62 protein-coding genes, 1 pseudogene and 1 riboswitch (2 of these 64 only partly in view) are annotated in these 57,671 nt (G+C 34.7%); of the genes and pseudogenes, 11 read left to right on the top strand and 52 right to left on the bottom strand.

Features of this window, described 5'->3' with window-relative positions; all coding sequences use genetic code 11:
- Window positions 1-42: pseudogene (locus AC4BB2_RS06955) on the bottom strand (IS30 family transposase); it reaches 921 nt to the left of the window's first position.
- Window positions 43-240: 198 nt separating this feature from the next.
- Between AC4BB2_RS06955 and lexA the strand changes: the two are divergent.
- Entirely contained in the window at window positions 241-861 is a 621-nt protein-coding gene (lexA, locus tag AC4BB2_RS06960; RefSeq protein WP_490472243.1) for a transcriptional repressor LexA, read from the top strand.
- Between the two features lie 78 nt (window positions 862-939).
- Here the strand turns inward: lexA and AC4BB2_RS06965 are convergent, their stop codons facing one another.
- The 23 genes from AC4BB2_RS06965 to AC4BB2_RS07075 all read right to left on the bottom strand — a co-directional run bounded on the left by AC4BB2_RS06965 (window position 940) and on the right by AC4BB2_RS07075 (window position 22,866).
- The gene (locus AC4BB2_RS06965) at window positions 940-1,440 is read right to left on the bottom strand and encodes a dihydrofolate reductase (RefSeq protein ID WP_490472244.1); all 501 of its coding nucleotides are present in this window, start codon (window positions 1,438-1,440) and stop codon (window positions 940-942) included.
- A gap of 18 nt (window positions 1,441-1,458) precedes the next feature.
- Window positions 1,459-2,406, bottom strand: a complete 948-nt coding sequence (locus AC4BB2_RS06970; protein WP_490472245.1) for a thymidylate synthase — start codon at window positions 2,404-2,406, stop codon at window positions 1,459-1,461.
- 12 nt (window positions 2,407-2,418) lie between these two features.
- Window positions 2,419-4,305 carry an ABC-F family ATP-binding cassette domain-containing protein gene (locus tag AC4BB2_RS06975; protein WP_490472246.1) on the bottom strand — a complete coding sequence of 629 codons (1,887 nt, stop codon included), beginning with the start codon at window positions 4,303-4,305 and terminating at the stop codon, window positions 2,419-2,421.
- 65 nt (window positions 4,306-4,370) lie between these two features.
- The gene (locus AC4BB2_RS06980; protein ID WP_490472247.1) at window positions 4,371-6,425 is read right to left on the bottom strand and encodes a cation:proton antiporter; all 2,055 of its coding nucleotides are present in this window, start codon (window positions 6,423-6,425) and stop codon (window positions 4,371-4,373) included.
- Window positions 6,426-6,445: 20 nt separating this feature from the next.
- The gene (locus AC4BB2_RS06985; RefSeq protein ID WP_490472248.1) at window positions 6,446-6,724 is read right to left on the bottom strand and encodes a hypothetical protein; all 279 of its coding nucleotides are present in this window, start codon (window positions 6,722-6,724) and stop codon (window positions 6,446-6,448) included.
- Window positions 6,725-6,893: 169 nt separating this feature from the next.
- A complete protein-coding gene (locus AC4BB2_RS06990) occupies window positions 6,894-7,385 on the bottom strand; it encodes a hypothetical protein (RefSeq protein ID WP_490472249.1) in 492 nt (163 codons plus the stop codon).
- 48 nt (window positions 7,386-7,433) lie between these two features.
- Window positions 7,434-7,625 carry a hypothetical protein gene (locus AC4BB2_RS06995; protein WP_490472250.1) on the bottom strand — a complete coding sequence of 64 codons (192 nt, stop codon included), beginning with the start codon at window positions 7,623-7,625 and terminating at the stop codon, window positions 7,434-7,436.
- Between the two features lie 227 nt (window positions 7,626-7,852).
- Entirely contained in the window at window positions 7,853-8,701 is an 849-nt protein-coding gene (locus AC4BB2_RS07000) for a DegV family protein (protein ID WP_490472251.1), read from the bottom strand.
- Between the two features lie 75 nt (window positions 8,702-8,776).
- The gene (locus AC4BB2_RS07005) at window positions 8,777-9,925 is read right to left on the bottom strand and encodes an LCP family protein (protein ID WP_490472252.1); all 1,149 of its coding nucleotides are present in this window, start codon (window positions 9,923-9,925) and stop codon (window positions 8,777-8,779) included.
- Between the two features lie 111 nt (window positions 9,926-10,036).
- Entirely contained in the window at window positions 10,037-10,885 is an 849-nt protein-coding gene (gene pheA, locus AC4BB2_RS07010; RefSeq protein WP_490472253.1) for a prephenate dehydratase, read from the bottom strand.
- A gap of 12 nt (window positions 10,886-10,897) precedes the next feature.
- Complete coding sequence (locus AC4BB2_RS07015) at window positions 10,898-11,398, bottom strand: shikimate kinase (RefSeq protein WP_490472254.1); 501 nt, start codon at window positions 11,396-11,398, stop codon at window positions 10,898-10,900.
- 14 nt (window positions 11,399-11,412) lie between these two features.
- Window positions 11,413-12,696, bottom strand: a complete 1,284-nt coding sequence (aroA, locus tag AC4BB2_RS07020) for a 3-phosphoshikimate 1-carboxyvinyltransferase (protein WP_490472255.1) — start codon at window positions 12,694-12,696, stop codon at window positions 11,413-11,415.
- Window positions 12,697-12,792: 96 nt separating this feature from the next.
- A complete protein-coding gene (locus tag AC4BB2_RS07025) occupies window positions 12,793-13,890 on the bottom strand; it encodes a prephenate dehydrogenase (RefSeq protein ID WP_490472256.1) in 1,098 nt (365 codons plus the stop codon).
- A 28-nt stretch (window positions 13,891-13,918) separates the two neighbouring features.
- Window positions 13,919-15,085, bottom strand: coding sequence for a chorismate synthase (aroC, locus tag AC4BB2_RS07030; protein ID WP_490472257.1), 1,167 nt, complete (start codon window positions 15,083-15,085; stop codon window positions 13,919-13,921).
- 11 nt (window positions 15,086-15,096) lie between these two features.
- Complete coding sequence (aroB, locus tag AC4BB2_RS07035) at window positions 15,097-16,158, bottom strand: 3-dehydroquinate synthase (protein ID WP_490472258.1); 1,062 nt, start codon at window positions 16,156-16,158, stop codon at window positions 15,097-15,099.
- A 39-nt stretch (window positions 16,159-16,197) separates the two neighbouring features.
- Window positions 16,198-17,220, bottom strand: coding sequence for a 3-deoxy-7-phosphoheptulonate synthase (gene aroF, locus AC4BB2_RS07040; RefSeq protein ID WP_490472259.1), 1,023 nt, complete (start codon window positions 17,218-17,220; stop codon window positions 16,198-16,200).
- Window positions 17,221-17,244: 24 nt separating this feature from the next.
- Window positions 17,245-18,114 carry a shikimate dehydrogenase gene (gene aroE / locus AC4BB2_RS07045; RefSeq protein ID WP_490472260.1) on the bottom strand — a complete coding sequence of 290 codons (870 nt, stop codon included), beginning with the start codon at window positions 18,112-18,114 and terminating at the stop codon, window positions 17,245-17,247.
- A 431-nt stretch (window positions 18,115-18,545) separates the two neighbouring features.
- A complete protein-coding gene (locus tag AC4BB2_RS07050) occupies window positions 18,546-19,535 on the bottom strand; it encodes an NAD(P)H-quinone oxidoreductase (RefSeq protein WP_490472261.1) in 990 nt (329 codons plus the stop codon).
- An 82-nt stretch (window positions 19,536-19,617) separates the two neighbouring features.
- Window positions 19,618-20,070, bottom strand: a complete 453-nt coding sequence (locus AC4BB2_RS07055; RefSeq protein WP_490472262.1) for a hypothetical protein — start codon at window positions 20,068-20,070, stop codon at window positions 19,618-19,620.
- An 82-nt stretch (window positions 20,071-20,152) separates the two neighbouring features.
- Window positions 20,153-20,524 carry a thioesterase family protein gene (locus AC4BB2_RS07060; protein WP_490472263.1) on the bottom strand — a complete coding sequence of 124 codons (372 nt, stop codon included), beginning with the start codon at window positions 20,522-20,524 and terminating at the stop codon, window positions 20,153-20,155.
- Window positions 20,525-20,529: 5 nt separating this feature from the next.
- Window positions 20,530-21,741, bottom strand: a complete 1,212-nt coding sequence (locus AC4BB2_RS07065) for a CCA tRNA nucleotidyltransferase (RefSeq protein ID WP_490472264.1) — start codon at window positions 21,739-21,741, stop codon at window positions 20,530-20,532.
- Entirely contained in the window at window positions 21,738-22,526 is a 789-nt protein-coding gene (gene dapB / locus AC4BB2_RS07070) for a 4-hydroxy-tetrahydrodipicolinate reductase (protein ID WP_490472265.1), read from the bottom strand. The genes AC4BB2_RS07065 and dapB overlap by 4 nt, the downstream gene beginning before the upstream one ends.
- Window positions 22,519-22,866: a nucleotide pyrophosphohydrolase gene (locus tag AC4BB2_RS07075; protein WP_490472266.1), complete on the bottom strand. Its 348-nt coding sequence runs from the start codon at window positions 22,864-22,866 to the stop codon at window positions 22,519-22,521. Before AC4BB2_RS07075 ends, dapB begins: the two co-directional genes overlap by 8 nt.
- 116 nt (window positions 22,867-22,982) lie before the next feature.
- On the opposite strand from AC4BB2_RS07075, the gene AC4BB2_RS07080 reads away from it, so the two are divergent.
- A complete protein-coding gene (locus AC4BB2_RS07080; RefSeq protein WP_490472267.1) occupies window positions 22,983-23,873 on the top strand; it encodes a YitT family protein in 891 nt (296 codons plus the stop codon).
- Between the two features lie 87 nt (window positions 23,874-23,960).
- Here AC4BB2_RS07080 and AC4BB2_RS07085 read toward each other — a convergent pair whose 3' ends face one another.
- The 6 genes from AC4BB2_RS07085 to AC4BB2_RS07110 all read right to left on the bottom strand — a co-directional run bounded on the left by AC4BB2_RS07085 (window position 23,961) and on the right by AC4BB2_RS07110 (window position 30,986).
- On the bottom strand, window positions 23,961-24,500 hold the full coding sequence (locus AC4BB2_RS07085; protein ID WP_490472268.1) for a ReoY family proteolytic degradation factor: 540 nt from the start codon (window positions 24,498-24,500) through the stop codon (window positions 23,961-23,963).
- An 8-nt stretch (window positions 24,501-24,508) separates the two neighbouring features.
- Window positions 24,509-25,768: a tetratricopeptide repeat protein gene (locus AC4BB2_RS07090; protein WP_490472269.1), complete on the bottom strand. Its 1,260-nt coding sequence runs from the start codon at window positions 25,766-25,768 to the stop codon at window positions 24,509-24,511.
- Window positions 25,769-25,771: 3 nt separating this feature from the next.
- The gene (locus AC4BB2_RS07095; RefSeq protein WP_490472270.1) at window positions 25,772-26,818 is read right to left on the bottom strand and encodes a hypothetical protein; all 1,047 of its coding nucleotides are present in this window, start codon (window positions 26,816-26,818) and stop codon (window positions 25,772-25,774) included.
- 720 nt (window positions 26,819-27,538) lie between these two features.
- Window positions 27,539-27,814 (bottom strand): HU family DNA-binding protein, encoded by a 276-nt coding sequence (locus AC4BB2_RS07100; protein ID WP_010761417.1) that lies wholly within the window; start codon window positions 27,812-27,814, stop codon window positions 27,539-27,541.
- A 247-nt stretch (window positions 27,815-28,061) separates the two neighbouring features.
- A complete protein-coding gene (der, locus tag AC4BB2_RS07105; RefSeq protein ID WP_490472271.1) occupies window positions 28,062-29,372 on the bottom strand; it encodes a ribosome biogenesis GTPase Der in 1,311 nt (436 codons plus the stop codon).
- A gap of 276 nt (window positions 29,373-29,648) precedes the next feature.
- Window positions 29,649-30,986 (bottom strand): acetaldehyde dehydrogenase (acetylating), encoded by a 1,338-nt coding sequence (locus tag AC4BB2_RS07110; RefSeq protein WP_490472272.1) that lies wholly within the window; start codon window positions 30,984-30,986, stop codon window positions 29,649-29,651.
- A 280-nt stretch (window positions 30,987-31,266) separates the two neighbouring features.
- On the opposite strand from AC4BB2_RS07110, the gene AC4BB2_RS07115 reads away from it, so the two are divergent.
- A complete protein-coding gene (locus AC4BB2_RS07115; RefSeq protein WP_490472273.1) occupies window positions 31,267-32,043 on the top strand; it encodes a helix-turn-helix domain-containing protein in 777 nt (258 codons plus the stop codon).
- Window positions 32,044-32,150: 107 nt separating this feature from the next.
- Here the strand turns inward: AC4BB2_RS07115 and rpsA are convergent, their stop codons facing one another.
- The 5 genes from rpsA to AC4BB2_RS07140 all read right to left on the bottom strand — a co-directional run bounded on the left by rpsA (window position 32,151) and on the right by AC4BB2_RS07140 (window position 37,420).
- Window positions 32,151-33,362 (bottom strand): 30S ribosomal protein S1, encoded by a 1,212-nt coding sequence (gene rpsA, locus AC4BB2_RS07120; protein WP_490472274.1) that lies wholly within the window; start codon window positions 33,360-33,362, stop codon window positions 32,151-32,153.
- A 187-nt stretch (window positions 33,363-33,549) separates the two neighbouring features.
- Window positions 33,550-34,218, bottom strand: coding sequence for a (d)CMP kinase (cmk, locus tag AC4BB2_RS07125; RefSeq protein ID WP_490472275.1), 669 nt, complete (start codon window positions 34,216-34,218; stop codon window positions 33,550-33,552).
- Window positions 34,219-34,345: 127 nt separating this feature from the next.
- On the bottom strand, window positions 34,346-34,870 hold the full coding sequence (locus AC4BB2_RS07130) for an SAG1386/EF1546 family surface-associated protein (protein ID WP_490472276.1): 525 nt from the start codon (window positions 34,868-34,870) through the stop codon (window positions 34,346-34,348).
- Between the two features lie 79 nt (window positions 34,871-34,949).
- Window positions 34,950-36,392 carry a RecQ family ATP-dependent DNA helicase gene (locus tag AC4BB2_RS07135; RefSeq protein WP_490472277.1) on the bottom strand — a complete coding sequence of 481 codons (1,443 nt, stop codon included), beginning with the start codon at window positions 36,390-36,392 and terminating at the stop codon, window positions 34,950-34,952.
- Window positions 36,389-37,420: a YpbB family protein gene (locus AC4BB2_RS07140; protein WP_490472278.1), complete on the bottom strand. Its 1,032-nt coding sequence runs from the start codon at window positions 37,418-37,420 to the stop codon at window positions 36,389-36,391. Before AC4BB2_RS07140 ends, AC4BB2_RS07135 begins: the two co-directional genes overlap by 4 nt.
- 42 nt (window positions 37,421-37,462) lie before the next feature.
- On the opposite strand from AC4BB2_RS07140, the gene AC4BB2_RS07145 reads away from it, so the two are divergent.
- On the top strand, window positions 37,463-37,675 hold the full coding sequence (locus AC4BB2_RS07145) for a ferredoxin (RefSeq protein ID WP_490472279.1): 213 nt from the start codon (window positions 37,463-37,465) through the stop codon (window positions 37,673-37,675).
- A 61-nt stretch (window positions 37,676-37,736) separates the two neighbouring features.
- Here AC4BB2_RS07145 and AC4BB2_RS07150 read toward each other — a convergent pair whose 3' ends face one another.
- The 9 genes from AC4BB2_RS07150 to AC4BB2_RS07190 all read right to left on the bottom strand — a co-directional run bounded on the left by AC4BB2_RS07150 (window position 37,737) and on the right by AC4BB2_RS07190 (window position 45,752).
- On the bottom strand, window positions 37,737-38,462 hold the full coding sequence (locus tag AC4BB2_RS07150) for an alpha/beta hydrolase (protein WP_490472280.1): 726 nt from the start codon (window positions 38,460-38,462) through the stop codon (window positions 37,737-37,739).
- 143 nt (window positions 38,463-38,605) lie between these two features.
- Window positions 38,606-39,220 carry an ECF transporter S component gene (locus AC4BB2_RS07155; protein WP_490472281.1) on the bottom strand — a complete coding sequence of 205 codons (615 nt, stop codon included), beginning with the start codon at window positions 39,218-39,220 and terminating at the stop codon, window positions 38,606-38,608.
- A 393-nt stretch (window positions 39,221-39,613) separates the two neighbouring features.
- A riboswitch (FMN riboswitch) is annotated at window positions 39,614-39,738 on the bottom strand.
- Between the two features lie 124 nt (window positions 39,739-39,862).
- Window positions 39,863-40,579 carry a pseudouridine synthase gene (locus AC4BB2_RS07160; protein ID WP_490472282.1) on the bottom strand — a complete coding sequence of 239 codons (717 nt, stop codon included), beginning with the start codon at window positions 40,577-40,579 and terminating at the stop codon, window positions 39,863-39,865.
- Complete coding sequence (gene scpB / locus AC4BB2_RS07165) at window positions 40,580-41,197, bottom strand: SMC-Scp complex subunit ScpB (protein ID WP_490472283.1); 618 nt, start codon at window positions 41,195-41,197, stop codon at window positions 40,580-40,582.
- Window positions 41,194-41,973, bottom strand: a complete 780-nt coding sequence (locus tag AC4BB2_RS07170) for a segregation/condensation protein A (protein ID WP_490474677.1) — start codon at window positions 41,971-41,973, stop codon at window positions 41,194-41,196. The genes scpB and AC4BB2_RS07170 overlap by 4 nt, the downstream gene beginning before the upstream one ends.
- A 44-nt stretch (window positions 41,974-42,017) precedes the next feature.
- Complete coding sequence (locus AC4BB2_RS07175) at window positions 42,018-42,380, bottom strand: GNAT family N-acetyltransferase (protein WP_490472284.1); 363 nt, start codon at window positions 42,378-42,380, stop codon at window positions 42,018-42,020.
- 31 nt (window positions 42,381-42,411) lie between these two features.
- Entirely contained in the window at window positions 42,412-43,302 is an 891-nt protein-coding gene (gene xerD, locus AC4BB2_RS07180; RefSeq protein ID WP_490472285.1) for a site-specific tyrosine recombinase XerD, read from the bottom strand.
- Window positions 43,303-43,494: 192 nt separating this feature from the next.
- Window positions 43,495-44,427 carry an alpha/beta hydrolase gene (locus tag AC4BB2_RS07185; RefSeq protein ID WP_490472286.1) on the bottom strand — a complete coding sequence of 311 codons (933 nt, stop codon included), beginning with the start codon at window positions 44,425-44,427 and terminating at the stop codon, window positions 43,495-43,497.
- A gap of 230 nt (window positions 44,428-44,657) precedes the next feature.
- A complete protein-coding gene (locus tag AC4BB2_RS07190) occupies window positions 44,658-45,752 on the bottom strand; it encodes a DUF871 domain-containing protein (protein WP_490472287.1) in 1,095 nt (364 codons plus the stop codon).
- Between the two features lie 176 nt (window positions 45,753-45,928).
- Between AC4BB2_RS07190 and AC4BB2_RS07195 the strand changes: the two genes are divergently transcribed.
- Window positions 45,929-46,684 carry a peptidylprolyl isomerase gene (locus AC4BB2_RS07195; protein WP_490472288.1) on the top strand — a complete coding sequence of 252 codons (756 nt, stop codon included), beginning with the start codon at window positions 45,929-45,931 and terminating at the stop codon, window positions 46,682-46,684.
- A gap of 215 nt (window positions 46,685-46,899) precedes the next feature.
- The gene (locus tag AC4BB2_RS07200; RefSeq protein WP_490472289.1) at window positions 46,900-47,115 is read left to right on the top strand and encodes a hypothetical protein; all 216 of its coding nucleotides are present in this window, start codon (window positions 46,900-46,902) and stop codon (window positions 47,113-47,115) included.
- A 127-nt stretch (window positions 47,116-47,242) separates the two neighbouring features.
- On the opposite strand, the gene AC4BB2_RS07205 is transcribed toward AC4BB2_RS07200, so the two are convergent.
- Together AC4BB2_RS07205 and AC4BB2_RS07210 are read right to left on the bottom strand one after the other, a co-directional pair.
- Window positions 47,243-47,617 carry a YxeA family protein gene (locus tag AC4BB2_RS07205; RefSeq protein WP_490472290.1) on the bottom strand — a complete coding sequence of 125 codons (375 nt, stop codon included), beginning with the start codon at window positions 47,615-47,617 and terminating at the stop codon, window positions 47,243-47,245.
- Window positions 47,618-47,812: 195 nt separating this feature from the next.
- Window positions 47,813-48,361, bottom strand: a complete 549-nt coding sequence (locus AC4BB2_RS07210; protein WP_490472291.1) for a TetR/AcrR family transcriptional regulator — start codon at window positions 48,359-48,361, stop codon at window positions 47,813-47,815.
- 233 nt (window positions 48,362-48,594) lie between these two features.
- Between AC4BB2_RS07210 and AC4BB2_RS07215 the strand changes: the two genes are divergently transcribed.
- A complete protein-coding gene (locus tag AC4BB2_RS07215) occupies window positions 48,595-49,923 on the top strand; it encodes a DUF1576 domain-containing protein (RefSeq protein WP_490472292.1) in 1,329 nt (442 codons plus the stop codon).
- Window positions 49,901-50,239 (top strand): hypothetical protein, encoded by a 339-nt coding sequence (locus AC4BB2_RS07220; protein WP_490472293.1) that lies wholly within the window; start codon window positions 49,901-49,903, stop codon window positions 50,237-50,239. The genes AC4BB2_RS07215 and AC4BB2_RS07220 overlap by 23 nt, the downstream gene beginning before the upstream one ends.
- A 119-nt stretch (window positions 50,240-50,358) precedes the next feature.
- Here AC4BB2_RS07220 and AC4BB2_RS07225 read toward each other — a convergent pair whose 3' ends face one another.
- The 3 genes from AC4BB2_RS07225 to AC4BB2_RS07235 form a co-directional block, all read right to left on the bottom strand.
- Window positions 50,359-50,604: a KH domain-containing protein gene (locus AC4BB2_RS07225; RefSeq protein WP_490472294.1), complete on the bottom strand. Its 246-nt coding sequence runs from the start codon at window positions 50,602-50,604 to the stop codon at window positions 50,359-50,361.
- An 11-nt stretch (window positions 50,605-50,615) separates the two neighbouring features.
- Window positions 50,616-50,891 carry a 30S ribosomal protein S16 gene (rpsP, locus tag AC4BB2_RS07230; protein ID WP_490472295.1) on the bottom strand — a complete coding sequence of 92 codons (276 nt, stop codon included), beginning with the start codon at window positions 50,889-50,891 and terminating at the stop codon, window positions 50,616-50,618.
- 238 nt (window positions 50,892-51,129) lie between these two features.
- On the bottom strand, window positions 51,130-51,966 hold the full coding sequence (locus AC4BB2_RS07235) for a GNAT family N-acetyltransferase (protein ID WP_490472296.1): 837 nt from the start codon (window positions 51,964-51,966) through the stop codon (window positions 51,130-51,132).
- Between the two features lie 184 nt (window positions 51,967-52,150).
- Between AC4BB2_RS07235 and AC4BB2_RS07240 the strand changes: the two genes are divergently transcribed.
- Window positions 52,151-52,702, top strand: coding sequence for an NADPH-dependent FMN reductase (locus AC4BB2_RS07240; RefSeq protein WP_490472297.1), 552 nt, complete (start codon window positions 52,151-52,153; stop codon window positions 52,700-52,702).
- A gap of 86 nt (window positions 52,703-52,788) precedes the next feature.
- Here AC4BB2_RS07240 and ffh read toward each other — a convergent pair whose 3' ends face one another.
- The 3 genes from ffh to AC4BB2_RS07255 form a co-directional block, all read right to left on the bottom strand.
- Window positions 52,789-54,207 carry a signal recognition particle protein gene (ffh, locus tag AC4BB2_RS07245; RefSeq protein ID WP_490472298.1) on the bottom strand — a complete coding sequence of 473 codons (1,419 nt, stop codon included), beginning with the start codon at window positions 54,205-54,207 and terminating at the stop codon, window positions 52,789-52,791.
- 4 nt (window positions 54,208-54,211) lie between these two features.
- A complete protein-coding gene (locus AC4BB2_RS07250) occupies window positions 54,212-54,550 on the bottom strand; it encodes a putative DNA-binding protein (protein ID WP_490472299.1) in 339 nt (112 codons plus the stop codon).
- A 160-nt stretch (window positions 54,551-54,710) separates the two neighbouring features.
- Complete coding sequence (locus tag AC4BB2_RS07255; RefSeq protein ID WP_490472300.1) at window positions 54,711-55,193, bottom strand: 2-thiouracil desulfurase family protein; 483 nt, start codon at window positions 55,191-55,193, stop codon at window positions 54,711-54,713.
- Window positions 55,194-55,339: 146 nt separating this feature from the next.
- Between AC4BB2_RS07255 and AC4BB2_RS07260 the strand changes: the two genes are divergently transcribed.
- A complete protein-coding gene (locus AC4BB2_RS07260) occupies window positions 55,340-56,053 on the top strand; it encodes a response regulator transcription factor (protein ID WP_490472301.1) in 714 nt (237 codons plus the stop codon).
- A protein-coding gene (locus AC4BB2_RS07265; RefSeq protein ID WP_490472302.1) for a sensor histidine kinase crosses the window boundary here: on the top strand, window positions 56,050-57,671 show its 5' portion. 139 nt of this gene lie beyond the right edge of the window; only the first 1,622 of its 1,761 coding nucleotides appear in the window; it begins with the start codon at window positions 56,050-56,052; its stop codon lies off the right edge, out of view. Before AC4BB2_RS07260 ends, AC4BB2_RS07265 begins: the two co-directional genes overlap by 4 nt.

The following is a 57,671-nucleotide window of genomic DNA, read 5'->3' on the forward strand; positions in this document are numbered from 1 at the left end:
ACCAAAACCATGATAAGGAAAGATCATTTCCCACTCACGTATAGTAAGTTGTGTATCAAGTCATAGCTGAATACCTCCTAGTTGATATAATTCGTCAACACCATTATAACAGGCTTTTTCACCTTTGATTTTTAGTGTTGCACTTAAATTATATGTTCTAGCAAAAAATACGAACGCTTGTTTGATTCCTTTGGAAAACTATGGTACACTAAAATTATAAATCGAAAGAAGGTGCGGGTTTTGGTGAAACGTACAGATACAAGGCAAATAGAAGTACTAAAATATATATACGAACAAGTTGAACTAAAGGGCTATCCTCCGACCGTTCGGGAAATTGGAAAAGCCGTTGATCTTTCGTCAACATCCACTGTTCATGGTCATTTGGCACGTTTGGAGAAAAAAGGATTGATTTTACGCGACCCGACAAAACCAAGAGCTATCGAACTAACTGCAGAAGGTTTAGAAAAAATCGGTGTTCGACCGACGATTATTCCAATGTTAGGTGTAGTTACAGCCGGTGAACCTATCTTAGCTGTTGAAGAAGCATCTGACTTTTTCCCTCTTCCTCCTGATTTAAAATCAGAAGAAAATGCCTTGTTTATGTTAACAATTCGAGGTGAGAGTATGATTAATGCGGGAATATTAGATGGTGATCAAGTTATTGTTCGAAAACAAAGTAATGCATCTAATGGAGATATCGTTATCGCGATGACTGATGAGGACGAAGCTACATGTAAACGATTCTTCAAAGAAATCGATCATATTCGTTTACAACCTGAAAACGACGCTTTAGACCCTATTATTTTAAGTAATGTGAGCATTTTAGGCAAAGTTGTTGGATTATATCGCAATCATATTTAAAACAGCAAAAAACATACTATTAACTAGTATGTTTTTTTAGTAGTTCAATTATTATAATTAAGTATCTTGTCAAATTATTTACTCTGCTGAAACTTTTCGTTGGTATGTTTCAAACTGATAAGCATAAGGATTTTGTTCATCCTGCTCTCCTTCACTTAAGTTGATCATTGTCCAATCATCCCAAGAAACAGTTGGAAACTTCGTATCCCCTTCAAAAACATGATGGATAACCGTTCGATATAACACATCACAATGAGGTAAAAAATCCTCATACACTGCTGAACCTCCAGCAATAAATGTAATACCAGAAAATGATTTTGCATAGTCAAGCACTTCATTTATAGTGTGAAGCACACTAACTCCTTCTGCCTGATAGTCTTTATCTCTCGTCATCACAATTGTTTGACGATTCGGCAATGGACGGCTTCCCATTCCTTCAAAAGTCTTTCTCCCCATAACGATTGTATTGTCTTCAGTCATTTGTTTAAAAAATTTCAAATCATTTGGCAAATGCCAAGGTAACCGATTTTCTTTACCGATTGTTCCTTGTTCATCTTGTGCCCATATGGCTGCTAACATTAGGAAACTCCTTTCAAATTATACGGCAATCGGTGCCTTAATTGCTGGATGCGGGTCATAACCTTCAATGACAATATCTTCCATGTCAAAATCAAAAACAGACTGTTTTTCTTGATTCAATTTTAAAGTAGGAAATGGTCGACTCTCTCTAGAAAGCTGTTCATTCATTTGATCGATATGGTTGGTATATAAATGAGCATCTCCTATGGTATGGACAAAATCTCCTACTTCCAACCCAGTTTCATGTGCGATTAAATGTGTTAATAATGCATAACTAGCAATATTAAATGGCACACCTAGAAAAACATCTCCACTACGTTGATACAACTGGCAACTTAGTTTACCATCATTTACGTAAAATTGAAACATCGTATGACAAGGCGGCAACGCCATAGAAGGAACATCTTCAGGATTCCAAGCTGAAACAATCAAACGACGTGAATCAGGTGTTTTTTTAATCATATCGATTACATTTTTTAATTGATCTATAAAATGCCCCTCTTTTGTTTCCCAGTGGCGCCACTGAGCACCATAGATATTTCCTAACTCACCATACTTACTGGCAAAATCTTCATCTGTCAAAATTTTATCACAAAACTCTTTATGCTCTTTTTCATAACTCTCTTTGAACACTTCGTCTGCCAGAACCCGACGACCAAAATCTGTCATATCCGGTCCCTGATAATCAGGACTTTTTATATAGCGCTCAAAAGCCCATTCATCCCAAATATGATTATTATGTTGTAATAGATAACGAATATTAGTATCCCCTTTTAAAAACCATAGCAGTTCACTTTTAATTAAACCAAAAGGAACTCTTTTCGTCGTTAAAAGCGGGAATCCTTCTGATAAATCAAAACGCATTTGATGACCAAAAATACTGCGTGTTCCTGTACCTGTTCGGTCTTCTTTCAAGTGACCTTCCCCTAAAATTTTGCGGCCTAATGCTAAGTATGCTTCTTCCATAGTTATTGCCTCCTAATTTTCTGCATATTCGCTCAAATATTCCCAACGTTCCATTTTTTCTTCTAATTCTTGCTCCACAGTTGATAATTCAGTTTGAAGTTGCTGTAGCTTAGTAAAATCATCACCTTGATGATTCATTTCTTCTGTCAGCTTTGCTGCTTGTTCTTCAAGTTGTCCAATATCTGTCTCAATGGTTGCCCATTCTTTTTGCTCCATGTAAGTCAATTTGGTTTTTTCTTTTTTCTCAACTGGTTGTACCGACTTTGTATCGGTTTTGACCGTTCTTTTTGACTGCTCTTTATTGAGTGTCAAGTATTCACTCATCGAACCGAAATAAGTAGTTATTTGGCCTTCACCTTGAAAAACAAGTAATTTATCCATAGTTTTATCCAGAAAATAACGATCATGAGAGACAGCAATCACTGCGCCTCTAAAGGTTTGGATATAATCTTCCAGAATCGTTAAGGTGTCGATATCTAAGTCGTTTGTGGGTTCGTCCAATAATAACACATTTGGTTGACTGATTAACAATTTTAATAAATACAAGCGACGCTTCTCTCCACCAGAAAGTTTACCAATAATTGTTCCATGCATAAAACGAGGGAAAAGAAATTGTTCTAATAATTCAGCAACACTGATACTGGTGCCGTCTGTACGTTGTACTTGTTCAGCAGCTTCCTGTAAATAAGAAATCATTCTTTGGTTTGGATCCATCGCTTCATTTTGTTGTGTATAGTAAGCTAAACGCACTGTTTCTCCAATCGAATAAATACCACTTTCAAGTGTCAAACGACCAGCCAAAATATTTAACAAGGTGGATTTCCCAGCACCGTTTTTTCCAGTAATCCCTATTCGATCTTTTGCTTGAATTAGAATATCAAAGTTCTTTAGAATCGTTTTATGTTCAATCGTATAGTTTCCATCTTTGATCTCTAATACTTTTTTTCCTAATCTTTGAGTAGCTACATCTATTTCCAATTGATTTTTTTGATTCACTTGATGGAGATTTTCTTTCAGATCGTGAAAGCGGTCTTGCCTTGCTTGCTGTTTTGTCCCTCTAGCTTGGACTCCAGCACGCATCCACTCTAATTCTTGTTTGTATAACTGTTTTCGTTTATCTTCTTGTTCAAGCTCCACACGTTCACGCTCAGCTTTCGCTAAGATATAAGCTTCATAGTTTCCTTTGTATTCATGTAGTTTACCAAAAGATAGCTCAAAAATCCGATTTGCTACCCGATCTAAAAAGTAGCGATCATGCGTAACCATCAAAATCGCCCCTCGATAGCTGTTTAAATAGCCTTCTAACCAACTGATTGCTTCGTAGTCTAAATGGTTGGTAGGTTCATCCAAAAGTAATAGATCAGGGGATTCAATCAGCACCTGGGCCAAACTAACACGTTTTTTTTGACCGCCTGATAATTCACCGATTTTTTTATGCAAGGTATCAATTCCAAGTTTTTGCAAAATGATTTTAGCATCTGTATCTGCTGTCCAGGCATCTTCTTTATTCATTCGCTCTTCTGCTTGAGCGTATTGTTTTTGAGCTAATTCGCTTAGGCCATCTTCAGTTAACGCTAGTAACGCCAATTCGTAATTTTTTACAGCTTGAATAATCGGTGTCTCACCTTGGAACAATGCTTCAACAACTGTTAATCTAGGATCAAATTCTTGGTCTTGCGAAAGATAACCTATTTGGTAATCGTTGGGTTGCAAGATAGCGTTAATATCGCCATCACCACTATCTTTACCAGCTAGAATATTCAATAAGCTGGTTTTCCCTGTTCCGTTTGTACCAATCAAACCAATTCGTTCTTTATCATGGATGTGAAAAGAAATATGGTCAAATAAGGTTTTCTCCCCATATGTCTTCGTTAACTCACTCACTTTTAATTCTTTCATATGTTCACGCCCTTTTCATCCTGCTTATTGTATCAAAAAATTACAAAAAAAAGAAGCGAGTTTCCTTACTCAGCTTCTTTTTTTAGCTCTCTTGTCAGTTTCCGTAATGGAATAGTGTTAGAAGTATCATTGATTGAATAAGATTCTAACAAATTAACATTTTTTCTATATTCATTTGCTTCGAAAGAAGATATTTTTTCTGAACGTTCATATTCATCAATCATTTTTCGTTCTTCTTGATACCCAATCAACAATTCTTTTACATAATTAGATTGAGAACGAACAATAAATGAATCAATAAACGTTCCATCTTCCAGTCTTTGAGCAAATTGTAAACGCCCTTCGATAAAGAATTGAATAATTTCATCATCATAAACACCTTTTAGATTATCCAAACTTTTCAAAATCACTTCTGTGTTTTGCAAAAATACTTGCCGAACATTTTCTAGCTCTTCTTTTTGAAATTCGCGTCTATTTTCTTCATCTTTTTTTGCCAATAACATTTTAGGATGTACAAAAAATGCAATAATTTGTCGAACAAAAAGGAGCCAAAAACCAATAATAGACAATAATTGTCGAACAATAGAACGTTCCATTCTAGAAATCAATCGCTCATATAAACGATACCCTTCTATGCCAATTTCTTTTTGACGAAAACTTTCTTCCAACCCATCTCGTTCAATAGAAACAATCAGTGCACGAAGTTCTTGAACTTCTTGCCGCTGATCTGATGGCAATTGATCTGTATATAACTCTTTCACGCGATCTTGATAGTTTTCAATCACAACATTCATTTCTACATGTGGATCGTTTTTATTGATTTTTTTTAGATGCTCGATAACCTCTTGGAGTAAAGTAATCCCTTGAACATTGATGCTTTCTGCTTCATCAGATTCAGTTAAAAAAGGCAACACAAGAATCCCACCTACTAAAGTAACTAAAATCACACAAGCTGTGATAAACAAAAGTAAAGATCGTTCAGGAAAGTTCTGTCCATTGATAGTTAGAGGTAAAATAAAAATAGTAGCCAAACTCACTGTCCCTTTGACTCCTGCAAAAGTCAAAATCAACATTTCATTCATTGATTGCCAAATATTCTTTAATCCATTTTTTACACTATAAATTAAGACAATAGATAAAAAGCGCGCAACAAATAATGTAACACTTAATATCATAACAACCACCATTAAGAAACTGTTAGAGTAGGTTTGGCTGTTCCAAATGGGAGAGAAAACTAGCGATAATTCAATTCCTAAAAACAGAAATACCAACGCATTTAGCGTAAACGTAATTGTTCCCCAAGTAATTTCAGAAACACTTGATAATTCGGCTTCAAATAGTGAAACTTTCTTAAAACTAGCCGCTTGCATAACACCTGCTACAACAGCTGCAATAATCCCTGAAACATGGAACACTTCAGCAACCATGTATGCCAAAAATGGCAATAATAATTCTAATAATAAATAACCGGTTACATCTCTTGCTGAAGCTTTTTCTAGGACCATAACTATTTGCCGTTTGATCATTACTAAAACAGCTCCAACAATGGCCCCGCCAATACTTGAAAAAATTAATGTAACTCCAGCATCTGTCGCTGAAAATGTACCAGTTAGTAGCGCCGCCAATGCAAATTGAAACGCTGTAACGCCGGAAGCATCATTAATGAGAGCTTCTCCTTCTAAAATGTGCATCGCTTTAGGTGGAATCTGGATTTTCCCAGATAAAGAACCTACTGCTACTGCATCTGTAGGCCCCAATGCTGCTCCTAATGCAAAACAAGCAGCGATCGGTAATGCCGGAATAATCATATGTAACGCCCAACCAACACTTACAAGCGTAATTAAAACACCGATAAAAGCTAAAAATAAAATCACACTAAAATTTTTCATAGTAGCAGAAATATCATTTCGTTGTCCTTCACGGAAAAGTAATGGTGCAATAATCATTACTAGAAATATTTCTGGTTCAAAAGTTATTTCTCGACCGATGTCCGTCAATCCAATTAAGATACCAACAATGATTTGAACAATCGGTAATGGTATAATCGGAACAATCCGATTGAATACATTAGAAAACGTTATAGCAAATACAAAAACAATAATTAAATACACAAACCCCATCTTGTATCCCCCTTTATTAATTATTGATCTATCTGTTTACCTAAATATCGTAATAATTTTTCTTTCTTACAGCTTATTTTTTTTTCGAGTAGTCCGAGTTCTTTTTCCTTGTCGCATAGCTCTAACTGAGCACGACGAGCTTCTAATCTTAGTAATTCTGATTTGACTAATTCAATCTTTTTGTAATTCAAAAAGTTTCTCTTTTTTATATGACGTTCCCATTCTGCCTTCTTTTCTGGTGGCAACTCTTTATACTTCTCACGCAATTCTGCAACTCGTTGCTCTATTTCTTTATTCACAACATTACTTCCTTTCAGAAATTCTCTGACACATTATAGCAAACAGTTGAAGAAATACCTACTAAATTTTACTATTCTTTAAAAAAATCTTTTTGAATTTAACTTTTAACTCCCAATCATCAATAAAAAACGAAAGTAAAGAGTGCTTTTACTCCTTCATTCTCGTTTTTTACTTACTTTCATCATCTTCGTCAAACAAAATATTGATTTCAGTTTCTTCGTTCAAGCGCTCAGAAAGGAACGCCAACAGATCTTCTAATGGTATAGAAAATTTCATCATGGGACCTCTGCGTCCATTTTTAAAATAATTCAGCCTAATTTCTTTATGTTTAAGTAATAAAGCCATCTTTTCAACATCCTGATACATAACACCATTCTTATCAAATGGCCCTAAAATGATTCGATCATCTGATAAACCTTTTGTATCCAATAAAAAACTTAGCATAAGTAAAACTGAAAGAATTCCCCGAACTCTTTGATCACTTGTTTGTTCAGAAAATAAAGTAGTTATTAAGGCAATTACACTAAGCCCGATAACTAAAACATAAAAAAGAGGTCTCCTTACACTTCTAATCAAAATACTTTTTCTTACTAAGCTTAAGTAAACATAAATAAGCACGACAAAAATAGTGAGTAGTACCGTAAAAAATTCTATACCCAAAATGTTCTCCTTTTACGAAATAAGTCTGTCTAAACTGACGATTGATAGCTATTCTTTTTTATTTAATTCTGTTAATTGCTGATTAATTTTTTTTATTTTATCTTTGCAAGCCAATATGTCGCGAATCATCTTATCTCTTTTGTCTCCAAGTGGCAAACGGTTAACTACTTGGTAATATGCAGCGAGCAGTTGAACTTGCTTCATTTTTTCTTTTTGTAAACGTTCTTCAATTAAATTCATCCACTCGCCCTCCTTTTTCTTTAAGTATACCTTACTTTTAAAGGGAAATGACTATTGAATCGTTATTTTTTTCGATTTTCAACAAAAAAAGTATGATTTATTTGTTATTGTAACATACTATTTATTTTCTGGTGAACGTTACGAGCCTTTTATAAAGTCGACTTATAAAAAACAAAATTGAGGATGAAACAAAACTATTTTTAGTTTTGTTTCATCCTCTTCTTAGTTTACTGGGCACAAATGCAAAGGGCAATTGCTTTCTCACCTAAATGAGTTCCAATAACAGGATTAAAATGACCAATTTCAATAATTGCATTAGGATATTTTTCTTCAAGTTTTGCTTTCTCTTGTTCTGCAACAGCTAAATTATTGGCGTGAATAACATATAGTTTGACGGGTCGACCAATTTCTTTGTCTCTTTTACCAATAATCTCTTCTGCACGAGCGAAAGCTTTTTTAGTTGAACGAATTTTTTCAAATAAAACAATTTTTCCATCTTCGAAAGTTAGAATAGGTTTAATCTTCAATAATCCGGCAATTAAAGCTGCACCATTTGTCAGTCTTCCACCACGAACTAGGTTATTTAAATCTTCAACAATTAAATACGCATATGTATTATCTCTAATAACATCTAATTTAGTGAAGATTTCTTCCAAACTAGCTTCTTCTTTAACTAAATCTAATGCTGACTCTACCATATGACCCATTGGTACACTTGTAATTTTAGAATCGTATGGGTACAATGTAACACCTTTTATTGAATCAGTTAATGAAAATAACGTGTTAACAAAACCCGAAATACCTGACGAAAGATGAATACTGATAATCGTATCATAACCTTTAGCAGAAATTCCTTCGTACAATTCAATAACCTCTCCTAGAGCAGGTTGAGAAGTTGTTGGAAACTCATTACTATGATTCAACAAGCTGTAATATTCATCAGCTTCGATATCGATTCCTTCATTATATATCTTACCATCTAAAATAACCGGGATGGGAATAACAAATAGATTGGGCGAATTTTTGATTCGCTCAGGTAAATAAGCTGTACTATCTGTCACAATAGCAATTTTCATTTTGTAACCTCGTTTCACTAATTTTACACGGTAATATAAATATAGCATAAATCAATATAGATTTAAATAAAATACTTATTGCCCTAGGAAGTTTTGAACTGATGAACGATTCGTATCTAGATCAATTTGAAGTACACTACCCGCATAATAAACGTCTTCATTGCTCCAAGATCCTTCAACTGGAACAGTTAGTCGCTCAACCCCGCTACCACCTTTTAGCATCATTGATGGACCATTTTTCAGCATAAATGATGTAGGAATATCCGTTGATATGTAACCAACTAGACGTCCTAAAGATTCTGGTGTACGAATCAAAGCTAAAGGATTTTTTAATTGTCCTATAACGGCATTCATGACTTGCTGTTGACGGCGCACACGTCCGAAGTCTCCCTCTTCATCTTTTCTGAAACGTGCATATTGCAAAAGTGTATGTCCATCCATTTTCTGAACGCCTTTGGCAATGTCCACACCATCTAAATTCAAGTCTTTTTCAGCATCAATTTTGACACCACCAGGAAACATCGAATCCACAATTTTTTCAAATGATTGAAAATCAACTTTTGCATAATATTTCGTTTGAATATTGAAATTTTCAGCTAATGTTTGGCGAACTAATTCCGCTCCACCTAATGCATATGCGGCATTGATCTTATTCGCATCATATCCAGGAATATCAACGAATGTATCCCGCATAAACGAAATTAGCTTAGGTTTTTTCGAAGGTCCGTCCAATTGTAATACCATAATAGTATCCGCTCGACCAGCATCTTCTCCTCTTGTATCGCTACCTAAAATTAAAATATTATTCGCACCATTCGCGCTTTTCACACCATTAAAAGTCTGGATTGCTTCTTTAGGTAATGAATTATCATTTTCAGCATAAGACTTCCCTTTAAAAAAGAACCCGACCGCTAAAACAATCAATAAAATTAAAAATAAAAGAATTCTTTTAGGCCAACTGAACCGTCTTTTTCTTTTTGGTTTTTTTGGTTTTTTTTCCTTTTTTGAAAAATGTTTATTTTTCTCCTCGGGATTAGCTTGTTCAAATCTCTGTCTTGGATCGCCGCCCATTGGTTCTTGATATTGATTAGGTTCTTGTTCTTGATAATAGCTATTTCTAGGTTCTTCAGAATAATTTTTTTCTTTTCTAGGATTAAATCCATTTTTTTCTTCTACTGGTTTGGCACTATCATGTATATGTTTATAACGATCCACACGGCTCATTATGTCCACCTCTCTTCAATTAACAACATTTATAAGCATACCTTATTTTGCTGAAAATTCCTATTTATATCGCTAAAATTTAATAAAAAATAAAAAGACCTTTTCAGATCTTTATACTCCGTTTATTGGATGAATAGCGTAGTTTCCAAATATTTTTACTGCCCCTCCCATTAAACGTATCTCTTCCAATGCATTATCAATCAATTGTTGTGGTTTTTGAACATTGATATCAATTAAAAAGAAATATTCACCTAATGTTGTTTTAAGTGGTCTTGATTCAATTTTACTTAAATCGATATCCCGCCAACTAAATACAGATAGCGCTTTGTGTAAAGCTCCTGGTATATTATTAGGCATTGTCAAAGCAATCGTCAACTTCTTATCTTCTGATTTAATTGGGAGATCAACCTTTTCAGCGCCCAACACCCAAAAACGAGTCTGATTGATTGCTACATCTTGGATGTTTTCTCCAACAATTGATAGATCATAAGTCTGTGCAGAAAGTTTCGGTGCAATTGCTGCAATCTTTTGATCTGGATTGCTAGCAACAAAATTTGCTGCATAAGCAGTTGATGGTGTCGCTTCTAGTTCAGCCATTGGAAAATACGTACGAATGAAATCTTGTGATTGTGCTAATGCTTGAGGATGAGATAAAATTTTTGTTGTTTTCTGCCATGTATCTTGATTGTTTTTAGCTACCATCAATTGTTGGTAAATAGGCAATACAATTTCTGCTCCAACTGGAATACTTGTTTGATGAAACAAATAATCAACTGTAGTATTCACAGACCCTTCAATTGTATTTTCGATTGGTACAACACCTAAATCAACTTCGCCGAATTCAACCCCTTTAATACAGGCAGGAATTGAATGATAGGAAACAAGCTCATCATTTGGAAACGCAGTTTTGGTTGCATTATGAGTAAAAGATGCTTCTGGACCTAAAAAACCGACTCTCATTGGCTCACCTACTTATATATTCTCTAAAATTTCGTCCACAATTTCTTCTGGCGTACGATTGTCTGTATCAACGACCAAACTGGCACTTTCTTTATAAAAAGGAATTCTCGGTTCAAAAACTTGTCTGATCTCTTCAGGAGACTTTGAGACAACTAAAGGTCTGACTGTTGTATGATCATGTTTCAATCTTGGAATGAACACTTCTGGTTTTGTTTGTAAATAAACGACTGGCGCCATTTGTTTTAAAAGGTTTCGATTCTCTGGTCTCATAACAATGCCGCCACCTGTTGATACAACCTGATCGTGATCTAGATAGCGTTTCAAGACATTTGTTTCTCTTTCACGGAATGCTTCTTCTCCATGCAAATCAAAATATTCTTGAATAGTCATGCCAATTTCTTCAACGATTTTATCATCAAAATCGATATGCTCCATACCTGTTTTTTCTGAAAGGAGTTTCCCAATAGTTGTTTTCCCTGCTCCCATAAAGCCAATTAAAATAATCCCCTTCATTCTTCTTCCTCCGTTTATCGATATAATTTGTTTAGATCATCAAAAAAGGGTGGATAAGAAACAGAAATCGCCTCTGCTTTATCTAATTTGACTGATCCATCTTTGACTAAAAGAGCAGCAATTTGGAGCATCATGCCAATACGGTGATCACCATAGCTCGTAACGTTTGCACCATGCAATGGTGTTTTTCCATGAATAATCAACCCATCTTCAGTTGGTTCGATAGCAGCACCCATTTTATTTAATTCATTAGCCACAGCATCAATTCGATTAGTTTCTTTGACTTTCAACTCTTCAGCATCACGAATAATTGTAGTTCCTTGCGCTTGAGTTGCTAATAAAGCAATGATTGGTAACTCATCAATCAACCTAGGAATAATCTCACCACTAATTTCAATACCTGTTAATTCACTGGTTTCGATAGTTAATGTTCCTGCTTTATTTTCTTTGCTGCCAGTTTCTTGAATGCTTAGTTTCCCACCCATTTGTTGGATAACATCAATTATACCTGTACGGGTTGGATTTAAGCCAACATTATTCAAAATAATTTGACTATCCGGAATGATGGAACCTGCTGCAAGAAAGAACGCTGCCGAAGAAATATCTCCTGGTACAATGACTTCTTGGCCTATTAATTTCTGTGGACCTTTAATCCGGATTTCTTTACCTGCTACAGTGATTTCACCGCCAAACTGACGAATCATATCTTCTGTATGATCTCTTGTCTTCTCTTTTTCTATAATAACAGACTCTCCTTGAGCTTGTATCGCCGCAAAAAGAATGGCTGATTTGACTTGTGCACTAGCAACAGGCATCTGATAATTGATAGGTAATAAACTCTCTGTCCCCGTTACTGTCAGTGGCGGGAATTCTGTTCCATCATGCCCAGAACAGACAGCTCCCATTTGATTGATTGGTACCATCACTCGATTCATCGGCCGCTTTACAATTGAATGATCGCCAAATAATTCAGTAGTAAAAGACGTCCCCGCTAAAATCCCCATAATCAAACGAATCGTGGTTCCTGAATTTCCCACATCAATAGCTTTTTTTGACGGTTTTAATCCAGAGACCCCCGTTCCGTGAACCGTAATGATTTTGCCATCATCTTCTATTTTCACACCTAAATCTTGAAATGCTTTCAATGTACTTAAACAATCGTCCCCACGCAAGAAGTTTTTAATCGTTGTTTTCCCTTCGGCAATAGCGCCGAACATGATGCTTCTATGAGAAATCGATTTGTCACTAGGAATGTCGATCATTCCCTTTAAACCAACTTTATTGATTACTAATTCCAAAAAATCCCTCCTAAATTTAAAAGCGGAGTGGGCTTCTTCAGCTCTTGTTTCGAAGAACTGGCCCACAAAGCTAGATACCAGATTTATAACAACGTTCTATTTTTCATAACATAAATAATCCGTTTGTTTTTCAATGGTTTCCTTAGCTTTTTTTAAATCTTCTTCACGTTTAAATGTTAATTGTAAAATGCCATAAATATCTTCCCGTGTTTCAAGAATTTTTAAGTTAATCAGTGATACCCTCGCATTTCCAAGTAATCCTGTGACTTCAGCTATAACACCTGGGACATCTGGAACGTCTACAAACAAGTCATGAAATGCTGGAATTGCCCCTTCTTTATGAACAGGCATTTGATTACGCGTTTCTTTTGCCTCATAGAAAAATTGAAAAATAGCTTCTTTATTTTCAGTTTGAATCCATGATGAAACTTGTTCCATTTCAGCTTGCCACGAATCCATTAATTCCAACAACGCCTCTTTATTGCTTAATAAAATATCCGTCCACATCTGGGGATCTGATGAAGCAATTCGAGTAATATCACGAAATCCACCAGCTGCTAGTTGACGAGACCGGGGATGTTTTTCATTAAACATTTTACTTTGATTGACTAAGCCTGCAGCAATAACATGAGGTAAGTGGCTGAGCATTCCTGTAATTTGATCGTGTTCTTCCCCAGTTAGAACGACAAATTTTGCTCTAGTGCCTTCTAATAATTTTTTTAATTCACTAACTTGTGATTGTTTCTTTGTATCAGATGAAGTTAAGATATAGTAGGCATTTTCAAATAAGTTTTCATCTGCTGCAGTGACACCAGACTTATGCGATCCAGCCATTGGATGTCCGCCAATAAACGTTTTTAAACCAGCCTTTTCAGCAGTATCTATGATCTCACTTTTCGTACTGCCTACATCTGAAATAATCACATCTTTTTTTAACGGCAATTCCCCAAGGATTTTTATTTGTCCTAACACGCTTTTTACAGGTGTACACAAGAGAATCACGTCTGCTTGTACTGCCGATGTTTCTAAAGATAATCCTCTTTGATCAATGATCTGTCTTTTTAAAGCAAATTCTTCAGAAGTATCCAATTCATCTATTCCAATAATTGTCACTAATGGATGTTCTTTCTTTATACAAAGTGCTAATGAACTGCCAATTAAACCTAAGCCGACAATTAATACCTTTTTTTTCATTACACGCCACTCTCCATTTATATTTTTCTTAAAACGTTTGAGTATAGCGACGATAAGCTTTTACTTCTGCTTTCATTTGTTCAAAAGCATCACTGCCGAATTTCTCTAACATCGCTTGCGCGACTTCTGTTGCTACAACAGCTTCACAAACTACACTAGCGGCTGGAACAGCTGTACTATCAGAACGTTCAACACTTGCTTTAAAAGGTTCTTTTGTATCAATATTCACACTTTGCAAAGGTTTATATAAAGTCGGAATAGGTTTCATTACCCCTCTAACAATGATTGGCATTCCATTTGTCATACCGCCTTCGAAACCACCTAAGTTGTTTGATGTCCTAGTGTACCCCGTTGTTTCATTCCAAATGATTTCGTCCATCACTTGACTACCAGGCTTGAATCCCATTTCAAAACCAATACCAAATTCAACACCTTTAAATGCGTTAATACTTGTTACAGCTTGCGCGATTTTTGCATCTAACTTACGATCCCACTGAACGTAACTACCTAGACCAATTGGTACACCGCCTACAATAACTTCTACGACACCACCAATGGTATCTCCATTTTTCTTTGTTTGATCAATCAAACTGCGCATTTCATCTTCCACTGATGGATCCAATACTCGAACATCTGAATTTTCTGAACGTTCTTTAATTTCTTTAACGGTTAAATTCTCTGGAATTACAGCTTTTATTCCGCCTAAGACAGCCACATGTCCAGCAACTTCGATATCTAATTCTTTCAATAATTTTTTAGCAACAGCACCAATAGCTACACGCATAGTCGTTTCTCGAGCAGATGAACGCTCTAATACATTTCTAAGATCATCATGCTGATACTTGATACCACCAACTAAGTCTGCATGTCCTGGACGCGGTTTATTTAGACGACGAATTTTCTTCTCTTTTTCTGTAACTTCTTCGATAGACATAACAGATGTCCAGTTTTTCCAGTCTTTATTTTCAACAACTAGTGTAACTGGTGAGCCTAATGTTTTTCCATGACGAATCCCAGATGTGATTCTTACTTGGTCTTTTTCAATCAGCATTCTTCCGCCTCGACCATATCCACCTTGTCTTCTAGCCAATTCTAAATTAATATCTTCTGGCGATAAAGGCATACCTGCTGGCAAACCTTCTATAATTGCTGTTAGTTCTGGTCCGTGTGATTCTCCCGCAGTAATAAAACGCATATAAATTCCCCCTAGTCTAAATAACTCTTCATTTCTTCAATTGGAATACGGACAATTTTTGCCTCACCTATTGATTCTAGTAAAATAATATTGATTTCTTCGCCTCGCGCTTTTTTATCATGCGTCAATGCAGTATATAATTGCTCTTGGTTCCAACAATCAGACGTAATTGGCAAATGAAATTTTTTAATCATTTTATTTAACTGTCTCGTCGTTCCGGTTGGTGTTAATTTCTTTTCTTCTGCAACTCTAGTGATTTGGCTCATCCCAATCGCTACTCCTTCACCATGAGTCAAAATTCCATAACCAGCAGTATTTTCCAAAGCATGTCCTATTGTGTGCCCAAAGTTAAGAAGTAAGCGAACACCATTATCCAGTTCATCTTCTTCAACTACTTTACGTTTGATTTGACAACATGCTGCAATAATCTCTGCCGCATTTGTCAATAAATCATGCTCATCCTTTAACTCATCCAATCTATACCACAAATTTTTATCTGCAATTGCAGCAGATTTGATGATTTCAGCAATCCCTTCACGAACTCTTCTTAATTCTAATGTATTCAATGTATCAGGATCAATCAACACGCCATCTGGTTGGGCGAATGTCCCCACTAAATTTTTCGCTTTTGTCGTATTAACACCTGTTTTCCCGCCAATGCTGCTATCTACTTGAGCTAATAATGTAGTTGGAACTTGTAAAAAATGAACACCTCGCATGTATGTTGAAGCAACAAAACCAGCTAAATCGCCAACAACACCACCGCCTAAAGCAATTATCCCATCACTTCTTGTCAAACCTTCATCTGCTAGAAAATCATAAATTTCAGCAGCTACAGATAAACTTTTACTTTGTTCTCCTGCTTCTATCACAAAAAGTGATGGATCAAATCCAGCCTCTTTCAAACGTTCTTCAACTTGATTGCCATATAAAGGTGCTACATTTGTATCTGTTATGATTACAATTTTTTGTGGTGACCATAACTCTTTCGCCCATTGACCAATATTGGCCAAAATTCCTTTTTCAATAATCAAATCATAAGAATGATTGGGTAAAGTTACCGTGAGTTCCATTTGATTCAACCCCCATTTTTTGACATTTTTAATTTAATTTTATGCTAAAGCGTTAATTTCTTTCATTGCTTTTTCAATGATGTGTACTTCTTCCATCATACGTAAGTACGTCTTTTCGTTAAGTGATTGAGGACCATCAGACCATGCATTGATTGGATCCGGATGGATTTCAACAATTAAACCATCGGCTCCTGCAGCAACACCTGCTCGTGCCATTGAAGGAACAAGATCCCAGATTCCTACCCCATGACTTGGGTCAACAATGATCGGAAAATGACTTAATTTTTTAATTAGTGGAACGGCACTTAGATCTAGTGTATTTCGAGTAGCTGTTTCGTAAGTGCGGATGCCTCGTTCAATAAAAATCACATTGAAATTTCCTTGTGCAGCAATATATTCTGCCGCATTTAACCACTCATCAATTGTACCAGAAATACCGCGTTTTAATCCAATGGGTTTGCCAGTTTTTCCAACAGCTTGTAATAATTTAAAGTTTTGCATGTTTCTAGCACCAATTTGCAAAATATCGCTGTATTCTGCAATCATATCAATGTGTGCTTCATCCATTACTTCTGTGATTACTTTCATGTCAAATTCATCTGCCGCTTGACGAATGTACTTTAATCCTTCTTCTTCCAGTCCCTGAAAAGCGTACGGAGATGTTCTTGGTTTAAACGCTCCACCACGTAAAATTGTTGCACCACCTGCTTTAGCTATTCTGGCGCATTCACGAATTTGATCTAACCCTTCTATTGAACAGGGTCCTGCCATCATTGTCATACTACCATCACCTATTTTCACGCCATCCACATCAACAATTGTGTTTTCTGGATGAAATTCACGACTCGTTAGTTTGTAGGTCAATGAAATTCTAACTGCATTTTCAACACCATCGTAACTATTGAATGCCACATCTTGCATTTTTCTTGTATCACCAACCAAACCAATGATTGTTTGTTCCTTGCCCTCACTTAGATGAACTTCTAGTCCTTCTTTTTTTACTCGCTCGATTACTGTATTGATTTGTGCTTTGGTTGCTTCTGATTTCATAATTACGATCATTGTTTTTCTCTCCCTAGATAAATATTAGTTGTTTTCAATAATTGGTTTAACGATTTCTATTGGCATTTCTTGTCCTGTCCATTTTTCAAAAGCAGCAGCACCTTGATATAACAACATGCCAAGCCCGTTGTTTGTTTTAGCCCCACGCAAACGAGCTTGCTTTAAAAATTCTGTTTCTCGTGGTGTATAAATCACATCGCATACAGCTAAATCAGGACGAATAATTGAAAAATCTTGAATCGGTGTTTCTGATTCTAATGGCTTCATACCAACACCCGTTGCATTTAGTAATAAGGCACTTTCAGATACATCTTTTGCCAATTCATTCTGATCTGCTAAGTCATGTAAAGTAATAACACATTCTGTATTATCAGAGATGTATGCTAATTTTTTCTTGATATTATCATAAAAATCATCTTTTCGGTTATAGACAGTAATTTCTTTTACACCGTCTAAAGCGGCTTGTACAATAATCGCTGTGGCTGCTCCACCTGCACCAATAATCGTCATTTTTTTTCCTATGATAGTTACATCAATATCTTCCAAACTTCTCATAAATCCTGTACCATCAGTATTATGACCCGTTAATTTACCACCTTCATTGGTGATGGTATTGACCGCTCCTATCAAACGAGCAGCTTCACTCAACTCATCCATATAATCAACAGCTAAAATTTTATTTGGCATTGATAAGTTTGCGCCCAACATTTCTAGATTTCTAATTGAATCAATAGCTTGCGCGAGCCCTTGCGTTCCAACCTCAAAAGCAAGGTATACGGCATCAATACCTAATGCTTGAAACGCTGTATTATGAATCATTGGTGAAACGCTGTGACGGATTGGTGTAGCAAATAATGCGGCTAATCTTGTGTGACCTGTGATCTTATTTTCCATCTTAATTCCTCCTAAAACTTGATTTTATTTCAAACAAAAAAGGTATTCACGTAAATTTTAGAAAAATCTACAGTGAACACCTCACAAAAAATAGGTAATATAAAAGCCACTATAGATTTACTCATCTACGCGGCTGAAAGTCATCTCAAAATCCCCTAGCCATCATAGATACAAACTTGCTAGTCTGCATCCATAATGTTCATGAATACAAACTCATCTAAAATAGCTAAAGTAATAATTATTCAGTTGTATTTGGTTATGTTTCATGGTTGTCATTATGACTCACTCCGTAACTGATTATTTAAGAATTGTTATCAGTATATACCTACGTATACATGGTGTCAACTTATTTTTCTTAATATCATATGAAATTCTTTCGTTTATTCATATAAAACCTTGCGTACCAGTGCTTTTCATAGTTATTTTTTGTTTCAGACGACTCGACGATTTATTTTTAAAATGATTTTCCCTTTATTTTTGTTACTTTTCATAAATTGATGGGCTTGTTCCACTTCTTCCAAGTAAAAGGTTGAATCTATGATTGGTTTTATTTGACCTGTTTCAAACAATAGCTTAGTTTTTTCTGAAAATTCTTTTGTTAATTTAGCTTTATACTCATCACTTCTAGGTGTAAGTAATGTACCCTTAATTATTATTCTTTTTTCCAATAAACTCATTAAATTAACATCTTTTACAAGCGCACCTCCTAAAATCCCAATAAGTATTAAGTGGCTATCATAAGATAAACTTGCTATGTTTTTGTCCCAATAAGAAGCACCGATAAAATCTAAAATAACATTAACTCCCTCTCCAGCTGTTTCTTGCTGGATTCTCTCACTAAAATCTTCGTCATGATAATTAATCAGAACATCCGCTCCTAGTGTGCGACATAATTCAAGCTTCTCATTACTACCTGCTGTGACAAAAATTTTTGCTGAAGTAAGTTGTTTAGCTAATTGAATTGCTGCTGTTCCTACCCCGCTAGCTCCTGCATGTATAAGGACAGATTCTGTAGACTTTAGTTTTCCAAGCCAAAATAACGTTTGGTATGCAGTCAAAAATACTTCTGGAATTGCTGCTCCTTCTTCAAATGACAACCGTTCAGGTAAAGAGAGTGCATTACCAAGATTCATTACAGCATATTCAGCATAACCACCACCATTGACAAGCCCCATCACCCGACTTCCACTAGGAAAAAGTTCAGAATTGCTTTCTATCACAGTTCCAGAAACTTCAACACCTAAAATTGCATTTCCCTTAGGTAGTTTCCCAGTCGATTTTGCCATTAAATCTGTTCGATTAATTGCAGCAGCTTCTACTTTTACTAATAGCTGATTTGGATTTCTTATAGGTAACTCAGCCTTATTATTCAGCTGTAAAACTGCTTGATTTTCAATATATGATAGTTCAATCGCTCTCACTTTATCACCTCATCTTATAAACTTTAATGAAAAAACCGCAGAATCTTTCTAGAAAGATATCTACGGTCAAAACAGTGCTTTATTATAATTCTTCACCATATACATCGTCAACTGTTTGTTTAGGGTCAATTACGATATATAAACTTTTTGTTTTTTCACTGACTTTAGTAGATTGATAGATGTTATCTAAGCCTTCGTCAGTTTTGTCTTTGTATGGGAAGTAAACTAAATCTGGTGTACCAGTTTTGTATAAAATTTCCATACGTTCAATATCTTCATATTTTAAGGCACGAGCAAACATACCTAATTCAAGCCCACCAAGATTGATATCGTGTGTTTGTACGTGATCGCCTTCTTGAAAAATTTCAATTTTAAACCCTTCACATGGATGGATTTCCATAAATTCACTTCCATGAATACGGCCAAAGCTAGTTGTAATTTGTTTGATCCATAAATCACCGATGAAGCGACGACCAATCGTCCAAGTTTCACCATTTCTAAAATAAAATTTTAATCCGGTCATTTCTCTACTCATAATATAAGTCTCCTTATCTAAAATAATTTATACAAAGTTAAGTTTAGCATAACTTTTAACCTAGGTCACACTATTCGTCTTTTTACTTTGGAAGTGCTAATTTACTCAAAAAAACATCTGTTAAGATAACAGCTCTTTGATGAATACCAGTCGCTATGATCTGCTGACCATCTAAAACAGTAAAAGAAAAATTTATTTTGGATTTTTCTTGAGATTCTACTTTTACTTTTACGATAATATCAGCACCAACTTTAGAAGGTCTTAAATGTTTGGCTTCAATGATTGTACCTACACTTGATTCTTCTGGTGCTAATTCTTTGTGCAAGTATTCTTTCGCTGTATTTTCCACCATCGCAATCATAGATGGTGTAGCTAATACATCTAAATCACCGGAACCGATTTCTTTTGCTGTATCCTTTGATTCCACTACAAACTCTTTAGAAAACTCTTTCAAGATTATCACTCCTTATCAATCATTTCCTTTGCGAATGCAAGTATCACTTCTTTATCATTTGCTAGTTTGTTATTTACTACAGCTGATTCGATTGATTCAATCATCTCACCTAACCATTTACCTGGTTTTTTATCAAAATACTCTAATAAATCGTTTCCAGTAACGGCAAGTTCTTTTCTATCATGAATAGCCAAGCGTAAATAACAATCTCTTACATCTTCAAGTTTACTCTTTTGCCCATAATAAAACAATAGTTTTTCTACCGACAAAGCTGCGTCTAAACCTAAATCAAATAAGTCCTGTAATTGCCAGTCTTCTGTCAAGCGTTTATTCAATCCGTAAATTCGGTGTTGGACATCATGAATCATTTGATTCGATTGTTTCCATTTTTTCAAAAATCCACGAACGTCACTTTCTTTTAACTGCATTGTTTTCAGTAACAATGTCCAAGCTTCACTTTCTATTTGAATTTGTTGATTTGGAAGTTCAGAAAAAGTGAATAAAGCTTCCCCAAATGGACTTAACCCTGGGCAATATTGATAACATTCAGTCTCAATAAATGGCAACAATGCCGCTCGCCTATTTTTCCCCAATAACAGTTTGATAAATTCAACAGCAATTCGTTCAACAGATATTTTACCTAATAACGGGTGGAATTCCTGAATAGCAGCCAATGTATTTTCTTCGATTGTAAAATCTAATTGGCTAGCAAAACGCAATCCTCTCATCATTCGTAAGGCATCTTCATGAAAACGTTCTTTAGGATTGCCCACAGCTCGAATAATCTGTTGATCTAAGTCATCCATTCCATCAAAGAGATCAATAATATTGCCATCAACATCCATCGCTAATGCATTAATAGTAAAATCTCGTCGTTTCAGGTCTTCTTTTAATGATCGCACAAAAGTCACGGTATCAGGTCGTCTAAAATCTTGATAGGTTGACTCTGTTCTAAATGTAGTGATCTCATATTGTTCTTCACCCTCTAAAACCAAAACGGTCCCATGGTCGATTCCCACATCAATCGTCCTAGGAAAAATATGTTTGATTTCTTCTGGATAAGCACTGGTAGCTATATCAACATCATGAATCGGCTGATTTAATAAAGCATCACGAACACTACCGCCTACAAAATAAGCTTCAAACCCATGAGCTTGGATTTCTTTAAGCACACTTGCTGCTTTGGTAAATTCATCTGGTATCGTATCTAATTTCATAATAGATTTTCCAATCCATAGACTAATTTATCTAAATGAATGACCTTCTCACACCCCAAAGCAACACCTGTCATAAAGGAACTACGATCATAAGAATCATGTCTGATGGTCAATCCTTCTCCAACTCCGCCGAATTGCACTTGTTGGTGTGCAATCATACCAGGTAAACGAACACTGTGAATCTTCATCCCTTCAAAATCAGCACCGCGTGCGCCCTCCATCAATTCCTTTTCTTCTGGATGACCTTGATTTTTTTTCGAGCGAACTTCACTCATCATTTCAGCTGTTTTGATTGCAGTTCCGCTTGGCGCATCTAATTTATTGTCGTGGTGCAACTCGATAATTTCAACATCTGGAAAATATTCAGCTGCTTTTTGGGCAAACTGCATCATTAAAACCGCTCCAACAGCAAAATTGGGGGCAATCAAACCACCGACTTTTAATGCTTCTGAGCGAGCTGTTAATTCAGACAATTGCTCCTCTGTTAAACCTGTTGTTCCGACAACAGGTGAAATTTTATGTTCAATAGCAAAACGAGTATTTTCATATGCCACTGCTGGAATTGTGAAATCAATCCAAACATCTGGTTTCGAAGAAAGTACCTCTTCTTTGTTTTTAAAAATCGGAACATTAGTTGTTGAGTACTCTGCTAACTGATTGAGGTTTGTCTTTTCTTCAAATGGATCTAACACACCGACCAATTCAAATCCATCATGATTTAAAACCATATTGGTAGCAGTAGCGCCCATTTTCCCTTTAAAACCTGCGACTAGAATTTTAATCATTAGTCTGCCCGTCCTTTCGTTCAAACCGAAATTTATCTCGTTGGTTGAATTTATCCATATTTTTTTGAAATGCTTCGGTTAGATCTATATCCAATGAATTTGCCATAATCATCGTGACAAATAACACATCTCCAAGTTCTTCAGAAACAGTTTTTGGTTTTTCTTCTGCCTTCTTAGGCTTTTCACCGTAGTAATGATTGATTTCTCTAGCCAATTCACCTACTTCTTCTGTTAAACGTGCCATTTGGCTTAATGGAGAAAAATAACCTGTTTTAAATTGTTGGATATATGCATCTACTTCTTGCTGCATGGAAGTAAGCGATTGATTCTTGTCTTTCATTTTACCCCAACCTTTCTTACTAAACATCTTATCAAAAACTACGCAATCTGGAAAGGTTCTACTTGTTGTTTTATAATGAGAATGATAAAGTGAGTACTGGATATGGAGGTAAAATCATGGAAGAAAAAAAATTTTATGTAAAAGATGTTCTATTAATTTTAGCTGGAACATGTCTTTATGCATTTGGGTTAGTCACATTTAACATTGCCAACGATTTAGCTGAGGGTGGAGTAACTGGTATTACTTTGATTTTACGTGCACTTTTTTATATTGATCCTGCTTACTCAACTTTGATTATCAATATTCCGCTGATTTTAATCGGCGGAAAAGTTTTAGGTAAACACTCTTTTTATTATACAATTTTAGGAACTGTTTCATTATCGGTGTTTTTATGGTTATGGCAACGCTGGCCAATCGAAATTAACTTGGATCATGATTTACTGATTGCCTCCTTACTGGCTGGTTTAGCCGCTGGTATAGGTAGTGGATTAGTTTATAGAGTTGGTGGAACAACTGGCGGAACAGATGTCGTTGCTCGTATTCTAGAAAAAAATTATGGTATCAGCATGGGACGTTCATTGCTGATTTTTGATATCTTAGTTTTAATTCTTTCTTTGAGTTATATTGATGTCAAACGAATGATGTATACACTGATTGTTTCATTTGTTTTCAGCAGAGTAGTTGACTCGGTTTTAGATGGTGCTTATGCCGCTAAAGGGATATTAGTGATTTCAGATCATACTGAAGATATCGGCGAAGTAATTATGGCTGTTTTAGAACGCGGTGTAACTTATCTAGATGGACAAGGTGGCTATTCTCAAGTGGATAAAAAAGTCCTTTATGTTGTTGTTAGTCCTAGCGAAATTATGGAAATCAAACGTATCGTTCACGAACTAGATGCTAAAGCCTTTATTTCTGTTATAAATGTCCATGAAGCTATTGGCGAAGGATTTACCTATGCTAGACCCGCAAAAAATCTATTTAAAAGAAAAACTCAGCTCAACTAAAATAGTAACGATTCTAACATAAAAACTGGCTAAATAGACAAGTACCTTTCTTGGTCGTCTATTTTAGCCAGTTTTTATTTCTTTAGATCAGATGTTTTTTAAATGGTTTAATTCATTTGTCAATTCTAAAAACGCTTCGTAATTATTATCTTCCAAAGCCAAATCAATTTGACTATATAACAAAGCCATTTTTGCTTGTTTCTCTTCCTGAGCAAAGAAGTTATTGATATTTTCAACCACGTCTTCACTTATTTGTTCATTCCAACGGGCATAAGGGTTATCTTCTAAAATCGATAGATATTGACTGTTTTGCCAAGATCCATCAAACACACATTCTAGGTACAATGCATCTTTCCAATTCATACGAATTTCATGAAAAATCTGATCTGTATCTGTAAATTCTTTTCCTGATAGAAACAATCTAATAGGTTCATCTTCCATCTCTCTTGAAGTGACTTTTAATCCACGAGCCGCTTTATCCGCTTGCTCTATAAAATGGACATTATTTAAAATAGCTTCATGATTGATTAAATAATTTAAAATCCATAATACTTCCCTTTGACTAAATGAAATATTATTGACTAACCAAAGCAAAAATTCTTTCTTATCTGAGACATTGATAAACATCTTATCACCTATCTTTCTTCAATATCTTCTAACAATGATTGTGCTTCATTATCACCAGGTTCATGTTGAAGATAGTGTTGTAACATTCCTTTAGCTTTCTCTAAATGGCCTTCTTCACGGAGAAAAACTGCGTATTCTTTTAAAAATTCCGGTTCATGAGAAAGTTCTTGGTAGGCTTGTTCATAATGGACTCTTGCTAAATCAAATTCCTCCAACTCATTATATGCATGAGCTAAATTCCATTCACCATATGGATGACCTTGTTCTTCCATTTGTTGCACAACATTGATAACTTCCTCAAACCGATTTTCGTTTAAGTACAAATTACTTAATGTCAGCCTTGTTTCATCGGTCTTCTCCCCAAGTTCTAGTGCTTGTTTAAGTAATGATTCTGCTTGTTCAGTATCATGTAGACGATAAGCATTTTCAGAAGCTAGCTGATAGAGGTCTACTTGAAAAGGATTCTCTTTGATTCCTTCTGCTAAAACAGTGCGTGCTTCTTCTAATTGTTCTTCTTCCTGCAATGCTTCCCCTAAAGATAAATACAATGATTGATAATGGGGATTTAAGACTCTTAACTGCTGTAACAGCGCAATTGCTTTTTCATTTTCATGTAATTGTAAATAAGTAAATGCTAATTGGAATAAACGATCATCTGTCTGCTCTTCTTCCAAAGCTTTTTCTAAAAATGGAATCGCTTCTTCAAAGTCACCTGACATACTGTAGCTGCTTCCTAGACGCTCGTTCATTGATACACTAGAGATTTCTGTTACGTCCGTTTCAAGGAGTTCCTGATAGGCTTGTGACGCTTCTTGAAATTGACCATTCACAAAATACAACTCACCTAAAGCAAATAAAATTAATGGCTCATCAGGCAATAATCGTTGTGCTTCTTTTAATTTTGCTTCACTGACTTCTGGAATTCCAATCACTTGATATAAATCAGCCGTTACAAGAAGACTTTGAACATAACTATCACTGTCTTTATCCACCTTTTCTAAATAAGCAAAAGCATCATCAATCTGATTATTTTCGATTGCGATCTCTGCTAATGGGATGTTCAATCCGTCGGCATCTGGAAAAATCGTCAATAAGTGTTCAAAAACCAATTGAGCTTCCTCTAAGAAGCCCAGAGATAATAATTCTTCACCTAAATCAGCTAAGGTATCATCGTCGTCCTTTCTGATAGCTTCTGCTAACATTAATTGAGCCTGAGCCAACTCTTCTTCATGTAATGCTTGTAACATTTTTTCACTGTATGTTGTCATTTTTTATCCTCTAATTTCTTTTAAAATAGTTTTATATTTTTCTATTGTTACTAATAAGTCCTCTGTTTTAGGTTTTACCATCTGATCAATTTCCCCTACTTCTTTTAAAAGAGCTACACTTTCACCATGATTAATGCACTTTAAAATACCTTCCACATAATCACTAACTAAAATTTGCTCAGGAAAATCGACTGGAAAACCCAAGCGAATCAACCATATAATAAAATTTTTATAATGAAATGAAAAACCATTAACCTCTTGCGACCATAAAAGCTGCAATAAACAACCTAAAAATCGTTTCATGTGACTAGATAATAAATGTCCATTTGCGGTTTCTAGAAAACCATGTTCAAATAAATGACCGAATTGGTCGATTATTTGACCGTCTTTTTCATAATAGCGAATCATTTCATCCAGCATACCGTTAAATGAGTGCTGATTCAAGCGTGTTGTATCACTATAATTTTTAAAAAGCATTCTTAAAAAATCATGACTACAAACTAATCCGCATCTAACAAAAACAAGAAAATCGACTAATTTTCCATCTCCGTAATCAGTCGTTAAAGTACGATCATAGATAATTTTTTGAGCTAGTACCGAACTTTCCAAAACAGGATGATTCATTAGTTCAATTTGACCTTTTGGAATCAAACTTTTACTTAGTGATTGAACCGACAGCGGTAATAACCAACACTCAGAAGTTAACACAGATGATTTATGAAGAAACGTTGTTAGTTGAACAACTCCTTCATTTCCAACACCCAAGAAGAGAAATTCCTGTTGCTGATCAAAGTCAGTTAAAAATGCCAAGAGATTTTCTAATTCATTTATATTGTTGCAATGAGCATCATTCTTACAAATATACCAATCTATTTCCTGTTTGTCATCAAAAAGCTGAATCAGTTTATCCGAAAACAAATCATAATAACGTTGATTGGTAATCAAAAAAATATGCTTTGAACCAAGCGAAGCCAATTTAATCTGTGCAGCGAAGGTTTCGCCATAAATGATTGTTGTCTGGAGCTGATTTTTCTTATAAACTAATTCCATTGATAACACCCCTCTTCTTTATTCTACCATTAGTTGTCATAAAACAAAAAGGAGGATGTTTTTATAAAGATACGCCATTGTACGTTAAGACACATTTGATTTTTGGTGGTTTGTCAAATAAAGACAATCGTTCTTTTATTTCTCTTAAAGAACAGGCATTATTGATTCACTATTTTATTATATTTATTCAAAATTTCCTATGTAAAAATTCTTATTTATCTTATATACTAAATTTGTTTCAAGTACATGCAACTTTTAAGAACTATAGCGCACTTCTTAAAAAATTGCAGATGCAAAGAAACAGAGTGATTCGGTCTGATTTGAATAATTAGCAAATCCTAAAGTTCATAGTAAGACCTTACGTTTTTTAACATAGCTGATTATTCGTAATCTTCGGAGCCAATCTTTTTAGATTGGCTTCTTTTATTTTTTTTAGATTTAATTATCCTATTACTTGAATCTGTGCTATACTCATTGCAAATATAGGAGGTAAAATAAATGAAAAAAGTATTTTACGCTAGCCTAATTGCTGCGTTAGCTCTAACTGCATCTGGCATGATTACGGCTATTGCCATGTGTGATTCATGTTGTGAAGATTAGCGATTAATTGCTAGTCTTTTTTTATATAAAATGTTTTGGCCGTTTATCTGATCTTAAACAATAATTTCCATCTAAAAAAAAGAAAGAACCCTTGAATAATCAAGGGTTCTAAGAACTGTCTTATTTAACAGCATCTTTCAACGCTTTACCTGGTTTGAACGCAGGTACTTTGCTTGCAGCGATTTGAATTTCTTTACCAGTTTGTGGGTTACGTCCTTTACGAGCCGCACGTTCGCGAACTTCAAAGTTACCAAAACCGATTAATTGAACTTTTTCACCTTTAGCAAGAGATTCTTGGATAGTTGAAAATACAGCATCCACTGCTGCAGTTGCGTCTTTTTTAGTTAAACCAGTTGAAGATGCAACGTTTTCGATTAATTCTGCTTTATTTGCCATGGATTATTTCACCTCCTCCACAAGGGATAGGATATCAAAAAGATATCTAATTTACGTTTATTTTTGAGTGGTCCAAAAATCACGTACAAATATTGAATTGGATCAATATTCTGTTATCACGATATCATAGGAAGCTTGTAATAGCAAGGTTTTTGATATCTTTTAACCAGTTTTTTCTAAAAATATCATTTTTTTTTATAACTCAATGAATTTATTTGTACATTTGAAACAAGTGTGGTAAAATGCACTATTTTCGTCTTCTAGGAATGATTTTGATTGGTGTTCCTTCGAAGGTGAATGCTTTTCGAATTTGATTTTCTAAGAATCGTGCATATGAAAAATGCATCAATTCTTCTTCATTTACGAAAATAACAAATGTTGGTGGTTTAATTGCTACTTGTGTGGCATAAAATACTTTCAATCGTTTCCCTTTATCGGTCGGAGTCGGATTAATCGCAATAGCATCCATCACAACATCATTTAACAAGGCAGATGGAATCCGTAGATTTTGATTCATACTGACTAATTCGATTAATTCTGGTAGTTTATTTAAGCGTTGTTTGGTTAAAGCAGAAACGAAAATAATTGGAGCATAATCAAGATATTGGAATTCATCACGAATCTCTTCTTCAAAGTCACGCATTGTATTAGTTTCTTTTTCAACTGTGTCCCATTTATTAACAACAATGATAATACCACGACCTGCTTCATGAGCATACCCTGCTACTTTTTTATCTTGTTCTCGGATACCTTCTTCTGCATTTAATACCATTAAAACAATATCTGAGCGCTCAATGGCACGCATCGCACGCATCACGCTATATTTTTCAGTACTTTCATAAACTTTTCCACGTTTACGCATACCTGCCGTATCGATCATCAAGAATTTTTGACCATCTTCAGATTCAAAATGTGTATCAATCGCATCACGAGTAGTTCCTTCGATTTCAGAAACAATCACACGTTCTTCACCAAGAATTGCGTTAATCAATGAAGATTTACCAACGTTGGGACGTCCAATCAAACTAAATTTGATCGTATCTTCATCTTCATCTTCAATCTCAGTTGAGAAATGTTTGACCGCTTCATCAAGTACATCCCCAAGTCCTAAACCATGACTACCGGAAACAGGAAAAGGATCACCTAATCCTAAAGAATAAAACTCATAGATTTCATTTCTCATTTCAGGATTATCGACTTTATTTACAGCCAAGATAACTGGTTTATTGCTTCGATATAAAATTTTTGCCACTAATTCATCCGCATCAGTCACACCTTCACGTCCACTAGCAACAAAGATGATTACATCAGCTTCTTCAATAGCGATTTCAGCTTGGTGTTTGATTTGATCCATAAATGGTTCATCGCCTAAATCAATACCACCTGTATCAATAATACTGAATTCGCGACCCAACCACTCTCCTGTGGTATAAATACGATCTCTGGTTACACCTGGTGTATCTTCCACTATTGAAATTCTTTCACCAGCTATACGGTTAAAAATCGTCGACTTCCCTACATTCGGGCGTCCGACAATTGCAATTGTTGGATTTGCCATTCAAATTACCTCCTTGACAAGTTTTCAATCTTTACTAGTTTACCTAATGCTTGTCTAAGATGCAAGAAAATGTTGTATATAGTTGAAGAACAAAGTAAAAAATGAGAAAAAATATTATTTAATCTAAACTTCAGACCACTTTTGAACAATTTCATCTAAAAGATTCTCTATTTAATCACTTTTATTGATTATTTATTACCCCTCTTCTTTTCAAAAAAACTGAGATTACCGTTTCACTTTACAGTCAACGATAATCTCAGTTTTTATATTTTAATATTAAATACCGTAAGCAATGCGTTTTACATTCATTAAATGATGTGCTGTAACATTATCTGTTGTACTGCTTCCGCCCATTGCTCCACAACCTAATGTCATTGATGGAGCAAGTTTTGTTGTTGCACCAATCGCACCTAATGCGCCTAATGTGTTAACGAGAATGCGTGAAGCTCTCATCTCTAGCCCATATCTTTCAGCGTTAGCATCCGTTGTTGTATGAATTACTGCAGTATGTCCGGTTCCTTCATTAGCAAGCAATGCTTTACATGTTTCAACACCAGTTTCAAAAGAGTCAACTGTAAACAAACCTAGAATTGGTGTTAATTTTTCTCTTGAATAAGGATTGTGATGTCCAATTTCCGTTTGCTCAGAAATCAAAATAGTCGTGTCTTCCGGTACTGAAATGCCAACTAGTTTTGCAACATCCACTGCACTTTTCCCAACAATTTCTGGGTTCAATGTGCCAGTTTCTCTCAAAATATATTTACTAACTTTTGCAGATTCTTCTTCGTTCATAAAATAAGCTTTTTTCACTTTTAATTCATTAACAACTGCATCTTTCACTGCAGCATCCACAACAAGCGCTTGTTCTGATGCACAAATGATTCCATTATCAAAAGTTTTACTACTAATCACGCAATCAATCGCATGAGCGATATCTGCAGTTGCATCAATTAAAACAGGAACATTTCCAGGTCCAACACCAATCGCAGGATTTCCAGAACTATACGCCGCTTCAACCATCGCTTTACCACCTGTTGCAAGAATCAAGGAAACATCTTTATGTTTCATCAATGCGCTAGTTGCATCTAATGTAGGATTTTGGATTACTTGAACCAAACCAGCAGGTGCACCAGCTTCTACGGCTGCCTTCTCAATAATTTCTACAGCCATTAAAATTGCTTTCAAAGCTTTCGGATGTGGAGAAAAGACAATGGCATTTCTAGTTTTTAATGCAATTAATGCTTTAAAGATAACTGTTGCAGTTGGATTGGTTGATGGAATTAGCCCTGCTACGACACCTAAAGGAATCCCGATTTCAATTATTTTATCTTCTTTGCGACGATTGATTACTCCAACAGTTGGCAAGTCTTTAATACTGTCATAGACTTGTTCGCTAGCAAAAGTATTTTTGATTATTTTATCAGAAACCTTACCAAATCCAGTTTCTTCATTGGCTGCTATAGCTAATTTTTCTGCATTATCTAATGTTTTTTGATAGACATTCTTTACAACAGCATCTACTTGAGCCTGAGAAAATTTTTCATATTCTGCTTGTGCTTTCTTTGCTGTTTCAACTAATGTGTCAATTTCTTTCACTTTGATTTCTTCAGTCATATTGAACACTCCTTCAAATTTTTGTCTTTCAATCTTCTAACTGCCTAGTTTTTTAGAGCAGTAAGATTTCGTTAAACGCTTACAAACCTATTTTAATCTATTTTTTTCAATTTGTTAGGGAATATTTTAAGAATATTATGGACAAAATTTACCTTCTAGTTTATATATTTCACAAATTATTTGACTTGAAAGCTGAATATATTAAGGGTATGATAGAATAGTAAATAGGTTTTCACAAACAAAAGTACGAGCATTCTATCAAAGAAAAGAGGGTTTTCTTATGTGCCGATTATTGATTGTTAGTAATGATCCAAAAGAACAAAAACTTCTTCACCAATCTATCAATGATTCATTCATGAATATAAAAGTTTTACCTCCTGCTGGAACGGAACAAGAAGCATTGAGTATCGCTGAAAAACTCCTTCCAGAAATTCTCTTGATAGCGATTGATCATCTTGATGTTGATGGTTTCATCGTTAAGCGGAAAATAGTACAACATCTACCAAATATTAAAGTAATCATATTAACGGAACGAGATAATTTCCAAAGCATTCAACAAGCATTACGATGTGGAGTTATTGATTATTTACTAGCGCCAATTGACTTTAATGAATTAAAATTCGCAATCCACCGTTGTGTCAAATCACTAAATCAAGTATCTTTACTAGATGTTTTGAACAACAAACCCACTGTATTAGCTAAAGAACAAATCAATACTATTCTTGATTATATTCATGATCATTACAATGAAGAGATAAATTTGGCTACTTTAGCAGACATCATGCATTTGAATCGCCATTATGTTAGTCGGTTTTTCAAAGATGCTGTAGGAATGAACTTTATCGATTATTTAACTACATACCGAATAGAAAAAGCTAAACAATTATTGATGAAAACAGAAGAGTCCATTACTGAGATTTCTGGTACTGTTGGCTATGTTGATTCTACTTATTTTAGTAAGTTATTTAAGAAAAAAGTTGGTCAGTCCCCTCACCAATTTCGGAAACAATATCAAGGGGATTATATACCAGGAGATTTACGCGTAATCTATAATTAATAGATTACACAAAAAGCCGACAACTAAAAGTATTTAGTTGTCGGCTTTTTTATCATAGATACAAAAAAACGAAGGTTTCCCTTCGTTTTTATAAATCTTAGTTAAAATTATTCTGAATCAGAATCTTGCCCTTTTAAAGCATCACCTAAGATATCACCCATTGTGAAACCAGTATTTTCTTCTGGCAACTCATAGTCTTGAACATCTTTTGGTTCTTCTTGCGATTCTGGTTTTGCTTCTAAAGCTTTGATACTTAAAGCAATACGATGTTCGTCTGGATTTACTTCCAAGACTTTCACCTGAACTGTTTCACCTTCTTGTAATACTTCATGAGGTGTTGCAATATGTTTATGAGAAATTTGAGAAATATGAACTAAGCCCTCAACTCCTGGGAATACTTCTACAAATGCCCCAAAACTTGTTAGACGTTTGACTGTTCCATCAAGAACAGAACCAACAGCTGCTTTAGTTTCGATATCTTCCCATGGTCCAGCTAATGTTTCTTTGATTGATAGAGAAACGCGTTCTTCATCAGGATTAATGGAAAGGATTTTGACTTTCACATCATCTCCAACAGTTAATACGTCACTTGGTTTACCAACATGTTGATGCGCAATCTCAGAAACATGCACCAATCCATCAATGCCGCCTAAATCAATAAACGCACCAAAATCTGTTAAACGAGCAACTTTTCCTTCAACAACATCGCCTTCATGAAGCGTAGCTAAGATATCTTTTTTCTTAGAATTTTTGTCAGCTTCAACCACTGCTTTATGAGATAAAATCAAGCGGTTTTCAGAAGGTTCGATTTCAATGATTTTAAATGTCAAAGTTTTACCTTTATACTCTGAAAAATCATCCACAAAATGATCTTCTACCATTGATGCAGGAACAAATCCACGAACGCCGACATCAACAACCAAACCACCTTTTACAACATTTGTAACTGGTGCTTCGATAATTTTACCTGCTTGGAAATCTTGTTCGATTTCTTCCCAAACTTTTTTAGCATCTAAACGACGTTTAGAAAGCAAATAACTACCGTTTTCTTTATCTTTTCCAATCGAAGTGATTACAACTAAGTCTAAGATATCTCCAACTTTCACTAACTCGTTGATATCTTCTACTTGTGTAGTAGATAATTCTTTTGCTGGTACCACGCCTTCAACACCAGCACCTTCAATACCGATAACTACTTGTTTGTCCTCAATGGCCAACACTTCACCTTTAACGATGTCGCCGACACTTACTTCTTGGACGCTGTTCATTGCATCTTCCATTGTTTCATTGCTAATTTCCACTTTTTTGTCTTCTGTCATGAATACTTATCCTCCTATGCCACCAAAAAATTCGTAAAAAACTGACCTACTTCTTTAATAGTAAGGGATTTTACTGAAAAAATAAAGCGATTTCTCTCATTTTCTTTTTTTTCTTTGAAATAAGAGGGTAATTTCTTTCTTAAAGAGAAAAAATCGCAGGCTTCAAGTAGTTAAACTAAAGCAACTTTTAAATTTTCGACTCAATAACATGTTCTATCGCTGTGACAACTTCCTCGATGTTCATGCCAGTTGTGTCTATTTTAACTGCATCTTCTGCTTGTTTCAAAGGTGATACTTCTCGAGTGGAATCAAGGTAGTCCCGATGTTCGATTTCTTTTTTCAGTGTATCAAAATCAGTAGTAATTCCTTTTGCCTGATTTTCCTTAAAACGTCTTTCAGCGCGCTCTTTTACACTTGCAACTAAAAAAATTTTAACTTCTGCATCTGGCAGCACAGCCGTTCCAATATCTCGTCCGTCCATAACTACTCCTCCTGCACGTCCGATTTTTTGCTGAAGCTGAACCATTTTTTCTCGAACCTCTCCGTGTTTGGCAACGATTGAAACGGAATTTGTCACATCAGGTTGTCTGATTTCTTCTGTTACTTCGAGAGTATCTATGAAGACAAGCTGCTCTTTTTCTGTCTGTTTAAATGAAATCGTGTGATCCAAACATAGTTCCACTAAGCTTTTTTCATCTTCAAAATCAACATTTTCTTTAATTGCCAAATAGGTTAATGCTCGATACATTGCACCTGTATCACAATAGATATAATTCAATTTTTTTGCCAAAATTTTGGCTACTGTACTTTTTCCAGACGAGGCTGGTCCATCAATGGCAATACTTATCTTCTTCATAACAAACTCCTTTGTTTACTACATAGTAAAAGAGTCTGGTACAAAACAAAGACTGTTTTGTTTCAGACCCTTAAAAGCAAACCTTGAGATCGAGGTTTGCTCAATCTCACCGTTGGCTCATTTTTTATTATTTAACACGTAACGATTGACCTGGTTGTAAAACAGAATTCAATGTCAAACCATTCAATTGTAATAATTCATCCGTTGTAATACCATTTCTTGCGGCAACTTGGTTCGGACCTTCTCCTGCAAGTACTTCCGTATAAGCAGATGTCTCTTCTGTTGCCTGACTTGTTGGTGTTGTTTCTTGTGACACACTACTTTCACCGTTCGCCGCACTTGAAGATGATGACTCACTTTGGGCACTTGATGACGATGGTTGTGTTGTTGATGATTGAACAACCACAGATGATGAAGGTTGTGTTGCTTCTTTATTGTCAGATTTATCTCTCATCACATATAGATATGTTCCTACTGGTAAAGCAATAATCAATAGTAATAAGATAACTAAAATCGTCAGAAAAACCGTATTTCCTTTTTTGTGTTGACGTTTTTCTGAGCGAGAACCTCCAGTGTTCTTATCTGTATCATAAATTGACTGCTCCCAAGGTTCACGTGCTCCTGATGGTTTTCTCGTATCTTTTTTACTCACGTATCGTTCCTCCTAAATTTCTCTCGTGTGCTATTATACCACAGCTTTTTATCAACTGCAGTCTAAATAAAGATTATTTTCATTCTTTAAATAATCTTATTAAAATGTCCTCCCACTGATCGGAGATTTCGTTTTCTTCTGGTGATTGTACTATCTGATCTTTGTAATTGTCAAAAGATAAGCCGCACTGATCACAACAACTTTCTTGTTTTATGTCGTCATTTTTTTCTGAAAAATACTGTTGGATGAATACACGACGGCACTTCTGTTCATTTATATAGTTTAACATACTGTTTAGCTGTTGTTGCCGTTCTTTCTCTTTTCTTAATAATCTTTTCTCTAACTCTTCAATCGTATATTCGTTTTCTAAATACCCTTGAAGCCATTTTTGCTGAATTTCATTTAAAACTGGAAGTATATCTTCTTCATTCTCTATTTGAAATATCCCTGGTGCATTTAAGAGTTCACGATCAAGTCGACTTTCAGACTGAAAATAATAATGAATGGATTCGTCCCCTTTTTTATACAGTAAAATCGCAACACTAGGTTGGCCATCGCGACCAGCCCGGCCGATTTCTTGGACATAGTTTTCTAAACTATCTGGGCAATCATAATGAATGACAAAGCGGATATCCGGCTTATCAATGCCCATACCAAAGGCGTTAGTTGCACATAAAACATCTAATTGATTTGATACAAATTGCTGTTGTAATAAACTGCGTTCATTCGGTGTTAACCCACCGTGATAAAATGCCGACTTCAAGTTGGTCTGTTCTTTGATTGTTCGACTGAGTATCTCAGCTTTCTTTCTTGTTGCACAATAAATGATTCCTTTAGTTTTTAATTGCGTCAGATAAAACAACAACGCATCATTTTTCTCCGTTGTTTGGTTAACAATCAGACCAATATTCGGTCGATTAACGGAAAAAATCACTTCTGAAACATGTTTACAATGAGTAAATACTTGTTTGATGATTTCATTTTTTACCGCAGGTGTTGCTGTAGCTGTCAAAGCTAATGTTAACGGATACCCGCACTCCGCTTGAATTTTAGCCAGTTTTGTATATTCAGGTCTGAAGTCTACGCCCCATTGAGAGACACAATGGGCTTCATCTACTACGAACAATGCAATCGTTAAACGTGCTATTTTTTGTCTGACCTCTTTTTGCATTAACGTTTCTGGACTAACTAAGATAAATTTATAGTCACTTAAATGATTCAGCACATACTGCTTTTCTAAAAAGGATAGACTACTATTTAATGCAACAACCCGAGATTCCCCTTTTTTTTGGAGTTGAATTACTTGATCTTCCATTAATGACAACAATGGAGAAACAATGATCACTGTCCCCTCAACCAGTTGTCCAATAAATTGGTAACATAAAGATTTTCCCGTACCTGTAGGCAAAACTGCCAATGTATCTTGCTTAGCTAAAAGCAATTCAACAACTTCTTTTTGTCCTGGCTTAAAACTACTAAACCCGAATTTATCATGCAATACTTGCTCTAAATGAATGGTCATCTTCTCTGTTCTCTTTCTTTTCTAAGTTTTTGAATTTGATACAATCGAAACTCAAAATAATCAAGTTTTGGATCATTTTGTTTCAATGAACGATACACCCATTCTTGATATGGACCAACTTGTTGATTTAAAGAGTGATAAGTCTCTTTCGATATAAAACGTTCAAATGGAAAATCAGTTGTTAGAGCCAGTTCCATAAAATGGTCTTGTATCGTACTTTTTTTTACTCTCCTTTGTTGAGCAACCTCATCCATTGATAGCTGTGTGTCTAAATAATGTCTTGTTTCGTTCATACTTTGATTTTCATTTTGTTTAATTAGCGGAGTAATAAACTTTTTTAAGAAACTATCTTCTGGCATCTGATAAATCATATAAAATAAATGGTGAAGTCTTTCTTTGTTTAAAAGATATTTTTTGAATGCTTTTTGATTAGTATCCATCAATTGAAAAGATGTTTTACCAATTTGCTGGTATCCTGAAAATTGTTTTGCAAAATAATCCGCTTCTTCTTTAGGCAAGCATGAAAAAATCTGTCTCCATTCTTCTTTAACTGTTCGAATCAACAAATTTTTCGGCATTGATTTGATATATACTTTTACTTGTTTCTGGTATAATGGCGATTGTTCAAGAGGAATATATTGTTTATTGGCATAAGATAAATGAGAAACTACCTGTACGGTAAATTGTAATAAACGCCAGATCGTTTCATCTGTTCGGCCAAAACGATAATTGTCAATCCAAATAAAATGGTTATCATCTTTAACTAACCTTTGCTTTCCAAGAGCTGTTATTTGAGCTTCTCCGTCAGCACTCAATGTCAAGAACTGATTTACGCTTAAGTCATTTAGTATCTGATTAAATTGAGTTTCAGATAACTCTGGAGTCAACTGAAAAAAGCGTAAATTTTCATATAGAAAACCGTATAACAAAACAGAACTAGTCCGTTTACCTTTTAAAAGATGATACAAAGTTGAGGTTCTTACCTTGTATCCATGCTGAAATAAAGCTAAAATGAATAAGAAATCCATATTTTCACCTCTTTTAATGATTAGGATAGGAAGTGCACATATATGTTATGTAAAATAATACCTGAGAAATGTATCGCTTGTGGTCTATGTCAAGTATATGCCCCAGAAATTTTTGATTATAACGATGATGGGATTGTTATTTTAAAAAATGATCATGAAGCTTTTCAAGAATTTGTTCCTGAGCATGAAATAAACAATGCGATAACAGCGTACCGCAAATGTCCTGTGCGTGCAATAGAGATCATAGAAAATTAAAGAAAATCAGATAAATAAAGATGGCATATAACTCACAAGGTTATGTCCCATCTTTATTGTTTTATTTGATTGTGTTTAACCAGTCAATCAGGTATTTCGCTACCTTTTCTTGTTGTTCTTCGTCATTTATCAAGGCTGGTTTGTCCCCTTTTTGTTCTCCGTAACTTCCAAATCCAGCATGATTTCCCCCTTTTATTTCCTTATAAACCGTTTGTTTAGGTAAATATTTTTTTGCTTGATTATAGGCTTGCCAGTTTAAAACACCGTCTTCAGATCCTGTCAACGAAAGAACTTTCCCTTTAAATTGAGAAAGGCTACCTTTTTGATCTGGATAACTTGCTAAGAAAAAAACGCCTTTTAACTTAGTTTGATTCTCTTGTGATGCAACAAATCGACTCGCCATAACTCCTCCTAGAGAATGCCCGCCGATTACATAATTTTTTAAATCCTTGGATTGAATAATTGCTTCTGCTGCGTTTTGTCCTAGAACAGCTAAATTCAAGGGCTCTTTTATAAGATAGACGGAAAATCCAGCTTCTGCTACTTTGTCAGCCCAAATACTATAACTGGCATTTTCAACCAAGGCTCCTTGATAAAAAATAACTGATGGCTTATTTTGATCTCCTTTAAAAAATAAAACACCACTTTCATCTTTTGCTTTCTTGGATATTTCTAAAGCATCCTTTGTCGGTGTATAAGTAATTGTCTTTATATAAAATAGTCCCACTAAAACCAATGCCACAATTAATCCTACCACCCAAAGTAGCCGCTTTTGCCATTTCTTCATTTTCCTTTTCCTCCGTTCTTCATCAAATTTATTTTATCAGAAATAATCAAAGAAATAGAATATTTTGGTTTACTTATAAAATAAGCGTAAAACAAAACTATAAAATAGTCTGTTTCACGCTTTTAAATATTTATATCAATCTCTTATTTCATTATTGGTTTTTGTTTTCCCAACTGATTTTGTTTTCTAGACAGCCATGGCAGAAGTTTGGCGTGAAGTACTAAAAAAACAGCACTCACGATGATACCTTTTATTAAGTTAAAAGGTAGGATGCCAATCGTTACATATTTTGCTAAAGACATTCCTAAAAATTGTCCTGCCGATACACCAAATAGTTTTAAGTATATTGGTGTAATTACAAAGTAATTTGCTACCGTCATAAAAACAGTTAGAGCAATAATTCCAGTAGAAACTCCTAGAATTTTATTTGAAAGCTTTTTGCTTCCTCGTTGAAAAAAGTAATACATCGGTAAGGTGAAAACCATTGTTGCAAAAAAACTAGCTGTATCTCCTACCAAATTTTGTGGTGATGCACCTGTTGTAAAGAGATGCAATACTGATCTTATGAACGCCGTGCTGATACCAGCCAGTGGTCCGAATAAAAACATACTGATCATAACCGGAATATCGCTAAAATCAACTTTCAAAAAGCTGAGTGCAGGAATTGGCATAATTGGAAAAGCCACGTACTGTAAAACCACCGCTATTGCTGCTAGCATTGCTACACTTACCATTTTTTGTACCTTGTTGTTTCGCATATGAAATCCTCCTGTTAAGGACCCATCTTCAAACGAACTTTTCTAAATTAACTTTTCAGTGATTTCTCTTGATTTGCTGTGTTGACTTAACTGAATGAGTGACAAAACTTCTTTAACTGCAATTCCAAATACATTTTTAATTTTATATGACAGTATTTAGAATTATCCAACTAACACTAAAAATTATCTTCCTATATTTTCGCCATCAATTGTGATTTTCAGTTGATTCTGTTACTTCGATACGAAGGTAATTCGCTCACTTTGTTCACCAAGTACTATTCATCATCTACGGTGTCCTTTAGACAATCGCAGTGATACAAAGCAAAAACTCTATTTTCCGGCAGGGAAAATAGAGTAGAGTTATCTTATCTGAAAAAAGCCAATTCAAATAAGCCCTATCTTCTTTATCCAGACTTTACTGTCGGTATTGGAATTTCACCAATTCAGCCACCTCAAATGAAGTAGGTCGTGGACTATAACCACCGGTCGGGAATTGCACCCTGCCCCTGAAGACGAACCTTTATTAAATTTTTGTACACACTTATTATACAACGTTATTCTAAAAAAGCAATCTATAGGTTTTCCGCATTGTATAAATATAAAAATAAGATACTAAAAACTATCTAGCATCTTATTTTTATATTATTTTGATTGATTAAGCAAGGTACTTATTTCTTTTTTATTCAAATTACGATATTCACCTGGACGTAGTCCCTTTAAGGTTAAATCCCCATATCTTTCTCTTTTTAGTTTTTGAACGGGGTAACCTACAGCTTGCAGCATATTTTTAACTTGATGGTTACGTCCTTCATGGATCGTTAATTCTACAATACTAGTATTTGTTTTAAGATCAACCGATATAATTTGGAACGTAGCTGGTGCCGTTTTGTACCCTTCGATTTTTATTCCTTTAGTCAATGGAAGAAAATCATGTTTTTTAGCTAATCCTTTTACCTTTGCAACGTAAACTTTATCAATTTCGTGGCTTGGGTGTGTTAATTTTTGTGAAAACTCGCCATCATTCGTTAGCAGTAGCAATCCTGACGTATCATAATCCAACCTGCCGACAGGATAAATGCGTTCTTTAATGTGAGAGAAAAAATCGGTAACAACTTTTCTACCTTTATCATCGGAAACAGCAGAAATAACCCCTTTTGGTTTATAAAATAGATAGTAGCCGTATTCTTCCTTGTAAATCGGTACATCGTCTACTTCGACTTTATCATTTTTCCCTACCTGTGTCCCTAATTCTCGAATGATTTTTCCATTTACTTTTACACGCCCATTGACGATATATTCTTCTGCTTTTCTACGAGATGCGATCCCCGCATGAGCAATTACTTTTTGAAGTCTTTCCATCTAGTTTTCTTCCTCCGATTCATTTATATCCGATGTTGCCTCTTCTTCATTTAACTCTTTGTAACGATCGAAAAAGAGATCTAAAGGCAACTCTTCAGCGATTTCTTCTTCCATTTGATGGATATCCGGCAACTCTTCCAAGGATTTCAAGCCAAAATAGTCCATAAAATAAGCTGTCGTTCCATATAAAATTGCTCGACCAGGCCCATCCACTCGACCTTTTTCTTCAATCAATTGTCGAGCAACTAGTTTTTGCATTGACCCTGCAGATTGAACCCCTCTGATCTCATCTACTTCCACTCTTGAGATGGGTTGTTTATAGGCGACGATTGACAATGTCTCCAAAGCAGCTTGGGATAATGAATTAGATAAAGGTGACTGTGCATACTTTTTTAATAATGGTGCAAATATTTTTTTAGTAGACAGCACAAAATGATTGCCGACTTCTAAAATATTTAAGGCTGATTGTTCATCTGATTCATAGTGTTCTTTTAAAGCTGTCACAGCTTCATAGGTTTTAGCTGTAGATAGCTCTAGTAAATAAGATAATTCCTCTAAACCGATTCCTTCTTCGCCAACAACAAATAGAATCGCTTCAACTTGACTGATTGTGGTCACGCGGTTTCCTCCGTATTTGATTCAATCTTTTCAGACGTATTATATAGTAAAATTGAACTATAATTGTCTTCTTGCTCTACATGAACAACCCCTTTTTTCATCAATTCTAATAAAGCCATAAAGGTTGTTACAATTTCTTGTTTAGAATATGATGTAAAAAAAGATTCAAAATTGACTGGCGTATCCCGATCAATTTGACACATTTTTTCAGAAATTGTTGCTATTTTTTCCTCAATTGATACATCATCACCTGCAACAGTAGTTTCTACTGGTTGACGACTTTTTTTCTTTTCCAACATTGCATGAAAGGCCAGAAATAAATCAATCGTATTTAATTGATTTGGTTCTAAAAATGGATTCTCTTCTTTATACTCATCGATATCCATGGGTTCTTTCGTATAATAAAGACTTCTTTCAGATTCTTTTTCATGTAAAAGTCCTGCTGCATATTTAAATTTACGATATTCCAACAATTGGGCAACCAATGCATCCCGTGGATCTTCTCCTCCAAGGAGTTCATCGTCTTCGGTTACTTCTAATTCTTGCTTTGGTAAAAGCATCTTACTCTTAATTGCCATTAACGTTGCTGCCATCACTAGGTATTCACCAGCAATCTCCAATTCCAGTGTTTTCATTGTATGAATATAATTCATATATTGTTCAGTCACTGCAGCAATCGGAATATCATAAATATCAATTTCCAATTTTTTGATTAAATGTAACAAAAGATCCAACGGTCCTTCAAATACATCTAATTTTACATTAATTTCCTGCAAGATCATCCAACTTTCTTTTTCGACTCTCTAGTTTACCATAAAACTCAATCGTTGTGTTCTTTCCACTTAGATAAATAAGTAGATGTAGCTAAAGTTCCATAAATTTTCGTCTTTGGATACAAATCTACCAACTCATCAAGCAAATCGAATCCAAGCTTTTCTCCTCGAAAGGAAGGATTGATCGATATATCATGTAAAATCATCGACTCAGATGTTTCCACTTCAATTCCTACAATCCCCTGAATATTTTTATCTCCCGCAGGTGTCCAAAATAGTAAATGCAAATCTTCTTCTTTTTCATACATATCTATTTCTTTTAATAACTCCTGGTATTCAGTTAATTTTTGATGAAAACTCAATATGCCCATCGCAATTTTTCGTTGCTCTTTTCGATAATAACTTAACATGATCTCACCCTCTTTCTTTAAAAGCTTTTTATTAGGCTCTTGGAAAATGTTGTTTATAAACATCTGCCATACGTTGTTTGGTAATATGAGTATAGATTTGAGTAGTAGAAATATCTGCATGTCCTAAAAGTTCTTGAACAATTCTCAAATCAGCACCATTTTCTAATAGGTGCGTAGCAAAGCTATGACGTAGCGTGTGTGGTGTAATGGTCTTGTCTATTCCTGCGTCACGAACAATTTGTTTCAAATTTTTCCAAACGCCCTGACGAGAAAGTGATCTGCCATGATGATTTACAAACAAATGTGTTTCGTTTTGATTTTTTTTGATTAAACTAGGACGTGCTTCTTCTAAATACTTTTCGATCCATTGGATTGCATAATCACCTAAAGGGATGATCCGTTCTTTATCTCCCTTACCAATTGTTTGCAGTAAACCCATAGACAAATGTAAATCTCCTATTTTTAAATCTACTAACTCACTAACACGTAATCCAGTAGCATACATTACTTCCAAAATCGTTCGATTCCTTATACCTAAGGGTTTAGTCGTGTCAGGCGTTTCGATTAATAAGGTAACTTCTTCTACAGAAAGTGTATTAGGAAGTTTTTGCGCCTTTTTTGGTGAATCTATATGTTGCATTGGGTCATGATCTGTCACGCGCTCTTGTCTTAAAAACTGATGAAACCCTCTTAGACTTGAAATCATTCGAATAATTGTAGCCGATGAATTGTTTTCATTGTAGAGTGTTTGTAAATATTCCATAATTATGTAGCGATCAATCTGCTGCCAAGATCCAACTTTTTGTTCTTTTAGAAAAGCCAGATACTTATGTAAGTCACGTTCATAGCTTTTTCTGGTATTAAGAGAAAGCCCTCGTTCTATTTGTAAGTAATGCAGATAGTCAATCATTTGTTCTTCCATCTATTTTACCTCATTTCTTTTTATTATCATATCAAAGAATTCTAGTCGATGCATAGTAAAATCTTAAAACTAGTAAGATATGCAGTATTTTTAGCTAACTACTCTCATCCTCAATCAACAAAGTAATAAAAGATATTACGTTCTACTTCAAAAAATCGCCATCAGCTTCCAAAACTGAATGACGATTTTTCTTTAATGTACGTATTTTGTTAAAAATTCTGATACTTTTTCTTTGTATGCTTTTGAATCTGTTGAATAAGCTTTTGCATGCCCTGCTCCTGGAACAACGAACTTCTCTTTTGGTGCATCTGTCGCATTATAGACTTCATCCAACATTTTAAATGGTACAAATTTATCTGCATCACCATGGATAAACAACATTGGAACTTTATTTTTCTTCAATTGTGCAACTGAGCTAGCTTCACCAAAGAAGTATCCTGCACGAATTTTAGTAATCACACTTGTAACTGGAACTAGCGGAAATGCTGGTAAGTTAAACATGTCTTTTAATTGATACGCTAATTCTTCGTTGACACTGGAGTAGCCACAATCTTCAACAATTGCTTTAACATTTTTCGGTAATGTTTCGCCACTGGTCATCATTACAGTCGCACCACCCATACTAATACCATATAAGGTAATTTGAGCATCTTTACCATTTTTAGCAACTACTTTGTCAATCCATTGGAGATAATCCTTACGTTCAGGCCAACCAAAACCAATATAATCTCCTTCACTTTCGCCGTGACCTCTAGCATCAGGTACTAGAACATTGTACCCCCAATCGTGGTACATTTTAGCAAAACTGGCCATTGTTTCGGCACTTCCCATATAACCATGAGCCATAATAACATTTTTGTCTGTTTTTTCTTCAGCTGGTAAATAAATGGCTTTTAATTTTAGATCATCAGTGGATGTGATTTCCCAATAAGAACGATTTTTATCGTCTTTAAACCACTTTTCTTCAGGTTTTTTCACTTCAACATCGGTTCCCGGTGTGTCACCAGCTAGGAAATCTTTTTCTGAAGGAACAACTGCATAATTATAAAAATACATGCCAGCACCTATTAATACGATTGCAATCAATATTACGATAACAATCAAAATTTTTACTATTCGACTCATTCGATTACTCCTTGTTGAAAGTACTAATCATTTGTCTTTGATTTAATTGCCTCAAAAATAAACAAATAACACTAAACTTTTTTTTCAAATCCTTAAACAGTATAATATTTTATTGAATTTTTCGCAATATTAATCACAAATCATGATATTTTTTTCATTATTTTACAAACAGGAATAAAAAGAAAAAAAGATCAGGTAAAGTCTATGACTTCCCCGATCTCTCAATGCTACTACTTTTTATTTTCAATCAATTTAAAACTAGACCATGGCTTTAAGAAATCTAACAAGAATAGCTCATCAGCCGAAATACGACCAACCACATTTACTCGTCCATCATTTTTCATTTCTTTCAATGCAATTTGAGTTTCTCCTTTGTATTGACCATAACCAACATTGTCGATTAAAACATCGCCTTTGGTCATGTCTTTCGTGTTATGTGGTGGAAACTCACGATCTTTAAAATGGATTCGTGTCATTGTCGAACGTAAAATATATTCTGAACGGTCTCCACGATAGCTATGAAGACTTGTGAATAAAACTTCTCTTTCATCATCAGTAATGTCATTAGCAACATCTACTTTTACTGATGGGTATTCTGCATTAAATGCCTCTGCCATTGCTTTTAACTCTGCTTCTGAAGCATAAGCATTTCCCACTAATATATCATCGATCAAACCAGTTAATACTAAATGTTTTACTTGAGTAGCAATTTCCAAATCACGATGATCTTCTAAAGAACATAAACCATCTTGTGTTGGCCAAGGACCAAATGTCGCATCATGTGAATTCACAAATGCCATTGTATTTAAATTATATTTTCTGAATTTTTCAGAACAGAATACAAAATGATCATAGCCTAAACCAGAATAACGGTGCGGATAAAAGTTATGAGAACCTAATAAATTATCTATATTTGGCGAATAACTCATGATGTTATCTACATAACTTGTACCCGTACTCATGTTGATTTCAATTTTTATGCCATAAGGATTACGAGTCATTTTTGCTTCCTCAGCACCAGTAAATCCGACATCTAACCGTACACCATAAGCACCCATATCATCAAAAAATGACAAATCATCATACGAAATATCTAATTGTTCAAACAAGGCAGGATTAATGTCAACCATTACTTCCATTTCCAGACTGTTTGCATAATCAACAACTTTTTTAAACTCTGCTAAAACTTTCTCTTTGTCATCTGTAATTTGAAGTAAGCTTGTAAAAACACGTTTAAATCCATATTTATGAGCTAAATCAAGATATGCTTTGTCCTTTTCGAAAGTTGAACGTTCTGGATAAATAGAAATGCCTAGTTTTCCCATTATACTGCCTCCTAAAATTTGTATTGATTATAATGTATCCATTTTCATTATAGCAGAATAGGAAAAAGTGGTCTACACCTTTTCTTATTCTTAAAAAATTGCCATTTTGACTAGCGGTTCTAAAAAGGATTTGTTATCATGAGATGTAACTATTTTTGAAAGGAAGACTTAACTTTATGAAAACAAAAAAATTCATTGCTGCATCATCTCTTTTGGCTGCTCTAGTATTATTTGCGGCATGCGGACCTAAAAACGAGAAAAAAACGGCAGATTCTTCTGCTACTTCTTCTTCAGAGACAAAAACATCTGAATCTGTTGATTTAAATGCATTGGATCTACCACAATTATCCGATACTGTTAGCGAAGATGAAGATTTAATTGAGATGGTCACTACAGAAGGTACAATCGAAATCAAACTATTTCCAAAAGAAGCACCAAAAACAGTGGAAAACTTTATGACACATGCAAAAGACGGTTATTACAACAACCTTACTTTCCATCGTGTTATTAAAGATTTCATGATTCAAGGTGGCGATCCTAAAGGTGATGGTACCGGTGGTGAAAGTATTTGGAATAAGCCATTTAACGATGAAATATCTAACAAATTATACAATCTTCGCGGTGCTTTATCTATGGCGAACGCTGGTACAGACGAAAAAGGAAATGGTACCAATGGCAGCCAATTCTTTATTGTTCAAAATGACCAAAATGCCTCTGATGGTCTATTAAAAGAAGATTATCCAGAAAAAATTATCGAAGCTTACAAAAAAGGTGGAACTCCTTTCTTAGATGGCAAACATACTGTCTTTGGTCAAGTAACTAAAGGTATGGACGTTGTAGATAAGATCGCTTCTGCTGAAAAAGACGGACAAGATAAACCTAAAAATGATATTAAAATTGAAAAAATCAATATCTTACAAGAAGCTAAATAATGAACGATTAAAAAGAATGGTGTTTTATCGCCATTCTTTTTTCTTTTATATTAAAGATGAAATTTAACTGAAAGATTGATAAATTAATACTTTTAACAAACCTATACATACACTTTCAATACATGAAGAAACTTCTTTCCATTTCCTAATTAATCATTGAATTGCTATCAAATCTAGAAAATAAATGGTATTGTTAACAAAAGAGGTGAACACCAATGACGTTTAATCCACAATTAGAAACGCTCATACTTGAAGCTTCCAATCGAAAAGCTCCTCGTTTTGTAGCAAATGTGATCAATTTTCAGCAATTTGACCAAGAAGACGTAAAAGACACCGCACTAAAATTAATTGAAGATGGACAAATAAAAGCAACTATCCATTTTCATTATAATGATTTATGTACGATTGACTTTATACCTCAGGCTATTTGAACAAATTGATTATACTAAAAAGACTGCAGGAATATCATCCTAACTTTAGTTGAACAAAAGTAGATTTCTACTGATACTACTTTGTCAAACTTATTTAATCGGATGGTATCGCCATTGCAGTTTTTTTTTAACTATTCAATTGTTTTAGTGCTTTTTGTGGAACAGTATCTTCAGAAACTTCTTCATAGGTTTCTACGTGTGCTCCTTTATTATAAATTTTCAAATAGCGATTTATTAACAATTCATGATCTGCTGTAAAAGTAAGTTCTTTTATCTTACCATTTTTATCAACTGTTTGTTGCTTATAGGTAGTGATTCCATAGCTGTTGGTGCTGTCAGACTTTTTTGTTTTGACATAAACTTCCCCTTTTGCGACTAATGGGTTTAATTGATCAATCGTACCAGCAAGTTCATCTGATTGATTTTGCGTATATAGTTTTGCGCCAAAAAGAGCCACTCCTCCAACGAATCCTAATACAAAAATTATTTTAATAACTTTCACGATAATTCCTCCTGTTTTCACTTGATAAGCTTATTTTAACAGTAGATTAACAAATGAAAATCGGTCAAATTTATGAAATTCACATAATACTTTTGACATAGAACTTTCTCAGTCTTGTATATAGAGTTCCATTTTATTAGAGCTATGAAAATAAGGGTAGAACAAGGATTACTCGTTTTACCCTTACTTTTATTCTCATTTTACTTTACTATACTGTTCTACAGAGTTAAATGCTGTGACTAGCTGCTCTTTTGTTTCTTGTAGTATTCCGGAAAGAGTAAGTGATGCCATACCTGTGGCAGCAATCAAAAGGTGCATATGCAACTTCTCAAGTTGTTCTTTTGACATAGCAGCGTACTTTTCATCTGCCTTCATACATTTTTTGAATAATTCAAATGATAATTTTTGTAATTCTTGACCATATGAATGTTTATCTAAATATAAAGATATGTACAGCTTTTTATCTAATTTAGCTAAATTAATATAGGCTAAACCAAAATTCGCAAAACTATTTTCCGTTTGCTTTTTAGTAAAAAATTCACTGTCTAAATATTCGTATGTGGTTCTCAATAATGTCAACTTCAAATCTTCCATATTTTTAAACTCAAGGTAAATAGGCTGAGTTGAAATCCCCATATGTTCAGCCACATTTCTTGCAGTTATGAAAGAAAAACCTTTTTCAATTAGTAAATCACGTGCAGCAACTAAAATATGTGTTTTTGTATACACTTTTTTCCTTACCAAAATAATCCCCCCACTTTTTATTTTATCGTTATTTATTTAAAAAAATATATCGGTATATTTTTTTAAAATTAGTTATTCTTTTATTTTACACTCTTTTAGCAACATATTTTATCAATAATTATGAAGAAATGCTAAAAACGTGATAATTTAGCAGACTTCTCTTAAATGTTATTGACCGATGATAGTTTTTCAAGCTATAGTTAAGTTATAGAAAAAAAACGGAGGTATTATTTATGGCTAACAATAACAGCCAAACACTTTTTCTACATACTAATAAAAAAAATCCAGATACGATTGATAAAAATAGAAGTTATTATTTTTTAATAGGCTATTGCTTAATTCTCATCATTCTGGGGCTACTTAGTGAGCCTATAAACATATTATGGGGCGGGATGATTCGTATCCTAACGTCACCTAGTAATTTGTTAACGGATTATGTTGAGTTAGGAACATTCGGCAGTGCTTTTGTAAACAGCGGACTGCTCACCTTAATCAGTGTGCTACTTGCAAAAAAGGCAAAAATCCCAATCAATGGACCAATTATAGCTGCACTCTTTACTGTCTCTGGTTGTTCTTTTTTTGGAAAAAACTTATACAATTCCATCCCCATTATCATTGGTGGACTTTGCTACGCAAGGATCGTCAAAAAACCTTTTTCACAATTCATTGTTGTTAGTTTATTTGGCAGTGCATTATCGCCAATCATTAGTTACCTCACCTTTGGAATCTCTCTACCTTTGATGATTTCTGTTCCTTTAGGTTGTTTGGTGGGGATTTTTATTGGTTTGATTTTGCCACCTCTAGCCTCGCATATTCTGACGTTCCATCAAGGATTTTCCTTGTATAATGTCGGGTTTACTTCTGGGCTTATTGCAATGCTATTTACTGGGATTTTGAGGATGTTTGGTTGGAAAATCGAAGGGAAAAATTTGGTTTCAACTGAATATCATACTCATCTACTATTCTTCCTATTGTTTTTATTTTTTTTGATGTTTTTTGTCGGCTTTATAGTCAATCATTTTTCAATAAAAGGATTAAAAGACATCAGTAAAACATCTGGAAAACTGATTACTGATTTCATCTCCATTGCAGGTGTTGGAGCCACCATGATGAATATGGCGCTGATGGGATTATTACTTGTTGGTTATACCCAAGTTAGTCAATCCACTCTTAATGGGCCCATTGTGGGTGCTATTTTATCTGCTGTCGGGTTTAGTGCATTCGGTAATCATCTTTTTAATAGCATACCTTTGTTGATTAGCGTCTTTTTAACAGCTCAATTATCTTCTGTTTTTGAAGTTGACCAAACGACGGTTGTGCTTGCCGGGATTTTTGGCACTGGTCTTGCTCCTATTGCTGGATATTATGGTATTACTTTTGGTCTCGTGGCTGGATTTTTACATATGTCCCTAGTTACCAATGTCAGTTATCTTCATGGTGGTCTTAATCTTTATAACAATGGATTTTCTACTGGTTTTGTGGCGGCAGTCATGGTACCATTACTTGATAATATTTTACAGATCAGAAAGGTGAAGCAGCATGCAAGAAAGAGACAAAGCTAAGAGAATTGTAGACGAATTATTGACTTACTTTTTTTCAAACGATATTGAAGAAATTCGAATTGGCGTGGATTTTACTCCTGATGGCTTTTATATTGATATGCAAGGGAAAACCGAAGAAGAGCCTGAGAATGTATTGCATTTATTAGAGTTATTGAATACACCTAGAGATCTAAGCATTGAGAGTTATTATGATGAATTGCTTGGTATCACCCATCATGAAGAAGAAGATTATCATCTGCTTGGTTTAATGATCGACGAAGCCGAAATTAGGTTTGATGCACCAGTTTTTGAGATTAAAGTATTTAGAAAAAAATAATGATTCAAAAAAGAAAGATGAAGAAAACCAATACCTGGTTTCTCTTCATCTTTTTATATTTGTCATTTTAATCAAATATACATTAAAAAACACCCAAAAATTGGGTGTTTTACTTCGAACTATTTACCATCTAGAATATTTAAACGGACTTTTTTAGGTCCATCTATACGTACACTGTAAACAATCGTACGAATTGCTTTAGCAACACGCCCTTGTTTACCAATAATACGTCCAATATCTTCAGGGGATACAGTCAAATTATATTCTAGAAAAACATCAGATTCTTCTATTTCTAATTTGACCAGCTCAGGTTGACTGACTAATGGGCGAACGATAGTTAGGACTAACTCTTTCACATCTGTCATCATCGGTCACCTTATTTCTTTTCAAGTTTAGCTTCATGGTGTTTTTTCATAACGCCTTCTTTTGAAAGGATGTTACGAACTGTATCTGAAGGCTGAGCGCCTTGAGACAACCAGTTTAAAACTAAATCTTCTTTTAAAACTACTTCTGCAGGATCTTTTAAAGGATTGTAAGTTCCAACAGTTTCGATGAAACGTCCATCACGAGGAGAACGAGAATCTGCGACTACAATACGGTAAAAAGGACTCTTTTTAGAACCCATGCGTTTTAAACGAATTTTTACTGACATTTTATATATTACACCTCCATTAACTTAATCACAAATGTTAGTTTACCAGATTTTCAACAAGCTGTAAAGAGTTTTTTCTTGACACCTTAAAAAAAGCTTTGAACCGCTGTTTCCAATCTATTTTGATTCAATATATGGTATACTTATTTCACCTTGGCAGGGGCAATCAATAGTTGCTTAACAAAAGTAAGCTGTAAAAAATCAAACTTTTTACAGCTTATTTTTTTACTTTAGAGAGTTAATTGTTTTCTTTGTAAAGATAATAATCAAATAATGTTTTCTCTTCAAATCCCATCGACCGATATAAATTAAACGCACCTTTATTTGTTGACTCCACTTCTAAATAAATTTCTCGTGCATTTTTCTCTAATAACAATTGAATTACCTTGTTGAGAACTGACCTACCTATGCCCTTTCCACGAAAATCTGGTCTAACGACAAAACCGTAAAGTCCATAAGAAAAACCTTCATTTTCTATTCTAATACTTGCAATCACAGCTCCATTTTTTCTAAGCACAAGAGTCTTTTTCAAATCCTCTGCATCCAATGGGGTTATTTCTTGTAATTCTCCAAACTCTTCTAGTTCAGCAATTATTTTCGCTTCTTCTATTTTTGCAGGCTCTAGAATGATAGTGGGAAGTTTTTCTGTAACTTTATCAACCAACAAAGTCATAGAATGTTCTGAAAAACTATATTTGTATATATTTATCTCTCTAATGAATTCATTTACAAAAGAGTCTTTTCGGTCAACAATCACTAATATTTTTTTAATTTCCTGTTTCTTCAAAAAATCAATCCAAGCCTCGTTCATTTTTTGAAGAATTTCTCTATCGTTTTTTGCAATGATTGTTACTTCCAACTCTTCTGGATCAAAATGACTCAGAGCCGCATAGCCAACCAATTCATTTTCATCCCAACATAGTAAGTGATTTATTTTTCCATCAGTAATTTTGAACATACTTAAATCGAGCTTGTATTCCACAGAATAGAGAGTACTATTTTTTTCTTTCAAGTCCTTAATAGCCATAATCTCCTGTGAATCTAACTCCATGTGAATTGCTTGTTTTATAGTCATTTTTTCTCCTTTTATATATAAATTATGTTGATTATATAAGACTTGTAGTGAAAAGGCAATAAAAAGTTACAGCCCTCTATTCCTAGTAAATTATGAGAGTACGAAAACCTCAAATGCTTGTAAAAAGATAAAATCGGCTCTATAATAAATAACAGATGATATTTATTGAATGGAGGAATTGTTTATGAAGAAAAAAATAGGTTTTTTTGTGGGCAGTTTAAGAAAAGATGCTTATAGTAAAAAAGTAGCGATTGCGCTTTCCAGTCTATTTCCAGAAGAATATCAACCAGTTTTTATCGATTTAAACGATATAGATATGTATAATCAGGATTTAGATGACGAAGGAACACCACCAGATAGTTGGACAAAATTTAGAGATGAAGTAAAATCTTTAACTGGTTTAGTCTTTGTTACACCAGAATATAATCGATCTGTTCCCGCTGTTTTAAAGAATGCACTGGATGTTGGCTCACGCCCTTATGGTCAAAACGTTTGGGATAGTAAACCCGGCTTAGTTGTCAGTGTTTCTCCAGGAGCGTTAAGTGCATTTGGTGCAAATCATCATTTGCGACAATCGCTTGTTTTTCTGAACGTTCCTACCTTACAACAACCTGAAGCTTATATTGGAAATGTCGTAAATCTGATCAATGAAGACGGAACAATTATTGAAAGTACTATGGGATTTTTCAAAACAATTGTTGACTCTTATCTTGTGTTTTTAGAAAAAAATAGCTAGTTTTATATAAATGTAGTTTTTACCATTTAAATAAAAAGAAGAAGCCGATTAAAATCACCTGATTTTGGTTAGCTTCTTCTTTTTATTTATTTTTTCTTCTTTTTCTTCTTCTTGCTTTTCTTCACCATGCGATTCATGGCCATTTTACCTAGTTTTCCTTTAATACCTCCACCAAGCATTTGATCCATACCTGGAATATCCATATTCCCTTTAGACATTTGCTGCATCATTTTTTTAGATTCTTTGAATTGTTTGATCATGCGATTGACTTCAACTACGTTATTTCCAGAACCTGCAGCGATTCTGCGGCGGCGGCTTGGATTTAATAGATCTGGATTTTCTCTTTCAGCTGGTGTCATTGATAAGATCATCGCACGTTTGCGTTCTACATCTTTTGGATCTACTTTAACATTTTCTAATCCAGGCATATTACTCATACCAGGAATCATTTTCAGTAAGTCTTCAATCGGCCCCATACCCATTACTTGATCTAATTGCTCAATAAAATCATTAAAGTCAAAGCTGTTTTCCTTCATTTTTGTTGCAAGTTCTTCAGCCTTTTTCTCATCATAATCTTGTTGCGCTTTTTCAATCAGAGTTAGCATATCTCCCATACCTAAAATACGGCTGGACATACGATCCGGATGGAAAATTTCTAAATCTGTTAGTTTTTCACCTGAACCGATGAATTTGATTGGAGCCCCAGTTACAGCACGGATTGAAAGAGCCGCTCCTCCACGAGTATCTCCATCTAATTTAGTAATCACAACCCCAGTAATCCCTAGTTGTTGATTGAAACTGTCAGCGACATTAACTGCATCTTGCCCAGTCATAGCATCAACTACAAGTAAAATCTCATCTGGTTGTGCTACTTCTTTAATCTGTTTTAACTCATCCATCAAGTTTTCATCAATATGAAGACGACCTGCTGTATCAATCAAAACATAGTCATTTTTCTTTTCTTTTGCCAATTCCATTCCTTGTCGAACGATCTCAACGGGATTGGTATCTGTACCCATATCAAAAACAGGTACATCTAATTGCTGACCTAAAACTTTCAACTGATCGATTGCTGCAGGACGATAGACATCGGCTGCAATCATCAATGGGCGGGCATTTTCTGTCTTTATTAAATGATTAGCTAGTTTTCCACCAAAGGTTGTCTTACCAGCCCCTTGTAAACCAACCATCATGATTACTGTAGGAATACGTTCAGATTTGTTCAATCCAACGGTCTCAGTTCCCAGAGTTGCTGTCAATTCTTCGTCAACGATTTTAACGATTTGTTGTGCTGGTGATAAGCTTTCAAGAACTTCAACACCAACCGCACGTTCACGGACACGTTTAGTAAAATCTTTTACTACTTGTAAATTTACGTCGGCTTCTAATAATGCCAAACGAATTTCTCTCATCATTTCTTTTACGTCAGCTTCGGATACTTTCCCTTTACGACGTAATTTGCTCATCGCCTGTTGTAGGCGGTCTGTTAAACTTTCAAATGCCATAATCTCATTCCTCTACTTCTTGTATTTGTTCTATATAATTTGCAATCGTTGTATCTTTTGGATAGGTTTCATTCACATAACTTTTAAGCGTATCTAACAACTCTCCACGTACAATATAATCGGAAAATAAATGTAGTTTTTTTTCATACTCTTCCAAAATCTTTCCTGTACGTTTAATGTTATCATAAACAGCTTGACGGCTAACGTTATATTCTTCAGCGATTTCGCCTAATGAAAAATCATCGGCGTAATACATTTCCATGTAATTCATTTGTTTTTCCGTCAGCAAAGTAGAATAAAATTCAAACAACGCGTTCATTCGATTGGTCTTTTCAATTTCCATAGTTGTTACTCCTATCTTCAATCCCTTTTAGGTTACCGATTTCAGGGGAATTAGTCAATAGTTCTTGTTTGATTTCCAAGGATTTTTTTAGTTTTACTGACCTGATCATACTAATTTTGCTTGCTACTACAAAAATCCTTTCCAGAAATGAACACTTCTATTATTTGTTGTCATTCATTTCCTCACGTTCAACTACTTTTTCCCATTCATTTTCCGAAACCACTTCAAGACCTTGTGAAATAAAGTAAGCTGTTGCGACTCCAGAACCACTTCGGTGATGACCAGAAAACGTTCCGTCGTAAATGCTATTGCTAGCGCATGATGGACTATTTTCCTTTAAAATGATTGTTGTGATATTATTTTCAATTAGTTTCTGATGAGCTATGATTGCTCCTTGCTTGAATAAATTAGTCATGTCAACGCCTTTTTCAGTAAGGACTTTTGCCTTATTATTCCAAACATCAAACCCATCTCCCCCACTTATTTCAGCTGGGTCTCTGGGAATCGGCAAACCACCTAACACTTCAGGACAAACAAGAATTGCCTTGTCTTCTTCTACTAATTTTCTTAAGGTACTGATTTCTTTTGCTTGACCATCATAACGACAGCAAATCCCGCCGAGACATGCGCTAATTCCAATCATTTTACTTCCCTCATTTCAATCTTTATTATTATACCATTTCTTTGGCTTTGAAAGTAGTTTTAGAAACATTCCATAAAGTTTTTGATAGCTGCAGATTTGTGATAAAATGACGTTGTGTTTATTTCGTATTTAAAGGAGCCATACTGATGAAAAAAGTGCTAGTTGTCGATGATGAACCATCGATCGTAACATTGTTGTCGTTTAATTTAGAAAAAGACGGCTATGAAGTAATGACTGCTACAGATGGTGCAGTTGGTTATGAATTAGCCTTGTCCAATCAATTTGATTTTATCATCTTGGATGTTATGTTGCCAAATATGGATGGTTTAGAAATTACAAAGTCATTACGCAGAGAGAAAATCGATACACCTATTTTGATTTTGACTGCCAAAGATGACCAAGTTGATAAAATTATCGGCTTAGAAATTGGAGCAGATGACTACTTAACCAAACCTTTCAGCCCTAGAGAAGTACTTGCTAGGATGAAGGCAATCTTCCGACGGTTAAAACCTACATCAAGCAAGTCAGAAGAATTTAGTGAACCAACAAAAGCAGCTTTAGTATTAGGTGAAATTAGTGTTGATGAGCAAAATTATGAAGTAAAGGTTCGCGGTGAAAAAATCGAACTGACACCTAAAGAATTTGAGCTATTAGTTTATTTCATCAAACGTAAAGATCGAGTCATTGACCGAGACACTCTTCTTGAACGGATTTGGAACTATGATTTTGCTGGTCAAAGCCGAATTGTCGATGTTCATGTGAGTCATCTGCGAGATAAAATAGAAATTGATCCAAAACGACCTGCTTACTTGGTAACAGTTAGAGGGTTTGGTTATCGTTTTCAGGAGCCTAAAAAATGAAAAAAAGGCAACGGATTGAATATCTCTTAGTTGGCATCATGATGCTTGCTTTATTCTTTGGTAGTGTTCTTTTAACCAATTACTTTTTCAAAAAGGAACTACTCTCTCAACAAGAAGAATATTTACAAAAAAAAGGAACACTGATTCTCGATCAGCTTTCTCCCAATATATTTATAAAACAAGATTTTTCAGCACAAGAAAAAAAACTTGTTGATCATTATGCGACAGATGAAAATGAGCGCCTAACATTGATGAATACTAAAGGAACTATTTTTTATGACAGCAGCAATACTGTGCTTCACGAATCTAGAAGTAATCGCCCTGAAGTAAAAGCAATTCTTTCAGGTGCTGATTTCGGTTCGGCATTAAGAAAAAGTGATACGTTGAAAAAAGAATTACTTTATTTAGCTTTGCCGATTCGGGAAAATGGTGAATTAGTCGGTATTCTACGAGTTGCTGAAGAAACGACACAATTTTCAAATAGCATTCAATCTTTCCGCAGATATATTCTGTTTACTTTAGGGATTTTATTTTTAATTATTACTGCTTTTGTCTTTTTATTACTTCATCAAAAAAATGAACCTCTAGTAACTGTTTTACCTGTATTGAAAAAAATTGTAAAATATCCTGACGAAGCTCGTTCCATTATTCAAGATTCTCCTGAATGGAATGAACTTTATCAAACAGTCAATCTTCTAAGTCAACAAATGAGTCAAACCTATTTAGCTTATACCTCAACAGATGAGCAATTTCATGCGTTGCTGGATGAATTAATGATTGGTGTTTTCATCATTGATGTCAATGGAAAATTGCAATTAATCAACCCTAAGATGCTTGATATATTAATGATCCAAGCAACTGATGCAGGGAAAGATTATTTTGAAGTCATCAAAGAACCTGCCTTGATTCATTTGATCCATCAAGTCATTACAGAAAAAAGCTCAGTACATCAAGAAATTAAATTAACAGATCCACTAAATGAGATGATTTTGGATATGTCTTTACGTTTTATCGAAGAAGACGGCAATGATTATCAGGTTTTAGGAATCGCTTATGATCTTACTCGTGTGAGGCAATTAGAAAAAATGCAAAAAGACTTCGTCAGCAATGTGTCACATGAATTAAAAACACCAGTTACTTCGTTATTAGGTTTTACCGAAACGCTTCTTGATGGAGCTAAAGATGATCCTGAAACGTTATTGCAATTTTTGGCAATCATGCAAAAAGATGCCTTACGTCTGCAACAATTAATTCAAGAGATTTTACAACTGTCACGGGATGGTAAAAATATATCTTACAATGACCAAGAGATTTCTTTAAAACCTTTTATCAAAGAAATATTACGCTCCTATCGTAAAACGATTAAGGATAAAAATCTAACTATAAAAATCATTGGTAGTGAAACGCTAACTTATACAACGAAGTATGAGCTTTTCTACCCAATCATTAAAAATTTAGTTGAAAATGCGATACAATATTCTCAAGAGGACGGAACTATTACAATTGATTTTGGTTTTGATGATACGTTTTTCTTCACTGTAAAAGATAGCGGAATTGGAATTAGCTTAAAAGATCAGGAACGAATTTTTGAACGTTTTTATCGCGTAGATAAAGCTCG

It is taken from the genome of Enterococcus sp. AAFC-DPL-5146 (assembly GCF_058216635.1).

Bases quoted from the DNA above. Each gene is read 5' to 3' on its own strand.
- AC4BB2_RS06965 (WP_490472244.1), bottom strand. From the start codon at position 1,440: ATGTTAGCAGCCATATGGGCACAAGATGAACAAGGAACAATCGGTAAA.
- AC4BB2_RS06970 (WP_490472245.1), bottom strand. From the start codon at position 2,406: ATGGAAGAAGCATACTTAGCATTAGGCCGCAAAATTTTAGGGGAAGGT.
- AC4BB2_RS06975 (WP_490472246.1), bottom strand. From the start codon at position 4,305: ATGAAAGAATTAAAAGTGAGTGAGTTAACGAAGACATATGGGGAGAAA.
- AC4BB2_RS06980 (WP_490472247.1), bottom strand. From the start codon at position 6,425: ATGGGGTTTGTGTATTTAATTATTGTTTTTGTATTTGCTATAACGTTT.
- AC4BB2_RS06995 (WP_490472250.1), bottom strand. From the start codon at position 7,625: ATGAATTTAATTGAAGAACGTTTACAAAAAGAAAAAATGAAGCAAGTT.
- AC4BB2_RS07000 (WP_490472251.1), bottom strand. From the start codon at position 8,701: ATGAAAATTGCTATTGTGACAGATAGTACAGCTTATTTACCTGAGCGA.
- AC4BB2_RS07005 (WP_490472252.1), bottom strand. From the start codon at position 9,925: ATGAGCCGTGTGGATCGTTATAAACATATACATGATAGTGCCAAACCA.
- pheA (WP_490472253.1), bottom strand. From the start codon at position 10,885: ATGAGAGTCGGTTTTTTAGGTCCAGAAGCATCTTTTACTCATAATGCA.
- AC4BB2_RS07015 (WP_490472254.1), bottom strand. From the start codon at position 11,398: ATGAAGGGGATTATTTTAATTGGCTTTATGGGAGCAGGGAAAACAACT.
- AC4BB2_RS07025 (WP_490472256.1), bottom strand. From the start codon at position 13,890: ATGAAAAAAAAGGTATTAATTGTCGGCTTAGGTTTAATTGGCAGTTCA.
- aroC (WP_490472257.1), bottom strand. From the start codon at position 15,085: ATGCGTTTTATTACTGCGGGAGAATCACACGGACCAGAACTAACAGCA.
- aroB (WP_490472258.1), bottom strand. From the start codon at position 16,158: ATGGAACTCACGGTAACTTTACCCAATCATTCTTATGATTTGATTATT.
- aroF (WP_490472259.1), bottom strand. From the start codon at position 17,220: ATGATCGTAATTATGAAATCAGAAGCAACCAAAGCACAAATCAATACA.
- aroE (WP_490472260.1), bottom strand. From the start codon at position 18,114: ATGGAAAATAAGATCACAGGTCACACAAGATTAGCCGCATTATTTGCT.
- AC4BB2_RS07055 (WP_490472262.1), bottom strand. From the start codon at position 20,070: ATGAGTAGAGAAATGACCGGATTAAAATTTTATTTTAGAAATGGTGAA.
- AC4BB2_RS07065 (WP_490472264.1), bottom strand. From the start codon at position 21,741: ATGAAATTAGATACGATACCAGATGAATTTACCAAAGCAGCAAGTGTG.
- dapB (WP_490472265.1), bottom strand. From the start codon at position 22,526: ATGATTAAAATTCTAGTCGCAGGTTTTAAAGGGAAAATGGGCGCTACT.
- AC4BB2_RS07075 (WP_490472266.1), bottom strand. From the start codon at position 22,866: ATGAAAGACAAGAATCAATCGCTTACTTCCATGCAGCAAGAAGTAGAT.
- AC4BB2_RS07080 (WP_490472267.1), top strand. From the start codon at position 22,983: ATGGAAGAAAAAAAATTTTATGTAAAAGATGTTCTATTAATTTTAGCT.
- AC4BB2_RS07085 (WP_490472268.1), bottom strand. From the start codon at position 24,500: ATGTTTATCAATGTCTCAGATAAGAAAGAATTTTTGCTTTGGTTAGTC.
- AC4BB2_RS07090 (WP_490472269.1), bottom strand. From the start codon at position 25,768: ATGACAACATACAGTGAAAAAATGTTACAAGCATTACATGAAGAAGAG.
- AC4BB2_RS07095 (WP_490472270.1), bottom strand. From the start codon at position 26,818: ATGGAATTAGTTTATAAGAAAAATCAGCTCCAGACAACAATCATTTAT.
- AC4BB2_RS07100 (WP_010761417.1), bottom strand. From the start codon at position 27,814: ATGGCAAATAAAGCAGAATTAATCGAAAACGTTGCATCTTCAACTGGT.
- der (WP_490472271.1), bottom strand. From the start codon at position 29,372: ATGGCAAATCCAACAATTGCAATTGTCGGACGCCCGAATGTAGGGAAG.
- AC4BB2_RS07110 (WP_490472272.1), bottom strand. From the start codon at position 30,986: ATGACTGAAGAAATCAAAGTGAAAGAAATTGACACATTAGTTGAAACA.
- AC4BB2_RS07115 (WP_490472273.1), top strand. From the start codon at position 31,267: ATGTGCCGATTATTGATTGTTAGTAATGATCCAAAAGAACAAAAACTT.
- rpsA (WP_490472274.1), bottom strand. From the start codon at position 33,362: ATGACAGAAGACAAAAAAGTGGAAATTAGCAATGAAACAATGGAAGAT.
- cmk (WP_490472275.1), bottom strand. From the start codon at position 34,218: ATGAAGAAGATAAGTATTGCCATTGATGGACCAGCCTCGTCTGGAAAA.
- AC4BB2_RS07135 (WP_490472277.1), bottom strand. From the start codon at position 36,392: ATGACCATTCATTTAGAGCAAGTATTGCATGATAAATTCGGGTTTAGT.
- AC4BB2_RS07140 (WP_490472278.1), bottom strand. From the start codon at position 37,420: ATGGATTTCTTATTCATTTTAGCTTTATTTCAGCATGGATACAAGGTA.
- AC4BB2_RS07145 (WP_490472279.1), top strand. From the start codon at position 37,463: ATGTTATGTAAAATAATACCTGAGAAATGTATCGCTTGTGGTCTATGT.
- AC4BB2_RS07150 (WP_490472280.1), bottom strand. From the start codon at position 38,462: ATGAAGAAATGGCAAAAGCGGCTACTTTGGGTGGTAGGATTAATTGTG.
- AC4BB2_RS07155 (WP_490472281.1), bottom strand. From the start codon at position 39,220: ATGCGAAACAACAAGGTACAAAAAATGGTAAGTGTAGCAATGCTAGCA.
- AC4BB2_RS07160 (WP_490472282.1), bottom strand. From the start codon at position 40,579: ATGGAAAGACTTCAAAAAGTAATTGCTCATGCGGGGATCGCATCTCGT.
- AC4BB2_RS07175 (WP_490472284.1), bottom strand. From the start codon at position 42,380: ATGTTAAGTTATTATCGAAAAGAGCAACGAAAAATTGCGATGGGCATA.
- xerD (WP_490472285.1), bottom strand. From the start codon at position 43,302: ATGGAAGAACAAATGATTGACTATCTGCATTACTTACAAATAGAACGA.
- AC4BB2_RS07185 (WP_490472286.1), bottom strand. From the start codon at position 44,427: ATGAGTCGAATAGTAAAAATTTTGATTGTTATCGTAATATTGATTGCA.
- AC4BB2_RS07190 (WP_490472287.1), bottom strand. From the start codon at position 45,752: ATGGGAAAACTAGGCATTTCTATTTATCCAGAACGTTCAACTTTCGAA.
- AC4BB2_RS07195 (WP_490472288.1), top strand. From the start codon at position 45,929: ATGAAAACAAAAAAATTCATTGCTGCATCATCTCTTTTGGCTGCTCTA.
- AC4BB2_RS07200 (WP_490472289.1), top strand. From the start codon at position 46,900: ATGACGTTTAATCCACAATTAGAAACGCTCATACTTGAAGCTTCCAAT.
- AC4BB2_RS07215 (WP_490472292.1), top strand. From the start codon at position 48,595: ATGGCTAACAATAACAGCCAAACACTTTTTCTACATACTAATAAAAAA.
- AC4BB2_RS07220 (WP_490472293.1), top strand. From the start codon at position 49,901: ATGCAAGAAAGAGACAAAGCTAAGAGAATTGTAGACGAATTATTGACT.
- AC4BB2_RS07225 (WP_490472294.1), bottom strand. From the start codon at position 50,604: ATGACAGATGTGAAAGAGTTAGTCCTAACTATCGTTCGCCCATTAGTC.
- rpsP (WP_490472295.1), bottom strand. From the start codon at position 50,891: ATGTCAGTAAAAATTCGTTTAAAACGCATGGGTTCTAAAAAGAGTCCT.
- AC4BB2_RS07235 (WP_490472296.1), bottom strand. From the start codon at position 51,966: ATGACTATAAAACAAGCAATTCACATGGAGTTAGATTCACAGGAGATT.
- AC4BB2_RS07240 (WP_490472297.1), top strand. From the start codon at position 52,151: ATGAAGAAAAAAATAGGTTTTTTTGTGGGCAGTTTAAGAAAAGATGCT.
- ffh (WP_490472298.1), bottom strand. From the start codon at position 54,207: ATGGCATTTGAAAGTTTAACAGACCGCCTACAACAGGCGATGAGCAAA.
- AC4BB2_RS07250 (WP_490472299.1), bottom strand. From the start codon at position 54,550: ATGGAAATTGAAAAGACCAATCGAATGAACGCGTTGTTTGAATTTTAT.
- AC4BB2_RS07255 (WP_490472300.1), bottom strand. From the start codon at position 55,193: ATGATTGGAATTAGCGCATGTCTCGGCGGGATTTGCTGTCGTTATGAT.
- AC4BB2_RS07260 (WP_490472301.1), top strand. From the start codon at position 55,340: ATGAAAAAAGTGCTAGTTGTCGATGATGAACCATCGATCGTAACATTG.